We start from the raw sequence: 57230 nt of genomic DNA on the forward strand, positions 1-57230 counted from the left end.
GACCGCCGCGGCCGCAGCGGCGAGCGCACCCGCCGGCGGAGCCGGCCGTCGCCATGGCCCCCTGCGTAAGCTGGACGGAACGGGCACGGTGACGGTGGGAGGTGCGAGAGGGTGCAGGCGGACGCGGCGGATCCGGGGCTGTTCGGGCCCGGGTCGGTGACCTGGCAGGTGCACGCCGACCCGATGATGTGGGTGGCCGGCATCCGGGCCCTGTACCTCCAGGCGCTGCACCCGCGCGCCGTCCGCGGCGTCATGCAGAACTCCGACTTCCGGCAGGACGCCTGGGGCCGCCTGATGCGCACCGCGAGCTTCGTCGGGACGACCACGTACGGCACCGCGGAGGCGGCGGAGGAGGCGGGCGCCCGGGTCCGCGGCATCCACCGGCGGCTGACCGCCACCGACCCGGAGACCGGGGAGCGGTACGGCGTCGACGAACCCGCGCTGCTGCTCTGGGTGCACTGCGCCGAGATCGACTCCTACCTGCACGTCGCCCGGCGCTCGGGGTTTCGGCTGACCGAGGCGCAGGCCGACCGGTACCTCGCCGAACACCGCACCAGCGCCCGTCTCGTCGGCCTCGATCCGGCCCAGGTGCCCGCGAACCAGGCCGAGTTGGCGCGGTACTTCGACAGGGTGCGGCCCGAACTCGCCGCAGGGCCCGAGGCCCGGACCGTCGACGACTTCCTGCGCCGCCCGCCCACGCCCGCCCTGCTGGCCCCGGCGCGCGAGGTGCTGTGGCGACGCGTGGCCGGCCTGGCGTACGCCTCCCTGCCCCCGTACGCCCACGAGCTGTACGGGCGGCCCGCCCCCGCCCCGGCCGTCACCACCCGGCGGCTGCGCGCCCTGGGCACCGTGCTGCGCAGCGTGCCCGACCGGGTGCGCTGGCAACTGCCCCCGAAGCACATCCTGCGCGCCATGGCCCGGCTCGGCCCCGGCGCGCGCCCGGCCCCGTACAAGGCGGGCGGCCGGGACTAGGCGAGGCGCCCGGGCGGGGAGCGCCGGCACCTCCGGCTGAGCCGCGGGCAGTACCCCTGCCGGCGGCCGGGTCGTGTCGCCGTGTTGCCCAGCCGCCACAGCGGGGACAGAATCGCGGCTGAGGTCGCCGGGCCGCGCCCCGGTCCCCGCTCCCCGCCCGCCGGAGGGGCTCGCCGTGCCTACCCTCGGAGGGGCTTGCCGTGTCGATCGCCGAAGGACCGGGCACGGACCGGTACGACGTCGTCATCGTCGGCGGGGGCCACAACGGCCTCGTCGCCGCCGCCTACCTCGCCCGCGCCGGCCGCACCGTCGCCGTCCTCGAACGGCTCGGGGCGACCGGTGGCGCCGCCGTCTCGACCCGGCCCTTCCCCGGCGTCGACGCCCGCCTCTCCCGGTACTCGTACCTGGTGAGCCTCGTGCCGAGGAAGATCGTCGCCGAGCTGGGGCTCGACTTCGCCGTGCGGCAGCGGACCGTGTCCTCGTACACGCCGACGGTCCGCGCCGGCCGCCCCACGGGGCTGCTGGTCGGCGGCGGGCCCGCGCGCACCCGAGCCGCGTTCGCCCGGCTGACCGGCGGGGAGCGCGAGTACGAGGCGTGGAGCCGGTTCTACGCGACGACCCGGCGCGCCGCCGAGCGCGTCTTCCCCACGCTCACGGAACCGCTGCCGACCCGTGCCGCGCTGCGCGAGCGCGTCGGCGACGACGAGGCGTGGCGGCTGCTCTTCGAGGAGCCCGTCGGCGTCGGCATCGAGGAGCGCTTCACGGACGACCTGGTGCGCGGCGTCGTCCTCACCGACGCGCTGATCGGCACGTTCGCCGACGCCCACGACCCCTCGCTCGCCCAGAACCGCTGCTTCCTCTACCACGTGATCGGCAACGGCACCGGTGACTGGGACGTGCCCGTCGGCGGCATGGGCGCGTTCACCGACGCCCTCGCCGGGGCGGCCCGCGCGGCCGGCGCGGACCTCGTCACCGGCCGTGAAGTGACCCGGATCGAGACCGACGGACGCGGCGCCGAGGTGACGTACCGGAGCGGGGACGGCGAGGGCACGGTCGCCGCCCGGCACGTCCTCGTCAACGCCTCCCCGCAGGAGCTCACCCGGCTCCTGGGCGAGGGCGCGCCGGAGCCGGCCGAGGGCGCGCAGTTCAAGGTCAACATGGTGCTGAAGAGGCTGCCGCGGCTGAAGGACACCGCAGTCGACCCCCGTGAGGCGTTCGCGGGGACCTTCCATGTGGCCGAGGGGTACACCGAGTTGGCGACCGCGTACGCCGAGGCCGCCGCCGGCGAGCTGCCCAGCGCGCCGCCGTCCGAGCTGTACTGCCACTCCCTGACCGACCCGACGATCCTCGGCCCGGACCTCGTCGCGCGCGGCTACCAGACCCTCACCCTCTTCGGACTGCACACGCCCGCAAGGCTGTTCACCGGCGCCGGTGACACCGCGCGCGACGCCTTCCTGACGGCTACGCTCGCGCAGCTCGACGCCCACCTCGCCGAGCCGCTGGCCGACTGCCTCGCGCAGGACGCCGACGGCCGGCCCTGCGTCGAGGCGAAGACCCCGCTGGACCTGGAGCGCGAGCTGCGCCTGCCCGGCGGCAACATCTTCCACCGCCCGCTGTCCTTCCCGTACGCGCAGGACGGCGCGGGCCGCTGGGGGGTGGCGACGGCGCACCCGAACATCCTGCTGTGCGGCGCCGGCGCCGTACGCGGCGGCGGGGTCAGTGGCATTCCCGGGCACAACGCCGCCATGGCGGTGCTCGGCCGCTGACCCCCGGGCGGGTCGAGAGGCCGGTTCTCAGTCCCGGGACGCCGTCCAGCCCACCGTCTCGATGCGGGACGAGTCGGCCGGACGGGCCTCGTCGAAGGCGACCTGGCGGCCGTCGGTGACCCGCACGCCGTCCACGTAGACGCCGCGGCCCACGTACAGCTGGTCCGTGGTGTACCGCCACCGCACGCGCGTGGCGGCGGCGCGGAAGCCGCCGAGGTCCGCGCCGAGGCGGTGCCAGACACGGTCCGCGTAACCGTCCGCGGTGCCCGACGGGTGCGCGCCTTCGCGGTCGGTGGTGAAGGGGAGCGGCTTCCAGGACGCGCCGCCGTCCGTGGAGACCTCCAGGAAGAGGGTGTCGGCGTGCGGCTCCGTGTCGTACCACAGGGAGCACGTCAGCCGGGCGTCCGGTGCCGTCAGAGGCAGGTCCGGCAGGGTCAGGGTGGCCGAGGCCGCGCTCGTCATGCCGGAGAACCAGGCGGTGCGGCCGTGCGCGGGGTCCACCGCGACCGCGCGCGCCATGTTGTTGCCCGCGGCGACCCGGGGTGCGGAGCCGGATCGCCATGTGCGCACGGGGTGGACGGAGTTGCCCAGCACGATGAGGAACGAGTCGGTCGTCGGGTCCAGGACGATCGAGGTGCCGGTGAACCCGGTGTGGCCCGCGGTGCGCGGCGTCGCCATGGCCCCCATGTACCAGTGCTGGTACAGCTCGAAGCCCAGGCCGTGCTCGTCACCGGGGAAGGCCGTGTTGAAGTCCGTGAACATCAGCTCCACGGACTTCTCCGAGAGGATGCGGGCGTCGCCGTAGACCCCGCCGTTGAGGAGGGTCCGGCCGAGGACCGCGAGATCCCACGCGGTGGAGAAGACCCCGGCGTGGCCCGCGACGCCGCCGAGACCGAAGGCGTTCTCGTCGTGCACCTCGCCCCACACCAGGCCGCGGTCCAGGCCGGACCACGGCGCGCGGGCGTCCTCCGTCGCGGCGATCTCCGGCTTCCAGGAGGCGGGCGGGTTGTAGCGGGTGCGGGCCATCCCGAGCGGCCCCGTGATCCGCTCGCGCAGCAGCACGTCGAGGCTCTTGCCGGTGAGCTTCTCCAGGACCAGCTGGAGGGAGATCAGGTTGAGGTCCGAGTAGAGGTACGCGGTGCCGGGCGGGTGGAGCAGCGCCTCGTTCCAGATCAGCCGGAGCTGGCCCGCGCGCGTGGGCTCCGTGTAGAGCGGGATCCAGGAGCGAAACCCCGAGGTGTGCGTCAGGAGTTGACGGACGGTCACGTCCTGTTTGCCCGCGCCAGCGAAGTCCGGGAGGTAGGCGGCGACCTTCGCCTCCAGCTCCAGCGCGCCGCGCTCGATCTCCTGCACGGCGAGGATCGAGGTGAACAGCTTCGACACCGAGGCCATGTCGAAGACGGTGTCCTCCGCCATGTCGATCTGCTCCTCCGCCGGGAACTCGACCCCGGTGTCGGTCGCCTCGTCGTAGTGCGCGTAGCGCACCGCCTTGCCGATGGGCTGGTGCAGGGCCACCGTCCCGCCGCGTCCCGCGAGCAGCACCGCGCCCGCGTACCACGGGTGCTTGGGAGAGGGGCCGAGGAACTTCTCCGCGTCCGCGACCAGTTGCCGCAGGTGTCCGGCGAGCAGACCGGCGCGCTCGGGGGAACCGCGGCGCAGCGTGGGCCGGCGCCGCTCCTTGCCCGCGTCGCCGGCGGCCGTCGCGGGGCCCGCCGGGAACGGGGCGAGGGCGAGGGCGCCGCCCAGGGCGAGCCCGGCGGAGCCGAACCGGCGCCGGGTGAGGCCGCCCTGTGATCTGTCCTGGTCCCCTGAAGTCATGAACGGGCCTCCTGAAAGTATCTTTCGGGATCTCGCTGGTCGGGTGAAACTTTCATGTCAGTACGGCCTCGTGTCAACCACCGCGAAGGCCGCGGGGATCCGGCAGTAATCTGACGCAGCATCAGAAAACCTCTTCCGTCGTCCGGTCCGCTGCGGCATCCTGCGCGCATGCAGACGGAGCTGAGCAGGAAACTGGGGATCGAGCACGCCGTCTTCGGCTTCACGCCGTTCCCCGCGGTGGCCGCCGCCATCAGCCGGGCCGGGGGCTTCGGCGTGCTCGGCGCGGTCCGCTACACGGCGCCCGAGGACCTCGCCCGCGACCTGGACTGGCTGCACGCGCACGCCGACGGCCGGCCCTACGGCCTGGACGTGGTCATGCCCGCCAAGAAGGTCGAGGGTGTCAGCGAGGCCGAGGTCGAGGCGATGATCCCCGAGGGCCACCGGCAGTTCGTCCGGGAGACCCTGGCCAAGCACGGCGTGCCCGAACTCGCCCCGGGCGAGCCGTCCGGCTGGCGTATCACCGGCTGGATGGAGCAGGTCGCCCGCGGCCAGCTCGACGTCGCCTTCGACTACCCGATCAGGCTCCTCGCCAACGCGCTCGGCTCACCCCCGGCCGATGTCATCGCCCGCGCCCACGAGCACGACGTCCTCGTCGCCGCGCTCGCGGGCAGCGCCCGTCACGCCCGCAAACACGCCGACGCGGGCATCGACATCGTCGTCGCCCAGGGGTACGAGGCGGGGGGCCACACCGGCGAGATCGCCTCCATGGTGCTGACCCCCGAGGCCGTCGACGCCGTGGCCCCGCTCCCGGTGCTGGCCGCCGGCGGCATCGGCAGCGGACAGCAGGCCGCGGCCGCGTTCGCGCTCGGCGCGCAGGGCGTCTGGCTCGGCTCGCTCTGGCTGACCACCACGGAAGCCGAGCTGAATTCCCCCGCGCTCACCCGCAAACTGCTCGCCGCGGGCTCCGGCGACACGGTGCGCTCGCGCGCGCTGACCGGGAAACCCGCGCGGCAGCTGCGTACGCGGTGGACGGACGCCTGGGACGACCCGGCCGGGCCCGGGGCCCTGCCGATGCCGTTGCAGGGGCTGCTGGTCGCCGACGCGGTCTCCCGGATCCAGACGTACGAGGTCGAGCCGTTGCTCGGCACGCCGGTGGGGCAGATCGTGGGGCGGATGAACGAGGAGCGGAGCGTGCGGGCTGTCTTCGACGAGTTGACCCGGGGGTTCGAGGTGGCGGTCGGTCGGCTCAATCGGGCCGCCGGGGAGCCGTAGTCCGGTGGGGGCGGTCTGCGGGTGCGGCTCTCGTCGTGGCTCGGCGCGCAGTTCCCCGCGCCCCCGAAGCATGCGGCTTCGCCGCAGCTCCATCAGGGCGCACGTAAGTGCGCCTCTCAGGGGTGCGGGGGATTGCGCCACCGTCCACGACGCGCGCCGCACCGGCAAGAACACCGAACCCGCCGGACGCCGGGGCACACCTACAAGAGGAGAGGCCCGATGAGTACCCTTCCCAACGGCTTCTGGGCGCAGGCCACCGCCGATCCCGCCCGCACCGTCCTCACCACCCCGGACGGGGAGAGCTGGACCGCCGGACGCCTGCACGCCGCCGCCAACCAAATGGTGCACGGGCTGCGCCGGGCCGGGCTCGAACAGGGCGACGCCTTCGCCGTCGTCCTCCCGAACGGCGTCGAGTTCCTCACCGCCTACCTCGCCGCCTCGCAGGCCGGCTTCTACCTCGTCCCCGTCAACCACCACCTCGTCGGCCCGGAGATCGCCTGGATCGTCGCCGACTCCGGGGCCAAGGTGCTGATCGCCCACGAACGCTTCGCCGAGCCCGCCCGCGCCGCCACCGGCGAGGCGCGGCTCCCCGCGACGCACCGGTACGCCGTAGGAGCCGTGGACACCTTCCGCCCCTACGCCGAACTCCTCGCGGGACAACCGGAATCGCCGCCGGACGGGCGGACCCTCGGCTGGGTCATGAACTACACGTCCGGGACGACCGGCCGCCCGCGCGGCATCCGCCGCCCGCTGCAGAACAAGCTCCCCGAAGAGGCCTACCTCGGCGGATTCCTCGGCATCTTCGGCATCAAGCCGTTCGACGGCAACGTCCACCTGGTCTGCTCGCCGCTCTACCACACGGCGGTGCTCCAGTTCGCCGGGGCCGCGCTGAACATCGGGCACCCCGTCGTCCTCATGGACAAGTGGACCCCGGAGGGGATGCTGCGCGCCATCGACGCCCACCGGTGCACCCACACCCATATGGTGCCCACCCAGTTCCACCGTCTGCTCGCCCTCCCGCAGGAGGTCAGGGACCGCTACGACGTCACGTCCATGCGGCACGCCATCCACGGCGCCGCGCCCTGCCCCGACCACGTCAAACGCGCGATGATCGACTGGTGGGGAGGCTGCGTCGAGGAGTACTACGCGGCGAGCGAGGGGGGCGGGGCCTTCGCCACCGCCGAGGAGTGGCTGAAGAGGCCGGGCACGGTAGGAAAGGCCTGGCCCATCAGCGAGTTGGCGGTCCTCGACGACGACGGCGAACGCCTGCCGCCCGGTGAACTCGGCACCGTCTACCTGAAGATGAACACCGGCGGATTCGCGTACCACAAGGACGCGGGCAAGACGGAGCAGAACCGCATCGGCGACTTCTTCACCGTCGGCGACCTCGGGTTCCTCGACGAGGACGGCTACCTCTTCCTCCGCGACCGCAAGATCGACATGATCATCTCGGGCGGCGTCAACATCTACCCGGCCGAGATCGAGTCGGCGCTCCTGAGCCACCCGGCCGTCGCCGACGCCGCCGCGTTCGGTATCCCGCACGACGACTGGGGCGAGGAGGTCAAGGCGGTGGTGGAGGCCGCCGAGGGGCGGGCCCCGGACGCCGCGCTCGCCGCGGAGCTGCTCGGCCACTGCGCACGGCACCTGGCGGACTACAAGCGGCCCAGGACGATCGACTTCATCGCGGCGATGCCCCGCGACCCCAACGGCAAGCTCTACAAGCGGCGGCTGCGCGACCCGTACTGGGAAGGGCGGACCCGGGCGGTGTGACCCGGGCCCGCCCCCTTGCCGGGGTGCGGTCCCGCTCCCGGGTCAGCCGTGGACCCGGACCACCTTCAGGGCGGGCGAGCGCCGGATGTCCTGCTCGCAGAGGCGTTCCGTGACCCACTTCTTGTCCGAGACGAGGCGGGTCTGGTCGCTGTAGTGCGGCGAGTTCGGGTTGGAGGACTGGGAGTACGTCAGGAGCGTCCGCGCCACCGGGCAGCTCCCGCCGTCCCAGCCGACGGCCTGGATGTAGCTGGAGCCGTGCATGCCCCCCGTATAGCCGCCGCCCGCCGGGTCCCAGGTGGGTTCGATCTTGTTCCGCACGCCGAGGGCCTCCGCGCCGCCGGTGCACGGGGACACGCTCCCCGGCCCGCACCACGGACTGGTGTGCGCCGAGCCGCCTGTCCAACGGGATGCCCGCGCCCCGCAGTTCGGCGAGCGCCACCGCGAAGGCGGGCTGCGCCGTGTCAACGTTGACCAGCCAGGCGCTGTCGTTGGAGTTCTCCGCGTACGGGGCGTCCTTGCGGACCGGCATCTTCGCCGGGCCGAAGATCCCGGGCTGCACCGCGTCCTTGTCCCGGCCGAGCGCGCACTCCCCGCGCGAACCGTCGAGCACCGCGACGCCCGACGCCCGGGTGCATGGCCTTGCCGAGCGGCGTCGAACCCCGAGCGCGGTGTCCGAGGCGCGCAGATTGCCGAAATCGAGGTCCGCCTGGTCCCTGGTGAGGATGTGCGCAATGCCGTACTCGGTGGAGCGGATGGTGGCGGACAGGCCGCCGCCGTGCGGGCGTTCGGGCCGGCCGGCGGCACCGTGGCCGTGGTGGCGAACGCGGTCGGCAGAGCGATGCCGAGGACCGTGCGACGGCGGTGCCCCAGCCGGATCGGCCGGATGCGCATCGTGCCCCCGACTACGGTGCGGGCACTGGACGTTGAGCGTACCGGCCGGTTTGTCGGCTGCCGAGGGGCGCGCGCACACGTCTTGACCTGGCGTCCCCGGGCGCACAGGATCACGCCATGACGACGTCACCGGCGGCCGCGGCGGCAGGCAGCACCGTGGACGGGGTCCTGCGGCGCAGCGCCCGCCGCACCCCCCTGCGCACCGCCCTGCGGTACGGACCACGCTCCTGGACCTACGAGGAACTGGACGACGCCGTCTCGCGCGCGGCCGGCGTCCTGCGGGGCCTGGGCCTCGCGCCCGGCGACCGGGTCGGCGCCTACGGGCACAACTCCGACGCGTACCTCATCGGGTTCCTGGCCTGTGCCCGCGCCGGCCTCGTGCACGTCCCCGTCAACCAGAACCTGACCGGCGACGACCTCGCCTACCTCGTCGGGCAGTCGGGCAGCACGCTCGTGCTCACCGACCCCGCACTCGCGGACCGGCTGCCCCGCGGTGTCCGGACGCTGGCGCTGCGCGACGCGGACGACTCCCTGCTCGCCCGGCTGGCGGCCGCCGCACCCTGGGACGGGGAGCCGCCGGCCGCCGGCGCCCTCGTCCAGCTCCTCTACACCTCCGGCACGACGGCGCTGCCCAAGGGCGCCCGCATGACGCACCGGGCGCTCGTCCACGCGTACGTCAGCGCCATCCACGCCCTGGACCTGAAGGCCGCGGACCGGCCGGTCCACGCGCTGCCGCTGTACCACTCGGCGCAGCTGCACGTGTTCCTGCTGCCCTACCTCGCCGTCGGAGCCACCAGCACGATCCTGGACGCGCCCGATGCCGCCCGCGTCCTCGCGCTCGTCGAGGCGGGCGAGGCCGACAGCCTCTTCGCGCCGCCGACCGTGTGGATCGGCCTCTCCCGGCACCCCGACTTCGCCACCCGCGACCTCACCGGCCTGCGCAAGGCGTATTACGGCGCGTCGATCATGCCCGTGCCCGTCCTGGAACGGCTGCGGGAGCGGCTGCCCGGACTGGCCTTCTACAACTGCTTCGGACAGAGTGAGATCGGCCCGCTCGCCACCGTCCTCGGGCCCGACGAACACGAGGGCCGGATGGACTCGTGCGGGCGGCCCGTGCTGTTCGTCGAGGCGAAGACCGTCGACGACGCGGGCAAGGACGTGCCCGACGGGACACCGGGCGAGGTCGTCTACCGCTCCCCGCAGCTCTGTGACGGCTACTGGGACAAACCCGAGGAGACCGCGGCGGCCTTCCGCGACGGCTGGTTCCGCTCCGGCGACCTCGCCGTGCGCGACAGCGAGGGCTACTTCACGGTCGTCGACCGGGTCAAGGACGTCATCAACTCCGGTGGTGTCCTGGTCGCTTCGCGCCAGGTCGAGGACGCGCTCTACACCCATCCGGGCGTCGCGGAGACGGCGGTCGTCGGCCTTCCCGACGAACGGTGGATCGAGGCGGTCACGGCGGTGGTGGTCCGCGCCCGTGACGCCCAGGACGTCACGGAGGCCGAACTCCTCGCCCACGCGCGCGAGAAGCTCGCCCACTTCAAGGCGCCCAAACGCGTCGTCTTCGTGGACGCGCTGCCGCGCAACGCGAGCGGGAAGATCCTCAAGCGGGAGCTGCGGGAGCGGTTCGCCGCACCGGAGTGACCTGCGGGCCCGGTGTCCGGCGGACCCGGGGCTCTCAGCCCTGCCGCAGGTCCACGATCCGCTTGATCTTGCCGACCGAGCGTTCCAGCGTCCCCGGATCGACGATCTCGACCGCCACCGTCACGCCGGTCCCGTCCTTCATCCCCGCCGCGATGGCCCGCGCCGCCGCGGACCGCTCCGCGGACGTCGCGTCCGGCCGCGCCTCCGCGCGGACCGTCAGCGCGTCCATGCGGCCCTCCCGGGTCAGCCGGAGCTGGAAGTGCGGGGCCACGCCCGGCGTGCGCAGCACGATCTCCTCGACCTGGGAGGGGAACAGGTTCACCCCGCGCAGGATCACCATGTCGTCGCTGCGGCCGGTGATCTTCTCCATCCGGCGGAACGCGGGCCGCGCCGTCCCCGGCAGCAGCCGCGTCAGATCCCGCGTCCGATAGCGGATCACCGGCATCGCCTGTTTGGTCAGCGAGGTGAAGACCAGTTCGCCCGGCTCGCCCTCCGGCAGCACCTCGCCGGTGACCGGGTCGACGACCTCGGGGTAGAAGTGGTCCTCCCAGATGTGCAGACCGTCCTTGGTCTCGACGCACTCCTGCGCGACACCCGGCCCGACCACCTCGGAGAGGCCGTAGATGTCCACGGCGTCGATCCCGCAGCGCTCCTCGATCTCGCGCCGCATCTCCTGCGTCCAGGGCTCCGCGCCGAGGATGCCGGCCTTCAGGGACGTGGTGCGCGGGTCGACACCCTGTCGCTCGAACTCGTCCAGGAGGGTCAGCAGGTACGACGGCGTCACCATGATGATCTCGGGTTCCAGGTCCAGGATCAGCCGGACCTGGCGGGCGGTCATGCCCCCGGACGCCGGGACGACGGTGCAGCCGAGCCGCTCCGCGCCGTAGTGCGCGCCGAGACCGCCGGTGAACAGGCCGTACCCGTACGCCACATGGACCGTGTGGCCGGGCCTGCCGCCCGCCGCCCGGATGGAGCGCGCCACCATGTCGGCCCACATCGACAGATCGTCCTCGGTGTACCCGACGACGGTGGGCAGGCCGGTCGTCCCGCTGGAGGCGTGCAGCCGCCGGACCTCGCTCCGGTCCACGGCGAACAGCCCGAACGGATAGTTGTCCCGCAGATCGGCCTTGGTGGTGAACGGGAACCGCGCGAGATCCGCGAGCGACCCGCAGTCCTCGGGGCGCACCCCCGCCTTGTCGAACGCCGCGCGGTAGAACGGCACCCGCTCGTAGACCCGGCTCAGCGTGGCGCGCAACCGCTCCAGCTGAAGCGCCCGCAGTTCCGCGGCGCCCAGCCGCTCGCCCTCGTCCCACCACCGCGTCGTCGTCGACGTCATCTGCCGCACTCCCGCACTACCGACCGATCATTCGGTTGACCTGCTGGCCGTCAGTAATTCAAGGCCGAGCCGATCACGTCAAGACATGCGACACGACGGATCGGCCGGAGCCCCGGCTCCGGGCCCCGGCCGGCGGGCGGCGGGAACGCTCCCGGGCGGCGCCGGGCGCGCCCGCCCCGGCCGCTCTTGCCGCCGCGCACTCCCCGCTGTGAGGATCACGCCATGTTCACGTTCACCGCGCCGGACGGCACCGAGCTGGCCTGCCACGTCCGCGGCTCCGGCCCGCCCCTGATCTGCCTGCCCGGCGGCCCGATGCGCGCCTCCGTCTACCTCGGGGAGCTGGGCGGCCTCACCGCCCACCGGACCCTGTACCTCCTCGACCTGCGCGGCACCGGCGACTCGGCGGTGCCGGGCGACGAGACGACGTACCGCTGCGACCGCCAGGTCGCCGACGTCGAAGCGCTCCGCCGCCACCTCGGACTCGACCGCGTCGACCTCCTCGCCCACTCGGCGGGCGGCAACCTCGCCGCCCTGTACGCCGCGCGGTACCCGGAGCGGATCGCCCGGCTCGTCCTCGTCACCTCCGCCCAGCGGGCCCTGGGCCTTGCGGCGAGCCCCGACGAGCGGCGCGCGGCCGCCCGCCTGCGGCGCCACGAGCCGTGGTTCGAGGCCGCGTACCCCGAGTACGAGAAGCTGCTCGCCGGACGCGACGACGCGGACTACTGCTACGACGCCTTCTTCTACGGGCGCTGGGACGAGCGCGCCCGGGCGCACGCGGCACGCACCGACGACCAGACCAACGAACGCGCCGAGATCCGCTACGCCGCCGAGGGCGCCTACGACCCGCCCGCCACCCGCGCGGCGCTGGCCCGCCTCGACGCCCCCGTGCTGCTGCTCGCCGGCGCCCTGGACGGCGGCCCCTGTCCCGACCTCGTCCACCGCGCGGCCGCCTGCTACCCGCGCGCCCGCGTCGTCGTGCAGCCCGGCGCCGCGCACTACCCCTGGCTGGACGGGGAGGAGTTCTTCGTGGCGCGGGTCGCGGAGTTCCTCTCGGGCGGGTGACTCTCCGCCGGGTCCGCGGGCCCCAGCACGTACGGGGTCGTCGTGCCCAGGGCCACGAAGCCCAGGCGTTCCAGGATGGGCCTGCTGGACGGCAGGGCGTCGACGTGCACGTACGAGAAGCCGCGCTCGGCCGCGATCCGCACCCGGAAGGCGACGAGCGAGCGGTAGATCCCGCGCCCGCGCCACCCCGGCACCGTGCCGCCGCCCCACAGGCTCGCGAAGTCCGTGCCCGCGTGGAGTTCGAGGCGGGCGGCGGCGACCGGCTCGTCCCCGTGCAGGGCGAGCACGGCGGGCACCGTCGCCGGGTCGGCGGCGAGCTGCCGCCGCACCTGGTGCCCGGCGAAGGAGCGGCCGCCGCCGAACGCCCGCTCGTGCACCTGCTCGACCAGCGCGACGTGCGCCTCCTCGGTCACCGGCAGCAGCCGGACCCCGGCCGGCGTGGCGATGCCGGTGGCCAGACCGGCCGTCTCCGCCACGAGCAGCGTCTCCCGCGCCCCGGCCACGAACCCGGCGGCGGTCAGCCGGGCCCCCAGATCGCCGGGGCGGTCATGCCCGTACGCCTTCCACTCCGCCTCGACACCCAACTCCCGGTAGGACCGCACCTGTTCGCAGATGGCGGCGTCCGCCCCTGCCGTGTCGAGCGCGGACCACAGCACCCCGTTCCACCCGGCGCCGGGACCGACCTGCCGTACGACGTCGCCTACACGCTCGACCCGCGCCCCCGGCTCGTCGGGGCGGGCCTCACGCCGCAGCTGCCGGTCGAACAGGGCCCGTACCGCACGATGATCCATCCCCGCACTCCAGCAGGGCGGTGACGGGCGGGCAACCCGATTACGACAGGCGTCAGCTCGCCTAAGGTGCCGCCGTGTCTTCCGTGCGCCGCTTCTACGACGAACTCGCCCCCGACCACCACCGGATCTTCCCGGCCTGGGACGCGAGCATGGCGCGCCAGGCGAGCGCCCTCGACGCACTGCTGGGGCGCGCTCTCGGCGCAGGTCCGCACCGGCTCCTGGACGCCGCCTGCGGCATCGGCACCCAGGCCATCGGTCTGGCCCGGCGCGGTCACCGGGTCGTGGGCACCGACCTGAGCCCGCGTGCGGCGGCCCGCGCCGCGGTGGAGGCGGCGGCACGCGCGGTGCCGCTGCCCACCGCCGCCGCGGACCTGCGCGCCTTGCCGTGCGGCGCCGGCACGTTCGACGCGGTGGTCTGCGCCGACAACTCCCTGCCGCACCTGCTCACCGTCGGTGACCTGCACACGGCGCTGACCGGGCTGCGCCGCGTGCTCCGTCCCGCGGGGCTGCTGCTGGTCACGGTCCGCGACTACGACGAGGCACGCCGCACCCGGCCCGCGGCGCCCCCGCCCCAGGTCACGACGGACGCCGAGGGCCGGGAGACGGTCACGCTCCAGCTCTGGCGCCGGCACGAGGACGGCGAGCGTTACGACCTGCGGCACATCCAGCTGACCGGACAGGACGACGACTGGCTGGTACGGGAGTGCCGCACCACCTACTGGGCGCTGACCCGACGGCAGCTGACGGCCCATGTGGAGGACGCCGGCTCCACCGAGGCCACCTGGCACGCGCCGCACGGCACCGGGTTCTACCAGCCGGTGCTCACCGCGCGCCGCCCCGCCGGTCAGTCCGCCGAGGCGGCGGCCACCGCCCGCGCCCAGCGGTAGTCCGCCTTGCCGCTCGGCGAGCGCTGGACGCTCTCGGTGACGACGAGCTGCCGGGGGATCTTGTACCCCGCGAGGCGCGGGCGGCAGTGGGTCTGTACCGCGTCCAGGGTCAGTGCCGGCGCGCCGGTCCTGAGCTGGACGACGGCGGCCACGTGCTGGCCCCAGCGCGGGTCGGGGACCCCGGCGACCAGGGCGTCGTAGACGTCCGGGTGCGCCTTCAGGGCCTGCTCGACCTCCTCCGGATAGACCTTCTCGCCGCCGGTGTTGATGCACTGCGAGCCGCGGCCGAGGACGGCGACGACGCCGTCCTCGTCGACGGTGGCCATGTCACCGAGGAGCACCCACCGCTCGCCGTCCTTGTGGAAGAAGGTCTCGGCGGTCTTCCCCGGGTCGTTGTAGTAGCCGAGCGGTACGTGCCCGCGCTGGGCGACGCGGCCCACCTGGCCGACGCCGACCGGCTCGTGCGTCGCGGGATCCACCACCTGCGTACGGGAGTTGACCCGCAGGCGAAAACCCCGGCCCGCCCCGGAGTCGTCCGTCGCGGTGCCGTTGAAGCCGGACTCCGACGAGCCGAAGTTGTTGAGGAGCAACACGTCCGGGACGAGCGCCTGGAACTGGGCGCGCACCGTGTCCGACATGATCGCTCCGGACGAGGAGACGCTGAACAGCGAGGAGCAGTCCGTGCCCTTCAGCGGGCCGCTCAGCGCGTCGATGAGCGGGCGCAGCATCGCGTCGCCCACCAGCGACACGCTCGTCACCCGCTCCTTCTCGATCGTTCGCAGCACCTCCTCCGCCACGAACTTGCTGTGGATGACGACGCGTTGGCCGAAGTGGAAGCCGATGAAGGCGGTGAGGGTGGAGGTGCCGTGCATCAGCGGGGGAGTGGGGAAGAACGTGATCCCCTCGCCGCCGGCGGCCACCCGCTCCGCCAGCTCCTCGGGCCGGGCCACCGGCTCACCCGTCGGCGCACCCCCACCCAACCCTGAGAAGAAAAGGTCCTCCTGACGCCACATCACACCTTTGGGCATGCCGGTCGTGCCGCCCGTGTAGATGATGAACTGGTCGTCCGCCGAGCGTGGCCCGAATCCGCGCCCGGACGACGCGCCTTCCTCGGCTCGCGCGAAGTCCACGGCGTCGAGTGCGGGCGCGTCCGGTGCCGGTGCCCCTACGCGCACCAGGTGCCGCAGCTTCCGCGCGTGGGGCAGCGCGGCCGCCACGCGCGGGGTGAACTCCGCGTCGAAGACGAGCGCGGCCAGGTCGGCGTCCCGGTACAGATACGCCAACTCTTCCTCGACGTACCGGTAGTTGACGTTGACCGGTACGACGCGGGCCTTCAGGCAGCCGAGCACCGTCTGGAGGTACGCGACACCGTTGTAGAGGTGCAGGCCGAGATGGTCGCCGGGGCGCAGGCCGCTGTCGGTCAGATGGTGGGCGACGCGGTTGGCGGCGGCGTCGAGTTGCGCGTAGGTCAGCCTGCGCTCCGCGCCCGTGCCGGGGTGGTCGATGTGGACGAGCGCCTCACGGTCCGGGACCACGTCGACGATCGACTCGAACAGGTCGGCAAGGTTGTACTCCACCGCTCCTCCTGACCGTCGCCCCATCTCGTGTGGCCGTCATCAGAGCAGAGACGGATACAAGGCGGAAGAGGCCCCACCGAAGAAAACTGACTGAGTGTCAGAAAACTCTTGAACTGGTCGGCCGCCTCCTGCAACCTGTTCTGGTCTCAAGGGCAGCACCTCGGGCGCCGCAGGGCGCCGGCCGACCGGAGGGCAGGCAGTCATGGGTGTCACGGGTGGGACCGACCATCTCGACGTGCGGCGCGAGGGTGCGACGCTCGTGCTCACGCTGAATCGGCCCGAGGCCAAGAACGCGTTGTCCCTGCCGATGCTCGTCGGCCTCTACGACGGATGGCTCGAGGCCGACGCCGACGACACGATCCGCTCGGTCGTCCTCACCGGGGCGGGCGGGTCCTTCTGCGCAGGGATGGACCTCAAGGCGCTGGCCGGGAAGGGGATGGCGGGAGAGCGGTACCGGGACCGGCTGAAGGCCGACCCGGACCTGCACTGGAAGGCGATGCTGCGCCATCACCGCCCGCGCAAGCCGGTCGTCGCGGCGGTGGAGGGCTACTGCGTGGCGGGCGGCACGGAGATCTTGCAGGGCACCGACATCCGGGTCGCGGGGGAGTCGGCGACGTTCGGGCTCTTCGAGGTCAGGCGCGGGCTGTTCCCCATCGGCGGCTCGACGGTGCGGCTGCCGCGGCAGATCCCGCGGACGCACGCGCTGGAGATGCTGCTGACCGGGCGGGCCTATCCGGCTGCGGAGGCGGCCGCGATCGGTCTGGTGGGGCGGGTGGTGCCGGACGGGACGGCGCTCGACGCGGCGCTGGAGATCGCGGAACGGATCAACGCGTGTGGGCCGCTGGCCGTGGAGGCGGTGAAGGCGTCCGTCTACGAGGCGGCGGACCTGACGGAGAAAGACGGGCTGGCGGCCGAGCTGGAGCGGGGGTGGCCGGTCTTCGACACCGCCGATGCGGGGGAGGGGGTTCGGGCGTTCGCGGAGAAGCGGGGTGCGGTGTTCCGGCGGCGGTGACAGGTGGGGGGCGGGGTTTGTGGATGCCGGGTTTGTGGGTGCGGGGCGGTCTTTTTTGCGGAGTTCCCCGCGCCCCTTAGGGGTGGTTGTTCGGCTGCCGGCCGGTGGGGCTTGTCGCGCCGTTCCCCGCGCCCCTCAAGGGTGGTTGTTTGGCTGCCGGCCGGTGGGGCTTGTCGCGCCGTTCCCCGCGCCCCTCAAGGGTGGTTGTTCGGGCGGTGGGGCTTCTCGCGCAGCTCCCCGCGCCCCTGAGATGCGCACTTCGTGCGCCATCTCGTCGGGGCGCCTTGATGAGGCGGCGACGCGGCCGCGTGCCCCAGGGGCGCGGGGAACTGCGCGAGCAACCACGACGGGAGGCGCGGTCGACCACCCACAGGTACAAGCGACCCCGGAATTCGAAGGAGCCCAGATGTCAACCGCCCCCCGGCCGGACGTACTCCGCGCACCCCTCGTCGTGGAGTTCCCTTTCACCCGCTCCCTGGGCCCCGTCCAGAGCGCGTTCCTGACCGGCCTGCGCCACCGCACGGTACTCGGGGTACGGACAACGAGCGGCAGCGTCCTCGTGCCGCCGGTCGAGTACGACCCCGTCACCGCCGACGAACTGCGCGACCTGGTCGAGGTCGGAGCCACCGGCACCGTCACCACCTGGGCCTGGAACCCCGAACCCCGCCGCGGCCAGCCCCTCGACGCCCCCTTCGCCTGGGTCCTGGTCAGACTCGACGGTGCCGACACCGCCCTGTTGCACGCCCTCGACGCCCCCGGCCCGGAGGCCGTCCGCACCGGCCTGCGCGTCCGCGTCCGCTGGGCGGCGGAACGGGCCGGCGCCATCACCGACATCGCCTGCTTCGAGCCGGACGACTCCACCTCCGCGTCGGCCCAAGTCACCCCGTACACGGCCGCGTTCGACGACCCCGTCACCGGCATCGTCGCCCCCGCCCGCCTCGACTACACCTACAGCCCCGGCGCCGCCCAGAGCCGGTACATCAACGCCCTCGCCGACCGCCGCACCGTCGGCGAACGCTGTCCCTCCTGCCGCAAGGTCTACGTCCCGCCCCGCGGCGCCTGCCCCACCTGCGGCGTCGCCACCACCGAGCAGGTCGAGGTGGGCCCGGCCGGCACCGTCACCACGTACTGCATCGTCAACGTCAAGGCCAAGAACCTCGACATCGAACTCCCTTACGTCTACGCGCACATCGCCCTGGACGGCGCCGACCTCGCCCTGCACGGCCGCATCGCCGGCATCCCGTACGACGAGGTGCGCATGGGGTTGCGGGTGGAGCCCGTGTGGAGCGAGGGCGGGCGCTACCCGGACCACTACCGGCCCACCGGAGAACCGGACGCCGACTACGACATGTACAAGGAGCTGATCTGAATGCGGCCGCCGATCCGGGACATCGCCGTCGTCGCCTTCGGACAGAGCGACCACCGGCGCACCACCGACGAACAGTCGGAGGTCGAGCTGCTGATGCCGGTGCTGCACGAGGTACTCGACGCGACCCGGCTGAGGACCAGCGACATCGGCTTCACCTGCTCGGGGTCGAGCGACTATCTGGCTGGGCGCGCCTTCTCCTTCACCATGGCGCTCGACGGCGTCGGCGCCTGGCCGCCGATCTCCGAGTCGCACGTGGAGATGGACGGCGCGTGGGCGCTGTACGAGGCATGGACCAAGCTGCTGACCGGCGACGCCGACACCGCGCTCGTCTACGCGTACGGGAAGTCCTCGCCGGGTTCGGTGCGCGACGTGCTGACCCGGCAGCTCGATCCGTACTACGTCGCCCCGCTGTGGCCCGATTCCGTCGCGCTCGCCGCGCTCCAGGCGCAGGCTCTGATCGACGGGGGCCACATCGACGAGCCCGCCCTGGCCGGGATCGCCGCCCGCAGCCGCCGCGCCGCCGCGAGCAATCCGCACGCTCAGCTGCGCGGCGCCGGTGTCCGGCAGGGCGACTACGTCATACAGCCGCTGCGCACCGGGGACTGCCCGCCGGTCGGGGACGGCGCGGCCGCCGTGATCCTCGCCGCCGGGGACCGCGCCCGCGAGCTGTGCGAGCGGCCCGCCTGGATCCGCGGCCTCGATCACCGCATCGAGGCGCACAGTCTCGGCGTCCGCGATCTGACCGACTCGCCGTCCACCCGGCTCGCCGCCGAGCACGCCGGGTTCTTCGAACGCCCGGTGGACACGGCCGAGTTGCACGCCCCGTTCACCTCGCAGGAGGTCGTCCTGCGCCGCGCGTTGCGGCTCGGCGACGACGTCACCGTCAATCCGTCCGGCGGGGCCCTGGCCGCCCACCCGGTCATGGCCGCCGGGCTGATCCGCATCGGTGAGGCCGCCGCCCGCATCCACCGCGGCGTCTCCCGCCGGGCGCTCGCCCACGCCACCTCCGGGCCCTGCCTCCAGCAGAACCTGGTCGCCGTACTGGAAGGACCAGAAGGACCAGAAGGACGAGAAGGGCAAGAAGGACAAGAAGGAGGAGTCCCGCGATGAGCAGCACCGCCAAGGAGCCCGTGGCCGTCGTCGGGATCGGACAGACCAGGCACGTCGCCGCCCGCCGCGATGTCTCCCTCGCCGGTCTGGTGCGCGAGGCGGCCCGAGCGGCGCTGCTGGACGCCGAGTTGACGTGGGCCGACATCGACGCCGTCGTCATCGGCAAGGCGCCCGACTTCTTCGAGGGCGTCATGATGCCGGAGCTCTACCTCGCCGACGCTCTCGGCGCCGTCGGCAAGCCGATGCTGCGGGTGCACACCGCCGGGTCCGTGGGCGGCTCGACCGCGCTGGTCGCCACCAATCTCGTCGCGGGCCGCGTCCACGGCACCGTCCTGACCCTCGCCTTCGAAAAGCAGTCGGAATCCAACGCCATGTGGGGGCTCTCGCTCCCCATCCCCTTCCAGCAGCCCCTGCTGGCGGGAGCCGGCGGATTCTTCGCGCCGCACGTACGGGCCTACATGCGGCGCACGGGCGCGCCTGACACCGTCGGCTCCCTCGTCGCCTACAAGGACCGGCGCAACGCGCTGAAGAACCCCTACGCCCACCTCCACGAGCACGACATCACCCTGGAGAAGGTCCAGGCGTCCCCGATGCTGTGGGACCCCATCCGCTACTCCGAGACGTGCCCGTCCTCCGACGGCGCCTGCGCGATGGTCCTCACCGACCGTGCCGGTGCGGCCCGCTCGCCCAAGCCGCCCGCCTGGCTGCTCGGCGGCGCCATGCGCAGCGAGCCCACGCTCTTCGCCGGCAAGGACTTCGTGTCACCGCAGGCAGGCAAGGACTGCGCCGCCGACGTCTACCGGCAGGCGGGCATCGCCGACCCGCGCCGCGAGATCGACGCCGTCGAGATGTACGTCCCCTTCTCCTGGTACGAGCCGATGTGGCTGGAGAACCTGGGCTTCGCCGCCGAGGGCGAGGGCTGGAAACTCACCGAGGCGGGCGTGACCGAACTCGACGGGGACCTGCCCGTCAACATGTCGGGCGGCGTCCTGTCCACCAACCCCATCGGCGCCTCCGGCATGATCCGCTTCGCCGAGGCCGCACTCCAGGTACGCGGACAGGCGGGGGAGCACCAGGTCGACGGCGCCCGCAAGGCGCTCGGGCACGCCTACGGTGGCGGATCGCAGTTCTTCTCCATGTGGCTCGTCGGCGCCGAGCCGCCCACCCGGTGAGCGCCCCACGGCACCCTGGCGACCGCCCGCGGGAGATCGCCGCTTTCGTGGCCTGTGCGGCGTAGGCGCCGATCGCTAGGCTGACGCACGGACGACGAACCGGGAGGAGCACCGACGTGGCCGAAAGCATCATCGACCAGCACCCGCTCATGGGGTGGCACAAGCCGGACCTGGACCTGAGCAAGGCGGACTGGCGCTCCAGCAGCAAGGGGGCGGGCGATGTCCAGATCGCGTTCGTCGAGGGATTCATCGCGATGCGCAACAGCGGGAGCCCGCAGAGCCCGTCGCTGATCTTCACCCCCGACGAGTGGGGGGCGTTCGTGCTCGGCGCCCGCGAGGGCGACTTCGACCTGACCTAGCGAGCCCCGGCACGGCGGCGTTCGCCTCAGGAGCCGGAGGCGCGCGCCGGTCCATCGTTTTTCCGCCGATTTCCGACACGTGACCTTCGGCCCTGTCCTCCGGCCCTCAGGTGAGCGAGCCTGACCACAGGAACAGCCGTTCAATGCGGGCGCGAGCGCGTGCCCGGTGTCGGAGGCGAAGAATCATGAGCACGCCGCACCACCTGCCCGTCGTCGCCGCCGTCGACGGGTCGGACGACAGCAGACGAGCCCTGGAGTGGGCGCTCGCCGAGGCGGCCCGGCGCGAGGCCGATCTGCGCATCGTGCATGTGCGGCAGTACGCTCCCGGCCTCCAGCCCGCCGTCCTCGTCGCCGGACCCGACGAGCCCGCCGACGACCAGGTCATCGGGGCCGTACGCAAGGCACTGGAGGGGCGCGAGGGCCCGCCACCCCTGGAGTTCATCAGCCGCGAGGGGCTGCCCGCCGCGGTGCTGCCGGAGATGAGCACCGAGGCGCGGCTGCTGGTGCTCGGCTCGCGCGGGCGCGGCGGCTTCGCCAGCCTGCTGCTCGGGTCGAACGGGGTGGCGGCCGCGCGGGACGCCGCTTGCCCCGTCGTCGTGGTGCCGCCGCCGGGCCGGGTGGTGCACGGCGAGGTGCCCGTGCGGCCCGGGCCCCGCGTCGTCGTGGGGGTGCAGACCGACGACCCGGACGACACAGTGCTGGGCTTCGCCTTCGAGCACGCCGCGCGGACCGGCGCACGCGTCCAGGTGGTCGCCGCCTACCCGTGGCCGTCGCTCGGCTGGACCGCCTTCGGTGACTTCGCGCCGACCACCGTCGACCAGGAGGCCGCCGAACGAGAGACGCTGCGCCTCGCCGGCGAGGCGGTCGCCGGCCGGCGGAGGTCTCACCCTGAAGTAGAGGTCGACCTCTTCATCGCGGCCGGGGACGCGGCCGGCCATCTGGTGGCGAACTCGCGCGAGGCCGACCTGGTCGTCGTGGGCCGCCACCGCCGCCGCTTCACCCGCCCCGCACCGATCCTCGGCTCGGTCACCCAGGCGGTGCTGCTCCACGCGGCGAGCCCGGTCGCCGTCGTGCCGCCCACCCCGGCGGAGCGCGGCTGAGCGGCCGCCCGCTCAGCGCAGGACGACACAGCCGCGTCCGGCCAGCTCGTCGAGCAGGCCGGGCGCGACGCGTACGGGGTTCCAGCGCAGGTCGAGCTTGTCCAGGGAGGGCAACTCCGCGATCCAGCCGGGCAGTTCACACAGGCGGTTGCCGCGCAGGTCGAGCCTGCGCAGCAGCGGAAGGCCGCGCAGTGCCTGCGGGACGGCGTCGAAGGCGTTCTCCCGCAGCTCCAGCTCCCGCAGTTCGTGGAGGCGGCTCACGGACGCGGGCAGGGTCGTGAGCCGGTTGCCGCGCAGCCACAGCTCCCGCAGCGCGGTGAGCGCGCCGACGGTGTCCGGCAGTGCGGTCAGCCTGTTGTGCTGGGCGCGCAGTTCGACGAGGCCGGTCATCGATCCCAGCGTCGGCGGCAGCCACGTCAGGCGGTTCTCCCCGACGTTCAGGTACGCGAGCCGGTCCAGGGCGCCGAGGCTGCCGGGCAGCTCGGTCAGCCGGTTGTCGTGCAGGTAGAGGAAGCGGGTCAGGCCGGTGAGGCCGCCGAGGCCCGGCGGCACCGAGGCCAGCCGGTTGTGGCCCAGGTCCAGCGTGTGCAGGCGGGTCAGGGTGCCGATGCGGGCGGGCAGCTCGGTCAGCCGGTTGTCGGCGAGCAGCAGGGCCTCCAGCGCGGGGTGGCGCCACACCTCGTCCGGTACGGAGTCCAGCCCCGCCCGCCAGTAGTCGAGCGTGCCCGCGCCCACGATCCCCCCGTATATACACCGGCCACCAACCCCGGCGTCGCTCACCGGCCGCCGGGGTTGACGGGCGCTAATGGTTGACGCGGAACCTATCATTAACACCATGCGTGACATCAGTGCGGCGGGGCCCGACGGCACCCGGCTCGTCCTCGGTCTCGTCCTCACCCTCCGCCACGACGGGGCCGGTGGCGTGGCCGACGATCTGGCGACCCCCGAGGGGCTCACTGCCTGGGTCCGGGCCCACGCCGCCGGGCTGCCGCTGGATCCGGGCTACACCGGCGACGAAGCAGACCTGCGGCGGGTCCGCGCCGTGCGGGCCGCGGTGCGCGCCCTGTGCGCACGCGCCGTGCGCCCGGCCGAACCCAGCCCCGCCGACGCGGCCCGCCTGCTCCCCGCCGCCGAGGCCGTGGCGCGGCTGAACGCGGCCGCCGCCCGGGTGCCCGCCGTGCCCGTCCTGGAGTGGCCCGAAGACCGCAGCGCGCCCACGCTCCGGCAGGTCGCCACCGGCGACGTGCCCGCCGCCGACCTGCTCACCGCGGTCCTGGCCCGCGCCGCGCTCACCTTCCTCGCCGGCCCCGACCGGCAGCGGCTGCGCGCCTGCCACGCCCCGCGTTGCGTGCGCTACTTCCTCAAGGAGCACCCCCGCCAGGAGTGGTGCAAGCCCTCCTGCGGAAACCGGGCCCGGGTCGCCCGGCATCACGAACGCCACAACCCCTCTGCGCGGAACGCCACATGACCCGGGCGGTCAAAGGCCCCGGCACACGCTGAGGGGCCGGTGCGCCGCCGCCCCCGGCGCAGTACGTCAGCCACCCGAAGCGGGCTCCGGCCGGGGCACGAGCCGACCAGCACGCTCGGCACGGAGCGGAGGAAGCGTAGGCGGCGGCCCTCCGCGCGGCGCGGCGACGGGCATGCTGAGCGGGCGGGAAAGCGGCCGCGGCCGAGCGCGTTCACGCGCACGCCGGTGGGTGACAACGAGCAGCGGCGCCCGTAGCCCCGCGAGCGCCGGGGCCGGGGTGCCGACCCGCCACCACGCCGGTGCCCACCGCACGCTCCGCACCGCCTCCCGGGGAGCGGCCCGCTCGGCAAACCCCGGGAAGAACCGCCCCCGCCGGCGACGTACGATGGACGGCATGTCCTTCCTCCGCCGCCGCGCAGCGACCCCCGCGGGCCCCGACTTCGACGTCCTGGCCATGGATCCGGGCGACTGGCCGGGCAATCTCGGCGCGGGCCTGCTGCCCGCCTCCGACGGCAGCTGCCAGGGCGTGTTCCTGCGCTACGACCTGTTCGGCGGCCGCGGCCCCGCGATGATCATCGGCAATCTGCCCGAGGGCTCCCCGGCCCGTGAGATCGCCGAGGACGAGATCCCCTTCGAGGTCGCCCAGCTGCTCATCGCGCTGGAGAACGACGAGGAGGTCACGGTCACCGGCGTGGAGGACGTCCCCGTCATGCAGGGCGACAACCTTCTCATCGTGCGGCGGCTGAAGCTCTCCGAGACACGTATCTCCTGCGTGCAGTTCGACCGCAGCGACAAGGTGCTCGTGACCATCGCGTCCTGGGACCGGCCGATCACCGACGACCTGTACGCCCTGCTCAAGCCGCTGCCGGCGGAGCTGTTCCAGCAGGGCTGAGGGCCTTGCCCCCCCCCGGCCCCGCCGCCGGAGCCACGCGCCGGCGGCGGGACGCACACGCGGTCAGGACTTCGTGACGGGGACCACCTGGACATCGGCGGCCCGCACATATTCGATCCGGTGGGCGAACTGGATCTCGTAGTACACGTCCTTGCCCTTGACCACCGTGTGCGTCGACGTGTCGAACGTGGGCGAGTAGAAGTACTCGCCCGTCGTCCGCCCGCCGGTCACATAGCGCTGGCCGGCCAGGAGCTTGTACGGCAGCGGGGAGATCGCCTGCGGTGTCATCCCCGCCGGGTAGGCCGCGGCCTCGGGGTACGCCCGCCCGTAGACCGGCACCTCGCTCGCGCCCGCCTTCGGCGTGACCACGAGTCCCCTGGCGGGGACGGCGGTCGGCTGCTTCCGCGGGTTCTTGAACCAGGCCTTCTGCCCCAGGTACCAGATCGCCGTCCACTCGCCCCGGCGCTCCGCGACCGCGTACTGCTGGCCGGTCGAGACGCGCGACGCCATGTCGTTCACGTCGATCGTCGAGTCCTGGCCGCCGGGCCGCAGCCCGATGTCCTTGACGAGCGGGGCGTCCTCGCTCGGCGCCGTATAGACCCGCACCGCGCTCGAACCGTGCGGCGCGCACGCCTCACCGGCCTTGGCGCACCCCGTGAACTGCGGCTTGTTCCGCGCGAAGTCGGGCTTGATGGTGACGACATCGCTCCGGGCGCCCGCCGTGGCGTGGAACGGCCGGCCCATCAGCGCGAAGTAGTGCGCCCAGTCCCAGTACGGGCCGGGGTCCGTGTGCATGGACGGGATCGTCGACGTCGTCGGTCCCGGCACCGTGTCATGGCCCAGGATGTGCTGCCGGTCCAGCGGGATGCCGTACTTCTTCCCGAGGTAGGTCACCAGCCGCGCGGACGAGCGGTACATCGCCTCCGTGTACCAGGAGTCGGGCTGCGCCAGGAAGCCCTCGTGCTCCAGGCCGACCGACTTGGCGTTCACGTACCAGTTGCCCGCGTGCCAGCCGACGTCCTTGGTCCTGATGGACTGCACGATGTGCCCGTCGGTCGAGCGCAGTGAGTAGTGCCAGGCCAGATAGGTCGGGTCCTGGACCAGCTTCAGCGTCTGCTCCCACGTCGCCTCCGTGTCGTGGATGACGATGTAGTCGATGCTCTGGTCCTTGGGGCGGTCCGCCAGATCGTGGTTGCCGTAGTCGCCGTCGCCGAACTCCTCGTAAGGCGCCGGGATCCACTCGCAGGAGACGGTCCGCGGGCATTCGGTCCCGGACGTGTCGGCCTTGCGCAGCCCGGCCGCCCTGAGCTGCGCGGCCCGCGGCGCCGCCGTCGGGTCGGCGGCGAGCGTCACCGCCTGGCCCGCGTCCGTGGTCCGCCGCTCGCCGTCGCGGATCACCGCGAAGACGTCATTGGCGTACGTCGCCGCGGTCGCCGTGTCGTCCGCCCCGGAGAACGTCGCGACCGCGCCGTACCAGTCGGACGGCGCGGCGCTGAGCGGCTTGCCGAGCCCCTTCTGCGCGGCGGCGAGCAGCGCCGCGCCGCCGCGCACATTGGCCGCGGCGTCGCTGCGCAGGCGCGCGGCGGGGATGCCGGTCAGCCGCGCGGCCCGGACCAGCGTCTTGAGCCGGGCCGGGAGCTGCGCCTCGGTCGGCACCGGCTCCGCGGCCCTCAGCGGGGCGCGCGAGTCGTCGCCGCGGGCGTCGCCCGACGCGTGGTCGTGCGTCACGGTGCGCGCCAGCGCCGTCCGCGCGTCGGTGAGGTGCATGGGCCCGTAGCCCCCGGTGACACTCGGCGCACCGCCGTGCGCGTCCCACCGCGACTGGAGGTAGGCGACGCCGAGCAGCACGCTCTGCGGGACCTGGTACTCGGCCGCGGCGGCCGCGAAAGCGTTCTGGAGGCGCGCGGACGGGGCCGCGCCCGCGCCCTGCGGCGGGGCCGCGCCGAGCAGGGGCAGCAGCAGCGCCGCGGTGGCGAGCGTGCCCGCCGCCCGCACCCCCGCACGGGGGCGTCTGGCGGGGACGGAACGGATGGACCGAAGCAACGGTGCCTCCTGAAGACGCTGGTGGTCGGCGCGGTGCGCGGGGCGTGCGGGCGCCTCGTGCGTCAGTGGTATCGGCTGGCCGACCATCCGTCAATCATCCGAAGGGCAACGGAACACCCCGGGATTTCCCATGTCAGCGGGTGTGTTCCGGGGTTTCCCGCGCGGTGGTGCGGCCGCCTGCGACGCGTCAGTGGCGTAGACCAATAGCCGCCCGCTGTAGGGGAGATGACCTCGACCGCATCCGGCGCCGCGCAACGGAGAGCCGCGGTGCGCCCGTTCACCGGCGCACCGCGGAACCGCCTTCCCGTCAACGGGTGCCGACCGCCGCGCGGACCGCCTTGCGGGCCATGGTGCAGTCGTCGTGCAGACGGCGCAGCAACAGCCGCTGCTCCTCACCGGACGGCGCGGCGCCGGGATGGGCCGCTCCCGGTGCCGCCGGGGGCTGCGCGTGCAGCGACCGCTGCACGGCCGTCTCGTACGTCCGGATCTCCCGGGTCAGTACGAGCATCAGGTTGACCAGGAACGCGTCGCGGGACGCCGCGCCCCCGGACTGGGCGAGCTGGCTGATCTGGCGGCGCACCACCGGGGCGTCGCCCAGCACGGCCCAGAGCGTGGCGAGGTCGTAGCCGGGCAGATACCACCCCGCGTGCTCCCAGTCCACGAAGACCGGCCCGGCCGGCGAGAGCAGGATGTTCGACAGCAGCGCGTCACCGTGGCAGAACTGACCCATGCCGCCGCGCCCCGAGGCGTGGGCGATGCCGTGCAGCAGCTTCTGCAGATCGCCCATGTCCCGGTCGGTCAGCAGACCCAGGTCGTGGAAGTGGTTGATCCGCTCCGCGTAGTCGAGCGGCGCGCCGAACGTGCCGGCCGGGGGCCGCCAGCCGTTGAGCCGGCAGATCGCGCCGAGCGCGGTGCGCACGTCCGCCCGCGGCGGTGCCTCGGCCGGATGGCGCTGCAGGGCGGCCACCCGGCCGGGCATCCGCTCGATCACCAGCGTGCCGTTCTCCGGGTCCGCCGCGATGAGACGCGGCGCCCGCACCGGCGGCCGGTGCCGGACGAACGAGCGGTAGGCGGCTATTTCGTGCCGCATCCGCTCGGTCCCCGCGGGGGAGTGGTCCAGTGAGCATTTGGCGACGGCGGTGCTGCGCCCCGTCGTTCCGACGAGCAGCACGGAGCGCGGGCTGCGCCGCAGCACCTGCACCGGATGGAACTCCGGGCAGATCCGGTGCACCGCGGCGATCGCCGTGCGCAGGGCGGCGCCCTGAGGGCCGGACAAGTCGAGTCTCCCGCTGAGCGGTGGGGTGCCGAGCCCCGGGGCACGGCGCGGCCTGCCGACGCCCGCGAGCGTCGTGGTCGCGGGCCGCACGGGGTCGAGATACGGGCCGTTGCCGGAGACCACCGGGCGGGCGGTGCGCGGCCGGGGCGGGGCGGACACGGAGGACGATGCTGCGTACATGGGCGATACAGATCCCTTCGCGTTCCGACGAATTGCCTGCGCCGCCCGGCCCGGTCGGGCCGGTACACCCTGGGGAGTGCCCCGTGGCGACCGGGTCGGGGTGGCGCATTCCTACCTGACACCCCAGGGGCTGGAGCACAACAGCTGGCGCACCCTGGCGAACCCTGGCGAATAGTCGCTCAGCAACTGACAGCGGGCTACTGTCGGTTGCAGCCGAGAACCTGGGGGCTCACGTGAACGGACAACCCAACACCCGCCTGAACGACCTGTTCGGCCTGGCCGGCTGGTCCAAGGGTGAACTCGCGCGGCTCGTCAACCGGCAGGCGGCGGCCATGGGCCACCTCCAGCTGGCGACGGACACCTCGCGGGTGCGGCGTTGGATCGACATGGGAGAGATCCCGCGCGATCCGGTACCGAGGGTGCTGGCGGCGCTGTTCACCGAGCGACTCGGCCGTGTCGTGACCATCGAGGATCTCGGTCTTGTCCGGCACGGGCGCGCGGGGAAACGGCAGGGCGGCGGGGGCCTGGGACCACCGGGGCCCGACGGAGTGCCGTGGGCGCCCGAGCGGACAGCTGCGGTCCTCACCGAATTCACGGGAATGGACCTCATGCTCAACCGACGCGGCTTGGTGGGCGCGGGTGCCGCGCTCGCCGCGGGCTCCGTACTCAGCAGCGCCATGCACGACTGGCTGCACACCGACCCGGCCCTCGCGGCCTCCGCTCCGACCTCGCACGACCCCCTCTTCGCGGGCAGCGCCGACCCCGCCGGGTACGACCGGTACGAGGCGGCCCCCATCGGCTCCCAGGAGATCGAGGAGCTGGAGCGCTCGGTCGAGGTGTTCCGGGCCTGGGACGCCTCCCGCGGCGGCGGGTTGCAGCGCAAGGCGGTCGTCGGGCAGCTGAACGAGGTCGGTGGGATGCTCTCCTACCGGCACCCCGACCATCTCCAGCGGCGCCTGTGGGGCGTCGCCGCCAACCTCGCCGTCCTCGCGGGCTGGATGTCCCACGACGTCGGCCTCGAACCCACGGCCCAGAAGTACTTCGTCATCGCCGCGCACGCCGCGCGCGAGGGCGGCGACCGCCCGCGGGCCGGTGAGGCCCTCTCCCGGGCAGCGCGCCAGAAGATCCACCTGGGCGCGCCCGACGAGGCGCTGGACCTGATGAAGCTCGCCCAGTCCGGCGCGGGCGACGAGGTGCTGCCCCGGACCAAGGCCATGCTCTGCACCATCGAGGCCTGGGCACAGGCCTCCCTGGGCAAGGGCCAGGCCATGCGCCGCACGCTGGGCCAGGCGGAGGACCTCTTCGTCTCGGACCGGGGTGATGTGGCACCGCCGAGCTGGATGCAGATGTTCGACGAGGCGGACCTGCACGGCATGCAGGCCCTCGCCTACCGCACCCTCGCCGAGCACGAGCCGGGTGCCGCGATCATCGCGCAGCGCCATGCGAAGCAGGCCCTCGCGCTGCGTGCGGGCGGCCGCGACCGGTCGAAGATCTTCGACCATCTCTCCATGGCCTCGGCCTGCTTCATCGCGGACGACCCCGAACAGGCGGACCGGTACGCGCGGTTGGCACTCTCCTCGATGGGGTCGAACTCCTCCCTGCGCACCTGGGACCGGCTGCGGGAGATGTACCGGCTCACCGGCCAGTTCGCGGGCTATCCGAAGATCGAGGACCTGCGCCAGGAGATCAAGCTGGCGCTGCCCCGGCCCGCCGGCAAACGCGTCCGGGCCTGAGGCCGCGGGGACGCCGTCAGGGGCCGATCCGGGCGAGAAGCAGACAGGCGCCGGTCTCCCGCTCGGCCGCGCCGAGCGCCTCCACGACCGTGCGCAGGCAGTCCTGTGCGTCGCGCGCCGAGGTCAGGCGCGGTGCCAGGGCGAGCAGCCGCTGCTCGGCGGCGGGCTCGTCGTGCCGTGGCAGCAGACCCCCGGTCCGCAGCAGCAGCACGTCCCCGGCGCGCAGCGTCTCCTCGCTCTGCGCGCAAAGGGCGCCCCCGGACGGCGTGAGCGCACACCCCGTCCCGTCGCGGAAGAGCAGCGGGGCGGGGTGGCCCGTCCGCGCCCACGCCAGCCGCCGGGCCGCCGGGTCGTACCGGCAGCACAGCGCGCCGGTGAGGCCGGGACCGGTGGATCCGTCGCACACCAGACGCAGCCGGGAGAGCAACTCGCCGGGGCCCGCTCCGCACAGGGCCATGCCGCGGACCGCGCCGAGCGTCTGCGCGGTTCCGGAGGCGGCCGTGACCCCGCGTCCGGCGAGTGCGCCGACGGCCAGCACCACCGGCCCCTCGGGGAGTTCGAGGACGTCGTAGAAGTCGCCGCCGACCGGGCCGCCGGCGGCCGCGGGGAGGTGGCGGGCGGCCACGTCGAGGAGCGCGGCCCCGGCGGGCGCGGTGCGCGGGAGCCGCAGGGAGCCTCGCCGCGGCGGCAGCACGGCTTCCCGCAGCTCGGCCGCGAGCCGGTGCTCGGTCTGTGCGATGTGCCGCTGCCGCTGGAGCGAGTCGCGGGTCTCGCTCACCGCGCGCTGGCTGCGCCGCAGTTCACTGACGTCACGCACCACCGCCCACATGGAGGCGGTCGCGCCGTCGCCGTCGAGCACGGGCTCGCCCATCATGTGCACGGTGCGCTCGGAGTCGTCGGGGCGCACGACACGGAACTCCCCGTCGATCGGCTTGCCGTCGATCAGGCAGTCCGTGACCATCGCGGTGAGCTGCGCCTGGTCGTCGCGGTGCACCAGGGCGGGCAGTTCGTCGAGGGTGAGGGCGGGCGCGGCCGGGTCCCGGCCGAGGATGCGGTAGAGCTCCGCGGACCAGGTGGCCTCGTCGGTGAGCAGATCCCACTCGGCGCTGCCGACCCGGCTCAGCAGGGAACCCTGCGGCCCCTCGGCGCCGCGCCGGGGCGGCGGGCCGGCGGCCGGGGCCTCGCGCAGCTGTGCCAGATGGCGGTCGAGGTCGCTGAGCTGATGGACCGCCAGCTCGTACAGGGCGCGCTGCCACCGGGCCTCGGCGTCCCCCTCGCCCCCGGCCGGCGCCGCGGTCTCCCGGCGCACCGCGTCGACGTCGCCGAGCAGCCGGCGGGTCTGGGAGATCAGCGCCTCGACCGCGCCACGCTCCGGCGGCTGGCCGGCGGGGCGGTCCGCGAAGACATGGGGGGACATGACGCACTCCGATGCAGGCACGGGGCCACGGCGGACGGGAGGACCGGTTACGACTGTGGCACAGGCCGCCAGGGCTCGTAAGGGAATTGGCCATACACGATGCGGGGGTGCTTCTGGCATATGACATTGTCCTCCGGAACGCCCGTCCCGGCCGTCACAGTCGAACGGACGGCCGGGTAGGGCGTATGCCGGGCTCATCGACGCGCCGGGTGAGAGAGAGGCGAACGTCGTAGTGCCCGCTACGCAGCCCCGTCCCGCAGCCACACCGCCGTGTCACGCGGCAGCCGCCCGTCGCCGTCGAGCGCGTCGCTGGCCAGCAACACCCGCTCGTGCGACGGGAGTTCGACGGGTTCGGCGGCGCCCAGGTTCACGACGCAGACCAGACCGTCCCCGCGGGCGAAGGCCAGCGCGCCGTCGGGGGCGGGCAGCCAGGTCAACTCACGCCCTCCGAGGCCCGGTAGGCCGCCGCGCAGCCGCAGCGCGGCACGGTAGAGGGAGAGCATCGAGGCGGGGTCCGCCGCCTGGTCCTCGGCGGCGTACGTGCCCCAGTCGTCCGGCTGTGGCAGCCAGGGCTCGCCGGTGGCGCCGAAACCGTACGACACTCCCTGCGCGGTCCACGGCAGCGGCACCCGGCAGCCGTCGCGGCCCGGGTCGACGCCGCCGGAGCGGAAGTGCATCGGGTCCTCGATCCGCTCGCGCGCCACCTCGACCTCGGGCAGTCCCAGCTCCTCGCCCTGATAGAGGTAGACGGCCCCCGGCAGCGCCAGCGAGAGCAGCGCGGCGGCCCGGGCGCGGCGCCGTCCGAGGGCCAGGTCCGTCGGGGTGCCGAACCGCTTGGCGGCGAAGTCGAAGCGGGTGTCGGCGCGGCCGTAGCGGGTGACGGTGCGGGTCACGTCGTGGTTGCAGAGCACCCAGGTCGCCGGCGCGCCCACCGGCGCGTGGTAGGCGAGCGTGCGGTCGATCGACGTGCGCAGCTCCGCCGCGTCCCAGGGGCGGGTGAGGAAGTCGAAGTTGAAGGCGGTGTGCAGTTCGTCGGGGCGCAGGTAGCGGGCGAACCGCTCGGGATCGGGCACCCACAGCTCACCGATGAGGACGCCGTCGTACTCGTCGGCGACGGCACGCCAGGCGCGGTAGATGTCATGGAGTTCGTCGCGGTCGACGTAGCCGCTCTCGTCGCCGTCGGCGGCGTCGGCGAGCGCCGGGTCCTTCGCGACGAGCGCCGCCGAGTCGATGCGGACGCCGGACGCGCCCCGCTGGAACCAGAACCTGAGCACGTCCTCGTGCTCCTGGCGCACCGCAGGATGCGCCCAGTTCAGGTCCGGCTGCTGCGCGGTGAACAGGTGCAGGTACCACTCCCCGTCGGGCACCCGCGTCCAGGTGTGGCCGGAGAACTGGGAGGGCCAGTTGTTGGGCGGCAGTTCGCCGTCGGCGCCGCGGCCCGGCCGGAAGTGGAACAGCTCCCGCTCGGGGCTGCCCGGGCCCGCGGCCAAGGCCGCCCGGAACCACGGGTGTTGATCGGAGACGTGGTTCGGCACGATGTCCACGATGACGCGGATGCCGAGGTCCCGGGCCTCGGCGATGAGTTTCTCGGCCTCGGCGAGGGTCCCGAACGCCGGATCGATCACCCGGTAGTCGGCGACGTCGTACCCGCCGTCCGCGAGCGGGGAGCGGTACCAGGGCGTGAACCAGATCGCGTCGACGCCGAGCTCCGCCAGATAGGACAGGCGCGCTCTGACCCCGGCGAGGTCTCCCGTCCCGTCACCGTCGCCGTCGGCGAAGCTGCGGACGTACACCTGGTAGATGGCTGCGGAACGCCACCAGTCGTCGGCCACCACGAAGGGTCCTTTCGGGCAGGGCGGAGCGCGCCGCGGCGACCGCGGCGGCACCCGCACAAGAGGGAGGGGAACGGGGCCGGGCATCAGCCCTTGAGGCCGCCGGCGGTCAGACCGCTCATGATGTTGCGCTGGAAGAGCAGGAAGAGCAGGAGCGTCGGCACCGAGGCGATGGTGAGCGCGGCGATCAGCTGGTTCTGCGGGACACCGTTGGCCAGGGAGTAGATCCCGACGTTCAGGGTCTGCTTCGCCGGGTCGGGCAGCGTCAGCATCGGCCAGAGGAAGTCCTTCCACACGCCGACGACCGCGAAGATGGAGACCACGCCGAGGATCGGCCGGGAGATCGGCAGGACCACCGAGCGCAGGGTGCGCGCGGAGGAGGCGCCGTCGATGGCGGCCGCGTCGAGCAGCTCCTGCGGGATCGAGTCGAAGAACCGCTTCAGCAGGAAGATGTTGAACGCGTTCGTGACGGACGGCAGCCAGATCGCCCAGGGGCTGTTCAGCAGGTTGCGTTCGAAGATCGGCACGTCGAGCACGGTCAGGTACTGCGGGACGACCAGGACGGTGGCCGGGATCATCAGCGTCGCCAGCATCATGCCGAGGACGACATTGCCGAAGACCGGCCGGAGCTTGGACAGGGAGTAGGCGGCGGCCACGTCGAGGACGAGCTGGAAGGCGAGCGCGCCGAACGCGTAGTAGAGGGTGTTGAACAGGAGCTTGGCGAGGTCCATCACGCGCCAGGCGTCCTGGTAGTTCTCCGGGTGCGTGCTGTGCGGGACGAGGGTCGGCGGGGACTGGACGATCTCCGCCGTGGTCTTGAGGCCGCCGGTGACCATCCAGTACAGCGGGCCGAGGAAGACCAGCGTGAACAGGCCCGTGGTCACGCCGAAGACGGTCCAGTAGATGATCTTCCCGCGCCGCCGGCCCAGCTGGGCCGGGGAGATCAGAGTGCGGGGGCGCATCGTGTCGGTAGCCATGTCGGTGAATCCCAACTCCCTTGGCGCTCAGTCGTCCGAGGCGCGGCTGAGGCGTACGTACACCGCGGAGAAGGCCGCGAGCAGGACGAGCAGGACGAGGCCGAGGGCCGCCGCGCCGCCGTAGTTGTTGAAGTTGAAGGCGTACTGGTAGATGAGGTAGACGACGGTGGTGGTGGAGCCCTCCGGGCCCGCGCCGTTGGTCAGCAGGAACGGTTCGGTGAAGACCTGCATCGTGGCGATGATCTGCATGAGGAACATCAGCGAGAGGATGAGCCGCGTCTGCGGGACCGTCACGTGCCAGATCTTGCGCCACAGCCCCGCGCCGTCCAGCTCGGCGGCCTCGTACAGCTCACCGGGAATGCCCTGGAGCGACGCCAGGTAGATGAGGGTCGCGCCGCCCATGTTCATCCAGGTCGACGCGATGACGACCGAGAGCATCGCGGTGTCGGTCGACTGGAGCCACTGCTGATCGGGGATCCCGAAGACACCGAGGACCCGGTTGAACAGGCCGTAGCCGGGGTCGTAGAAGTACTTGAAGAGCAGGACGGAGGCGACCGGCGGCAGCATCACCGGCAGGTAGACGAGCAGCCGCAGATACCCCTGGCCGTGCCGGAACTCGTTGAGCAGGACCGCCACCAGGAACGGGACGGCGAAGCCCAGCACCAGGGCCAGCGCGGTGAACAGCAGCGTGTTGCGCCAGGCCTGCCAGAAGGCCGGATCGTGGAAGACGTAGCTGAGGTTGGACCAGCCGGCCCAGGTGGTGCGGCCGTCCTTCGTCTTCTGGAAGGCCAGGACGAACTCCCTGACCATGGGGTACCAGGAGAAGAAGGAGAAGCAGAGCACCGCACCGATCAGGAAGCCGTGCGCGGAGATGTTGCGGCGCACGGCGCGCGCCAACGAGCCGTCGGACGTGCTGAGTTGGCGCTTGGCGGGCGGTGCGGCCTGCTGGGGCTTCGCGGGCAGCGTCGGGGCCGACATGGTCACTCCTCGGATCACAGGTGCCAGGGGGAAGCGGTCACTGGTTGGCCAGCACCTGGTTGACCTGCTGCTCGGCGGTGGACAGGAGCTTGTCGATGTCGGCGTTCTTGTTGGTCAGGACGCCCGACATCACGTTGTCGAGAACCTTGTAGATCTCCTGCGCCTTCGGCGGCTCCGCCTTGCCGGGCACCGGGTTCGCCATGAAGGGCTTGAAGTTCTCCACCGGCATCGTGGCGTTTTCCGTACGGGACTTGAGGTCCGCATCCTTGGTCGCGCCGGTGAAGAAGTTCGGCTGCGGGAGCCCGACGGGCAGCTTGTCCGCCTTGGTGCGCTCCCACTGGAACTGGCCCTTGCCGGGCGTGAGCGTCTTGAGGTTCAGCCAGGCGATGGCCGCCTTGATCTTGTCGGGCGACGAGCCCTTCTTGATCATGTAGTCGTTGCCGCCGAACAGGGTCGCCTTGCCGCCGGGGATCGGTCCCATCCCGAAGTTCTCGTACTTCGCGCCCAGTTGCTGGACCATGTACGTCACGTCGTCGGGCGCGGCGAGGAACATGCCGAGCTTGTCGGACGCGATCTGCTTCTGCAGGTCACCCCACTTGAGCAGCTGGGTCTTGCCCATGCTGTCGTCGGTCCAGCGCATGTCGTGCAGCTGCTGGACGACCTTCTTGCCGGTCGCGTCGTTGAACGCGGCCTTCTTGCCGTCGGCGCTGACCATCTCGCCGCCCAGGCTGTACTGCGCCGCGGCGAAGTGCCAGCCGCCGGTGTTCTCCGCGCTGTACTCGCCGTATCCGGAGATGCCGTTGCCGAGGCCCGCGATCTTCTTCGCGGCGGTGCGCACCTCGTCCCAGGTGGCCGGCGGCTTGTCCGGGTCGAGTCCGGCCCGCTTGAACAGCTTGCGGTTAATGAGCAGGCCCATGGTGTAGTTGCTGGTCGGCACGCCGTAGAGCTTGCCGTCCTTCTTCAGGGCGTTCATCACGTTCGGGTCGATGGAGTCGATCGCCGGCACGGTCTTCGGCGTCACGTACGCCGTGATGTCCTCGGCGCCGTTGTTGTCGAGGACCTGCTGGAGGTCGGTGAAGTACGTGTAGAAGACGTCCGGTTGGGACTTCGCCTTGAGTGCCGCGGTGAACCGGGCCGGCTCCTCGCACTGGCCGGCCGTCGACTTCCCGTCGATCGTGACGTTCGGGTACTTCTTGTTGAACTCCTTGACGTCCTCGACCCACTGCTTGCGCTCCGCCGCCTTGGCGGTCGGCGGCATGCAGTCGATGGTCAGCGTGACCTTGGTCTTGGGGTCGAGCGGGGCGCTGATGTCGGCCTTCGACCCGGCGCCGCCCGATCCGTCGTCGTCGGAGCTGCTGCTGGTGCCGCAGGCCGCGAGGGAGCCCAGGGCGAAGGCGGTGGCGACGGCCACCGCGGACGTTCGGCGGACAGGACGTGACCAGGTGCTGCTTCTCATCGGTGGGTCCCCTTCGGGCCTGAGCCTGTGCAGGCAGGAACGTGGAGGCCCGCGGCGTGGGTGCACGGGGAGGTGCGAGCCGGGGCGTGCCACACTCAAGCACCGACGCCGGATGTCCGCAAGATGTCGCGCGTACTCCGCAAAAAATTAACAGCTAGGGGTCAAGGGGTAGTTGGGGCGAGGGGGCGGCCGGAGAGTGGTGGACGCGAGGCGTCCGGTTCTCTCCGCCGCGCCCCGGGGCCCGGGGTGCGAGTGGCCGCGCGCACGGCGGCCGCCGGTCGGCTCACGCCGACGCGGGGGGTGCCGTCGAGCCCCGCACCACCAGCTCCGGTTCGAAGAGCAGCTCGCCCGGGGGCACGGTGCCGCCCTGGATCTGCGCGACGAGCAGTTCGACCGCGGCCCGGCCCATCGCCTCGATGGGCTGGCGCACCGTGGTGAGCGGCGGCTCCGTGCAGTTCATGAACGCCGAGTCGTCGTAGCCGACCACGGACACGTCGCCGGGCACGCCGAGCCCGGCCCGGCGCGCGGCCCGCACGGCGCCGAGCGCGAGCGGGTCGCTGGCGCAGATGATGCCGGTGATGCCGCGCTCCAGGAGCCGGGCCGCCGCCGCGTGCCCGCCCTCCAGGGAGAACATCGCGCGCTCCACCGCGTCGTCCGGCAGCTCCCCGCCGGCCGCGTGGGCCGCCGTGCGCGCCGCCGTGAGCTTGCGGCGCGAGGGCATGTGGTCGCCGGGGCCGAGGACCAGGCCGATGCGCTCGTGGCCGAGCGAGGCCAGGTGCCGCCACGCCTGCTCGACGGCGACGGCGTCGTCGCACGACACGCAGGGGAAGCCGAGCCGCTCTATGGTCGCGTTGACCAGCACCACCGGGACCTGCCGCTCGGCGAGGCGCCGGTAGTGTCCGTGCTCGGCGTCCGCCTGCGCGAAGAGACCGCCCGCGAAGACCACGCCGGAGACCTGCTGCTGGAGCAGCAGCTCCACGTAGTCCGCCTCCGAGACCCCGCCCTTGGTCTGGGTGCAGAGCACCGGCGTGAGGCCCTGCTGGGCGAGCGCGCCGCCGATCACCTCGGCGAACGCCGGGAAGATCGGGTTCTGCAGCTCCGGCAGGACGAGGCCGACCAGCCGGGCCCGCTCCCCGCGCAGCTGGGTCGGCCGCTCGTAGCCGAGCACGTCGAGCGCGGTGAGCACCGCCTGGCGGGTGGCCTCCGAGACACCGGGCTTGTTGTTGAGCACCCGGCTGACCGTGGCCTCGCTGACCCCGACCTTCTTCGCCACCTGAGCAAGTCTGCGCGTCATGGGACGCAAGATTAGCGCAAAGCTTGCGAGAAGTTTGCGTGACCGGAGCATCGGTTCCGCGTTCCGGCCGGTGGGCGGAGGGGTTCAGTCCGTCCCGAGCGCGAAGACCCCGTACGCGCATCCGTCCGCCTCGACCGCCGTACCGTCCGCGGACACCCGCACACCGGACACCTCCACGGGCCGCGCCCCCGTCAGGAGACGCTCCTGAGGAACCGACCAACTCCTGCTCTGCGCACCGGGATTGATGACGACCAGGAACCGGTCCCCGCGGACGTACACGAACGGATGGCCCTCGTGCAGCACCTCGACGGGGGAGCGGCTGCCGAGCGCCGGGGTGGAGGCGCGCAGGGTGACGAGACGGCGGACGAGATGGAGCAGGGAGCGTGCGTCGGCGCGTTGCGCGGCCACCGAGGGGCGCCGCGGATCGGGGTCGAGCGGCAGGTAGAACTCCTCCTCGGGCGCCGTCGAGAAGCCCGCGCCGGGGCCCTCGTCCCACTGCATCGGCGTACGGGAACCGGCCCGGTTGTAGGACGGACCGAGCACGCTGCCCTCGGTGTCCGGCAGCCCGGGCACGTACCGCATCCCGATCTCGTCGCCGTAGTAGATCGCGGGCAGGGTCGGCCAGGTCAGCAGGAAGGCGAACGCGGCCGGGAGCTGCTCGGCGGTGCGGGGGCCGCAGTTGAGGCGGGAGAAGTCGTGGTTGGAGGTGGGCAGGGAGACGAAGCCGGTGGAGCCGAGGGCGGTGGCCGCCTCGCGCCAGGCCGCGACGAAGGGGCGCGGAGAGCCGCGACCGGTCGCGTCGAAGAAGCAGTCCAGCGGAGCCCAGCTCTCGTTCCTCGTGCCCGCGCCGTTGTTCCACAGCGAGCGCATCGCGAGCCCGTCCGCCGGGCCGCCGAACTGGAGGAAGAAGTCGGCGTGGAACCCGGCCGGCACGGACACCTGCGGATCACCCCACTCGGACAGCAGGACGGCCTGCGGATGGGCGCGGTCGAGCCAGTGCCGCAGCTCGGTCCAGATCCGCGCGGTCTCCCGCTTCCCCGGGTCGTCCTTCACCAGCGACGCCGCCATGTCGACCCGGAACCCGGACACGCCCAGGCGCAGCCAGTGGTCCATGACGTGGCGCAGGGCCGCCCGGTTGGCGCGCGGCCCGGCGGCGTCGGGCGGCTGCCGCCAGGGCTCGGCGGCGCGGGTGCGGGCGTAACCGAAGTTCAGGGCCGGCTGGGAGTCGAAGAAGTTCGGCAGGTACGCGCCCGGACGGGAGCCGGGGGAGGCGACGAAACCTTCGGGGACGCCGTCCGCGCTCCAGATGTAGCGGTGGTCGCCGGGGTCGTCCGCGGACGCGAGGAACCACGGGTGCCGGTCCGAGGTGTGCCCGGCGACGAGGTCGAGGAGCACGCGGATGCCGCGCCGCCCGGCGAGGTCGACGAGGGTCGCTAGATCGCCGTCGGTGCCGTAGCGCGGCGCCACCGAGTAGTAGTCCGCGACGTCGTAACCGGCGTCGCGGAACGGCGACACGAAGCAGGGATTGATCCAGACGGCGGTGACCCCGAGCCAGGCCAGGTGGTCCAGCCGCGCGATGACGCCGCCCAGGTCGCCGATGCCGTCCCCGTCGGAGTCGGCGAAGGACTGCGGGTAGATCTGGTAGAACACGGCGTCGGACAGCCAGCCCGGGGCGGGACGGAACATGGTCATGGCACGCCACAGCCTTTCGGTCGCGGAGGACCGAGCCTACGAGCAGCGGCGCCCGGCGGGTAGCGGGCGGGGTGGCCGCGTGCCGCGGTGGTGGTTCACGTGTACGGGACGACCGCCACCGGGCCGGTCGCGTGGTGCACGACCGAGTGGGCCGTGCGCCCCAGCCGGTTCTGGTCCATGCCGCGTCCGAGCACCGTGAGGCCGGCCGACGCCGACGCCTTCAGGAGGTGGTGACCCGGCCGGCCGTAGACCAGCCGCGGCACCACCGGCACGTCCGGGTACTTCGCCCGCCACACCTGCAACGCGGCCGTCAGGGCGTCCGCGCTCAGCGTCTCGCGACGGGCGGCGTCGCCCGCCGGCGTGGTCACGCCCGAGGCGCCCCCGCGCGGCGGCGGCACCGACCAGGCGTGCACCGCGTGCAGTTCGGTGCCGCGCAGGGCCGCCGCCTCGAAGGCGTAGGACAGCACCTCGTCGGCGGGCTCCGCCACATCCAGTCCGACTACCACAGGCGGGAAGTCCGGTGCGTCGGGCGCCTGTTCGTCCTGCGGGGGCCCGCCCGCCCGGACCAGGACGACGGGCCGCTCGGCGCGGGCGGACACGGCGAGCGCGACCGAGCCGACGAGGAACCCGGAGTACCCGGTGGAGCCGCGCGAGCCCAGCACGAGTGTCTCGGACTCACCGGCCGCCTCCAGCAGCGCGGCGACCGGCCGCGCGCCCTTGCGGACGGCCAGGACCTCCAACGCGGGGTGTGCGTACGAGAGTTGCCGCGCGGCCCGGTCGAGGAGACCGGGTCCGGGCGGCGCGGGCACGGACCGCTCACCGGAGCCGGCGTACAGCAGCCGCAGCGGGAGAGCGCGCCGCACCGCCTCGCGGGCCGCCCAGTCGGCGGCGTTCATGCTCTCGGGTGAACCGTCCGTCCCGACGGTCAGGGCGCGCATGCTGGTCATGACGGAACCTCTCGGGTGACACGAGTGCTGTGCTCCGCTGCGGGTTCCACGCAACGGGAGGGCTACGCGCGCCCGGTCCGAGAACCGGTTGCACGCTGCGCCACGCGCGCCGGGTCTGTCCTCGGGCGCGGGAACGGCGCGGACCGGACCCTGCCGTGCGCCGGACCCCTTCCGCCACCGCCCCGGACGGCTTCCGCGGATCGTCCCCCAACGGTGTCGCACAGATGGGAGACTGCGTTCCGCCTGAGGCGCGGACGTGCTGGAATCGAATGCCTCGGGCACATTCTGTGCACACTTGAAGAAAATCGTCACACTGCGCGCCCGTGTGACTACAATTCCCGGAGCATCCCGCGGTCCGCGCTCTCCTCGCCCGAGCCGCCCCGACCGGCCCGCTCGGAAGGCATCCATGACCACCCGCCCCCGTACGGCCGGTTCGTCCCCGGAGACGGTCGGCACCCTGCGTGTCAGTGCCCGCCGGCTCACGTCGGGCCCCGGTGACGACGGCCGGGGCGGTGATCTGCACGGCGCCGTCTCCTCGCCGTTCGGCACCCGGCTGCTCATCGGCGACGTCATGGGCAAGGGCCCCGAACTCTCCCGCACCGCCGACGCGGTGCTCCGGGCCTGGCTCGAACTGGCGTTACGCCAGCGATCGTTGGAGGTGCTCGCGGTCCGCCTGCACTCCCTGGTCGCGCACTCGGACGAACCCGACCGGTTCGTCACCGCCACGTTCGTCTCCATCGCCCCGGACGGCTCCGCCGAACTCGTCTGCTGCGGCCATCCGCCGCCCCTGCTGCTGCGCGACGGGACCGCCGTCACCGCCGCCGTGCCCGCCCCGGCGCCCCCGCTCGGCCTGCTCGACCTCGCGCACGGCTGGTGCGCCGCGCAGCCCGTGCCGCGCACCGCGTGGGACCGGCTGCTGCTCCACACCGACGGCGTCTCCGAGGCACGCGACGCCACCGGCACCTTCTACCCGCTGGCCGAGCGCGCGGCCGAACAGAGCGCGGCCCCCCTCGCCACCTTCACGGCCGGCATCGCGGCCGACCTGCTCCACCACGCGCAGGGCCGCCTCCAGGACGACGCCACCCTGCTCGCCGCTGAATCCGCCCCCGACCCGGAACGCGCGTAGCCACCGCACCCCCCGGTGACACGCCGACCGCGCCGCCACGCGTCAGCGCGGCACCGTAGCCAGGAACGCCGCGGCCGCGGGCGAGCAGCGCGACCGGTTCCACACCATCCGCTCCTCGCGCACCGGCCCGTCCTCGACCGGGACGACCGCGAGACCCGGCAGGCGCGGCACCAGCCGGGAGGGCAGCAGCGCGACGCCGAGTCCGCCCCGCACCAGGTCGGCCAGGAACTCCAGGCCCTTCGCCTCGAACGGCACCTCGCGCCGCAGCCCCGCCGCGGCGAACGCCTCGTCGGTCTGGGCCCGCGCCGCGAACCCCGCGGGAAAGTCCACGAACACCTCGCCCGCGAGCCGCGCCAGCGGCACGGGCGCGCCGCCCCGAAGACCCGCCAGCGGATGCCCCGGTGCCGCGAGCGCGACATGCGGGTCCACCGCGAGCGTGCGGCTCTCCACCCCCGGATCCTGGATGCGGAACGACGGCTGCACCCCGAGGAACGCCAGGTCCAGCGTCCCCTCCCGCACCCCGGTCACCAGCGTCTCGCTCGCCCCGTCCATCAGCCGTAGCGCGACCCGCGGATACGCGTCGTAGTAAGCGCGCATCAGCCCCGGCACGTCCACCGCGGTCACCGAGGCGATCGCCCCGATGGTGAGCCGCCCGCGGATCTCACCCGTCGCCGCCGCCACCTCGGCGCGCGCCCGCTCCGCCGCCTCCAGTGCCTGCCGCGCCGCCGGCAGGAACGCCTCTCCCGCCGCGCTCAACCGCACCCGCCGGCTCGTCCGCTCGAACAGCCGCGCCCCCAACTCCTTTTCCAGTTTGCCGATCTGGTGGCTCAGCGCCGACTGGACCACCAGGCACCGCTCGGCGGCCCGGGTGAACCCACCGGTCTCGGCGACGGCGACGACGTAGCGCAACTGCTGCAACTCCATGCGATCCATCGTGCTGCGCGATCGTTGTGATGACAAGGATGTGTTGGACTCATCGATACGGGCGGCCGCAGGCTGAGCCCATGACACAGCTGAACGCCCTACCGGGTACGAGAGTCGGCGGCCAGACAGCCGCCTGCACCCCGCACGGCGCCGGTCCCCGCCGGAGCCCGCTGCTCCTGATGGCCGTCGCCACCGGCCTTTCCTGCGCGGGCAATTACGTCGCCCAGCCCCTCCTGGAAATCATCTCCCGCGACCTGCGCCTCGGCAGCGTCCTCGCCGGACTCGTCGTCACCGCGGCCCAGGCCGGCTACGCGCTCGGCCTGATACTGCTCGTGCCGCTCGGCGACGTGCTCGACCGGCGCCGTCTCGCGGTCGCCCTGTTCACCGCCACCGCCCTGTTCCTCACCGTCTCGGCCCTCGCCCCGAACGGCCCGCTGCTGCTCGCGGGGACCGTCCTCACCGCGCTCACCTCGGTCGGGGCCCAGGTCGTCGTCGCGCACGCCGCCGCCCTGACCGTCGCCGAGAACCGCGGCCGCGCCGTCGCCACCGTCATGTCGGGCATCCTCCTCGGCGGACTGCTGGCCCGCACCGTCGCGGGCGGCCTCTCCGCGCTCGGCGGCTGGCGCACCGTCTACTGGGTCCTCGCCGCGCTCATGGCCCTCGCCGCTGTGGCCCTGCGCCGGGCGCTGCCCCGCCTGCCCGTCACCGCCGACCTGCGCTACCCCGCGCTGCTGTGCTCCACCCTCGTCCTCCTGCGCGAGGAGCCCCTGCTGCGCCGCCGGGCGCTGCTCGGCGCCTGCTCGCTCGCCTCGTACAGCGTCCACCTGACCGCGCTCACCTTCCTGCTGGCCGGCGAGCCGTTCGGCTGGCCGCCGCCCGCCATCGGACTGTTCGGCCTGGTCGGCGCGGTGGGAGTGGTCACGATGACGGGCGCGGCCCGGCTCAGCGACCGCGGCCACGTCCACAAGGTCACCGGCGCCGCCGCGGCTCTGCTGCTCACCGGCTGGCTGCTGCTCTTCGCGGGGGAGCGCTCCCTGCTCTGGCTCACCGCCGGGGTCGTCGTCCTCACCATCGGCCAGCAGGCCGTGCTCAACAGCAGCCAGACCGTCCTGTACGCGCTGCGCCCCGAGGCCCGCAGCCGCATCAACGCGGCGTTCATGACGAGCTTCTTCCTCGGCGGCGCCGTCGGCTCGGCCCTCGCCTCCGTCGTATGGGCCGCAGCGGGCTGGCCCGGCATCTGCGTGCTGGGCGCGGTGCCCGCCGCCGGGGCCCTCACCGTCTGGGCGACCGAACGCCGCCACTGACGGAAACTCACCATCCGGACAGATCAAGGGCATTGAGGAGAACGCTATGCACATCACCGTATTCGGAGCCGCGGGCAGTGTCGGCCGCCGGGTCGTCGCCGAGGCCCTGCGTCGGGGGCACCGGGTCGCCGCGGTGGTCCGCGACCCGGCCCGGGCCGCCGGTCTGCCCGCCGGGGCCCTGCCGCGTACCGGCGACGCCGCCGACCCGCGCTCCGTGGCCGCCCTCGCCGCCGGCCAGGAGCTGGTGATCTCCGCGACGAGACCGCCGGGCGGACGCGAACCTGAACTGGCGGCCGCCGCAAGAGCGCTGCTCACCGGCCTGCACGGCACCGGCGTCCGCCTCCTGCTCGTCGGCGGCGCCGCGGGGCTGACCGTGCCCGGCACCGGCGGGCTCACCGTGGTCGACGCCCCCGGCTTTCCGCCCGCCCTGCGGCCGATCGCCCTGGCCTGCAACGAGCAGCTCGACGTCTGCCGCACCACCGGCCACGAGGTCGACTGGGCCTACCTGGCCCCCGCGGCGCGGCTGGAGCCGGGGAAGCGCACCGGACGCTACCGGCTCGGCGCCGACACCCTCGTCGTCGACGCCGAGGGGAACTCCGTACTCTCCATGGAGGACCTGGCCGTGGCGCTGCTCGACGAGGCGGAGCGGCCCGCCCACCACCGCACCCGGTTCACGGCCGCGTACTGACCGGCGACAGGGCCGTCCGAAAGCGGCCTGTTTGCCGGATGATCGGCCGGGCACAAGGGCGAGGAGTCCGCGACGACAAGGAGCCCCGACGATGCTGCTGGCCCACCCCGCCCTGCTGGCCGATCTCGTCAGCGAGTACGAGGCGCTCAGCGCCCTGGACGCGGAGGAGGGCGGCGCGGAGGCCCGGCGCCGTCTGGACGACGTCACCTACACGCTCTGCGTCGCCACCGGCACCCGGGACATCGACAGCGCGCTCGTCGCGGCCCGGCACCGGCTGCCCGGCGCCCGGGTCCACGACGACTCGCTCATCGGGGCGGCCCGCCCCAGGACGGCCCGGCTGTCAGGGGTATGACACCACGGTCGACGGCACGGTGGTGTCGCCCGACGTGGCGGCCCCGATGTCGTTGATCACGTGGTCGTACTGGCCCTTGCCGCCCAGGGACACCACCAGCAGCCCGTGGAACTTCACGCCCGCCGTGTCCGGCGCCTCGAAGCCGTGTCCCTGCCGGATCGTCGGGTCGACATTGTAGAAGCAGTACGAGCCAAGGCCCCATCCCTCGTGCGTGGTCACGGAGTCGGCGACCTTGTACGCGGCGTAGCCCCTGACCGAGCCGTTCTGGATCGCCGCCTGGTTCGGGGCGTCGTACGCCTTCTCGTTCTGGTAGAAGATCGTGCGGCCGCGCTCGCCGTTCCACTGCACGTCGTACTTGTTGAAGTGCTCCACGAACAGCCCGGTGGCGAGCACGTCGGAGCCGTTGACCACGATGCCGTAGTCGGCGCGGTTGGTCTCCCAGCCGACCCCCTCGCCGTGGTCGGCGCGCCACACCCAGGTGTGGTCGACGATGGTGTGCCGCGCGTTGATCACCATGCTGGTGGTGGCCTTGCCCGCGCCCGCGCCGCCGATCCGCACGAACACGTCCTGCACGGTGATCGGGTCGCCCGAGTGGTCCGCGGACGCGCCCTGCGGGCCGACCTCGAGCAGCGTCGCGGAGTTGACGGTGCCCGCGTCGATGAGGAACCCGGCGAGCCGCACCCCGTCGACGTCGGCGACCTTGACGGCGCTCGCGCCGCCGTCCGGGACGAGCGTGGCGTAGCCGAGACCGAGGACGACCGTGCCCGCCCGGTTCACCTGGATCGCCGTGTCCAGGTGGTAGATGCCGGGCGTGAGCAGCAGGTGCAGGCCCTGGGAGAGGGCGGCGTTCATCGTGGCCGCGCTGTCCCCCGGCTTCGCGACGTAGAACTGGTCCAGCGGGACCGAGGTGCCGCGCGGCGTGCCGCTGCCCCAGCTGGTGCCGCGCGCGTTCGTCCGCTTCTCCGGCAGGAACACCTTGTAGTCCGCGCCGTCCAGGTAGAGGAACGGCTTCTCGCGGGAGACCGGCGTCGTGTCGAGCGTCGTGTACGGCGGGTCGGGGAAGCCCTGCGCGGGCGCGCCCTCCACGCCGGAGAAGACCATGTTCCACACGGCGTTGAGCCAGCCGCCGACGGACGAGTCACGGGTGTACCACTGCTGCTGCGAGTAAGGTCCGACGCTGCCGTCGACCCGGGTGTCGGCGATGTAGCCGCCGCTGGCCCAGCCGTAACCGTCGGGCGCCAGGTTCAGGCTGCCGCGCACGTGCATCCGGCGGAAGGGGGCCGCCTGGGAGACCGCCCACCGGTTGGTGCCGCTGACCGGCACGAGCGCGAGGTTCTCCGCGCTGCGCCAGAAGTTCTGCGTGGCGTTGCCCTGGAACCAGCCCGCGTCGACGGTGACGTCCCCGTTGATGGTGGTGTCGTCGGGGGAGAGGCCCAGGCCCGCGATCGACGTGTAGAAACCGAGCTGGGCGTTGAGCCCGTTGTAGGTGCCGGGCTTGAAGAGCAGGGCGTACCGGCCGGTGCCGAACTGCGCCGACTCCTGCTGCTTGAAGATCTCGTCGAGCTTGGCCTGGATGCCGGCGGTGGCCGGGTCGAAGACGATGACGTTCGGGCCGAGGTCGCCGCCGCCGGCGAGCGCCGCGCGGGGCGCGGCCGTGGCCTCGGCGGCCGAGGCGGCAGCGGAACCGAGCACCGGCAGGGCGGCGGCAGCGGCGGCCGCGCCGAGGACCGTCCGGCGCGTGGGGGGAAGGGGGAGGTGGGGCACAGCGGCTCTCCTGGTTCATGAAGTGAACGAGTGGGGGTGGTGGGAGCGCTCTCCTGGCGTCGCATGTTTCAGGCGGGTGAATCTGACGTCAAGAGTTGCGACCGAAGTTCCCGGCGATTGGCAGGTCACAGCCCCAACAAAACGTGCACAAAGGGCAGTTGGCCACCGCCTGAGTTTCAGGAAGTGACGGAACGGGTCCCGCGCTCCGGTGGTCGCGCCGGGCCGCTTGACACCCGCGGCGGCTCCTCGTACGTTCCGCCGGGAGCGCTCTCCCTTCCGATCCCGTGCCGGTTTCCGAAGGAGAGCCCCATGCGTCGCCCCCTCCTGCTGCTCAGCACCACCGCGGCCCTGGCCACCCTGACCGCCTGGTCCGCCTACGTCGCACCCCCGACCACCGCCGCCCCGCGCGCCACCGCCACCGCGGCGGCCGCCGACTGGAACACCGACCTGGCCGCCGCCGCGTACGCGGCGAACCCGGCCGCCGTCACCGCGTCCGGCAGCGAGAACGGCTCCTCCGGACCCGGCGCCGCCGTCGACGGCGCCGCGGGCACCCGCTGGAGCAGCGACTTCTCCGACGGTGCCTGGCTGCGCGTCGACCTCGGCGCGACCCTGCGCATCGACCACGTGACCCTCGACTGGGAGGCCGCCTACGGCAAGCAGTACGCCCTGGAAGTCTCGAAGAACGGCACCGACTGGCAGCCCTTCTACACGGAGGACGCCGGCACCGGCGGCAGCGTCACCGCGCACACCTACCCCCAGGAGGTGACGGGCCGCTACGTCCGCCTGCGCGGCATCGAGCGCGCCACGCCCTACGGGTACTCCCTCTACGCCTTCAAGGTCTACGGCGGCGCCCCGGCCCCCGCGTCCACCACCCGCGCCAACCTCGCCCTGCACCATCCCGCCTACAGCAACAACTACCAACACGCGGGCAACTCACCGGCGTTCGTCACCGACGGTGGCAGACCTGCCGACCTGAAGGGCGACCAGAGCCGCTGGTCGAGCGATTGGAACGCGGACCGCTGGGTCTCGGTCGACCTCGGCGCCACCTCCACCGTCGACACCGTCGACCTGTACTGGGAGGCCGCCTACGCCGTCGACTACGAAGTGCAGCTGTCCGACGACAACCGGACCTGGCGCACGGTGTACCGCCCGAGCGCCGCCGAGGTCGCGGCCCGCCGCGCCGACGTCAAGGCGCCCGGCGACGCGGCCGGCCGCCACGACACGGTCACGCTGCCCACCCCCGCTACCGGCCGCTACGTCCGCATGCTCGGCAAGGAACGCCGCTCCTTCTACAACCCGGCCCCGGCCACCGCCCAGTTCGGCTACTCCCTCTATGAGTTCGAGGTCTGGGGGACCGGCGGCAGCGCGGCCGCCGCCTACCCGGCGCTGCCGGGCGAGCAGTCCGGCGCCTACCGCACCACGTTCTTCGACGACTTCACCGGTGCCGCGCTCGACCGCGCCAAGTGGCGCGTGGTCAGGACCGGCCAGGAGATGGGCCCCGTCAACGGCGAGTCCCAGGCCTACGTCGACTCCACCGACACCGTTCGCACGCAGAACGGCAACCTGGTCCTGGCCGCGAAGTACTGCAAGGGCTGCACCCAGGCCGGCGGCGGGACGTACGACTTCACCTCGGGCCGCATCGACACGCACACCAAGCTCGATTTCACCTACGGCAAGGTCAGCGCCCGGATGAAGCTGCCGGTGGGGGACGGATTCTGGCCCGCCTTCTGGCTGCTGGGCAGCGACGTCGACGACCCGTCTGTCTCCTGGCCGGCGTCCGGCGAGACCGACATCATGGAGAACATCGGCTACGGCGACTGGACCAGCTCCGCGCTGCACGGCCCGGGGTACTCCGCCGACGGCAACATCGGCGCCCTCCAGCACTACCCGGCCGGGGGCCGCGCCGACCAGTGGCACACGTACGGCGTCGAGTGGACGCCCACCGAGATGCGCTTCACCGTCGACGACCAGCTCGTGCAGCGCACCACACGCACCAAGCTGGAGTCCACCCGCGGCCAGTGGGTCTTCGGCCACCAGCAGTACCTGATCCTCAACCTCGCGCTCGGCGGCGCCTACCCGGCGGGCTGGAACAAGGTCACGCAGCCCTACTGGGGCCTGCCCCAGTCGAGCGTGGACGCCATTGCGCGCGGCGGCGTCCAGGCGGAGGTGGACTGGGTGCGCGTGGAGCAGAAGGGCTGACGGGCGGCGGCGCTAGACCGCCAGGACGCCCCGGCCCGTGGTCTCCTCCAGGAGTACCTGGGCGGCCCGGGCCGGGGACGGCTGCCACAGCGTCGTCACGGGTTCGTAGACGCGCAGCCCCGCCGGCGCGCCCAGTTTCAGGACCTGGAAGGTCCGGCCGTCGTGGTCCGGGACGGCCGACACGTGCAGCGACATCACCGTGCGCGCGTCCTTCTCGGCGTCCTCGGAGTCCGACAGCGAGCGGACCGCGGCGTGGAGGGTGTGGTGCCCGGCGAGGGTGCGGCCCCCGTGCCGCGGCTCCGGCACCGGCAGGGCCGCGCCGTCCAGCTCGCCGTAGGTGACGGTCGGGGCGCCGTCGACGAGACAGGCCCGCGCCGCGTCGTTGCGCACGCTCAGCGCGATGACGCCGTCGCTGCCGTCGGACGGCTCGGCGCGCACGGTGAGGTCCTTCTCGGCGCAGGGCGCCGGCTTCCCGGCGGGCGTGCCCGCGGACGCGGCCGGGGCGGCGAGTGCGGTCAGGGCGACTGCGGCGGCCAGGGCCACCGTGGCAGGACGTGCGCGCATCGGGATCCCCACTTCGTTGCCGCGATCAGGTCGGTGCCGTCGACGAAGGGCGGTTCGGACAATTCAGGCACAACAGCGTATCCCGGACCGATGGCGGCCGCATGTGCGCGACGGCCCGGGGCGTACGCACGGGCGGGACCCCGTGGCCCGCCACACGCGCGGCGCCCCGCCCGACTCACTGCACCGCCCCCTGCCCTTCCGCCGCCGCGACCCGGCCCCGTACGCCCCGGCGCGCCACCAGCGCCCGGCGCCAGCCCGGGAGTTCCTGGGCCGGGGCGGGTTCCGCGCGGCGCCCGCCGCGGGCGAAGAAGGCCGCGAGCGGCAGCGTGGCCGCGCCGACCGTCACCGCGTCGGGGCCCAGCCGCCCCAGCTCCACACCGACGCGGCCCACGGGGTAGTCGAGCGCGTAGGTCTTGATGTGCCGCCGTACCGACTCCAGGAAGCGGGGCCCGAGCCGCAGCCCCGCCCAGCCACCGATCAGGATGCGCTCGGGCTGGAAGAGGTTGATGAGGTCGGACAGGCCCGCGCCCAGGTACTCGGCGGTCTCCTCCAGGACCGAGAGGGCCAGTGCGCGCTCCGGCTCGCGGGCGCCGGGATGCGGGTCGCCGTAAGCGGTGTCAAGGAGCTCGGTCAGGGCCGCCTCCTCGCCGCCGTCGCCGCTCGGCGCACCGCCCGCCTCCCGCCACCGCTCCACCAGGGCCTGGGCCCCCGCGTACGCCTCCAGGCAGCCGAGGGAGCCGCACCGGCAGCGCCGCCCGCGCACCCGCACCGTCAGGTGCCCCCACTCCACGGCCCGGCCCTCGGCCCCGTCCTCGGCGACGACGCAGGCGCCGACGCCCGAGCCGAAGAGCACCACCACGGCGCTGCCGGCGCCCCGCCCGGCCCCGAACCACATCTCCGCCTGGCCGAGGGTCTTGGCGCCGTTGTCGATGAAGTACGGCACCCCTTCGGGGAGTTGGGTGCCCTCGCGCAGCAGCTGCTCCAGCGGCACGGCGTGCCAGCCGATCGTCTGGCCGTGCACCACGGCGCCGCGCTCCGCCTCCCACGCCACGATGCCGGGTACCCCGACACCCACCCCGAGCAACTGCCGGGGGTCCGCGTCCGCCGCCGCGAGGACGTCGGCGATGCCGTCGCGGACATGCCGCACGACCAGCTCGACGTCGTAGCGGTCCCGGACCGCCAACGGTCGCTCCACGCGGGCCAGTTCGGTCAGCACCAGGTCGAACAGCTCGACGCGGACCAGGTTCTCGCCGATGTCCACGCCGATCAGCAGGCCGCAGTCCGGGGCGATCCGCAGCAGCGTGCGCGGCCGACCGCCGTCCGACTCGACGCTGCCCGCCTCCTCTACGAGGCCCTCGGTGGCCAGCTCGGCCACCACGTTGCTGACGGAACCTGAACTCAGACCGGTGGCCGGACCCAGCTCGTACCGGCTGAGCGGTCCATCGAAATACAACTGTTGCAATAGGGCTGCGCGATTCTCCCGCCGCAGGTCGTGCACCGTACGCCCGTTCCGCCCGGCCATGATCTCCCTCTCCCTGCGTCGACAAGACGCCAGCAAACCCCGCTTCGCGCAAGATACCCGTGTGCGATCTCTTGACGCCCTCTTCCTGTGCGGCTTAACTCACAGCCTAAATTAAGCCCTGAGGGCGTTCATTACCTGAACCCGTAGGCGTGCAGCCGCGGTGGACGCAGTCGGGGTTCCTCCGGATAAGGGACACCTGGAGCCATGAGCAGAATCCGAGCCGCAGCCGTCGGCGCCGCCACCCTCTCGCTCGCCCTCGCCGCGACCGCCTGCGGCGGCGGCTCGTCCTCGGGCGGCGGGTCCAACGACTCCCCCAAGACCCTGACGTACTGGGCGTCGAACCAGGGCCCCAGCATCGCGGTCGACAAGAAGGTCCTCCAGCCCGAGATCGACAAGTTCGAGCAGCAGACCGGGATCAAGGTCAAGCTCGAGGTCGTCCCGTGGTCGGACCTGCTCAACCGTATCCTCACCGCGACCACTTCGGGCCAGGGCCCGGACATCCTCAACATCGGCAACTCCTGGAGCGCCTCGCTCCAGGCCAGCGGCGCGCTGCTGCCCTGGGACCAGAAGAACTTCGACAAGATCGGCGGCAAGGACCGGTTCGTCGCCTCCGCGGTCGAGTCGGCCGGCGCCCAGGGCAAGGACCCCGCCGCGGTGCCGCTGTACTCGCTGTCCTACGCCCTCTTCTACAACAAGAAGATGTTCAAGGACGCGGGGATAGCCAAGCCCCCCACGACCTGGGACGAGATCGTCGCCGACGGCAAGAAGATCTCCAAGGACGGCAAGTGGGGGCTGGCGGCCGAGGGTTCGAACCTCTCCAACAACATCCACCAGATCTTCGTCCTCGCCAAGCAGCACGGCGCCGACTGGTTCACCGCCGACGGCAAGCCGGACTTCACCTCCGACGGCGCCGTCGCCGCCGTGAAGCAGTACGTCGACCTGATGGCCAAGGACAAGATCATCGCGCCCGGCAACGCCGAGTACGCGCAGAACCAGTCCCTGAGCGACTTCTCCAAGGGCAAGACGGCGATGGTGCTCTGGCAGGCCGCCGCCTCCACCTTCGCCTCCCAGGGCATGAAGGACGACGAGTGGGGCGTCGTGCCCGCGCCCGTCCAGTCCGGTGCCCCCGGCGCGGGCCGGAGCATCAACTCGATGGTCGCCGGCATCAACATCGCCGTCTTCAAGAACACCAAGAACCTCGACGGCGCGACGAAGTTCGTGAAGTTCATGACCAGCGACGAGGAGCAGAAGGTCCTCAACAAGGCCTACGGCTCGGTCCCGCCGGTCAAGGCCGCCCAGGCCGACCCGGCGTTCAGCACGCCGTCCACCGGCGTCGTCAAGGACACCCTCGCCAAGAGCGCGGCCCCGCTGCCACAGGTCGCGGACGAATCGCAGTTCGAGACCGCCGTCGGCACGGCCGTGAAGGAGCTCTTCGCGGACGCCGCCGCCGGCAAGCCGGTCACCACGGAGTCCGTGAAGGCCGCGCTCACCAAGGCGCAGCAGTCGATGCCGAACAAGTGAGTGCGGAGACCCACATGACCACGACCGCCACCACCCCCGCCACCGAGGCGGGGGAGGGGCGGGCCGTCGGCAAGAACCCCCCCGGGGCGGCGCGCGGCAAGAGCCGCCGCCCCGGGCGGATCCGCCGGATCGGCCTGCCGTACCTGCTGCTTCTGCCGGCCCTGGCCCTCGAACTCCTCGTGCATCTGATCCCGATGGTCATCGGCATCGTGATGAGCTTCCGCGAGCTGACCCAGTTCTACATCCGCGACTGGACCAGCGCGCCGTGGGCCGGCCTCGACAACTTCAAGGTGGCCGTCGACTTCGACGCCCCCGTCGGCCAGGCCCTGCTCCACTCCTTCTTCGTCACCTGCCTGTTCACCATCCTGTCCGTCGCCCTGTGCTGGGCGATCGGCACGGCGGCCGCGATCTACATGCAGGAGACGTTCAAGGGCCGCGGCATCCTGCGCGCCCTGTTCCTGATCCCGTACGCGCTGCCCGTCTACGCCGCCGTGATCACCTGGGTCTTCATGTTCCAGCACGACAACGGGCTGGTGAACCACGTCCTGCACGACCAGCTCGGCGTCAGTGACAAACCCTCGTTCTGGCTCATCGGCGACAACAGCTTCTACGCGCTGCTCACCGTCTCCGTCTGGAAGGGCTGGCCGTTCGCCTTCCTCATCGTGATGGCCGGACTGCAGAACATCCCCAAGGAGATGTACGAGGCCGCCGCCCTCGACGGCGCCGGCCTGTGGCAGCAGCTGCGCCGCATCACCCTGCCGTCGCTGCGCCCCGTCAACCAGGTCCTCGTCCTCGTGCTGTTCCTGTGGACGTTCAACGACTTCAACACGCCGTACGTGATGTTCGGCAAGGCGGCGCCCGAGGCGGCGGACCTGGTCTCGGTCCACATCTACCAATCGTCGTTCGTGACCTGGAACTTCGGCAGCGGCTCCGCCATGTCCGTCCTGCTGCTGCTGTTCCTGCTCGTCGTGACGGGTGTCTACCTGGCGCTCACCTCACGCGGAAGGAAGACTGCCGATGTCTGACACCGCAACGCGACACCGGTCGCCGATGGCGGCGCCCCGGTCCTTCGTGTGGTCCCGCCGCATCTTCCTGACGCTGCTCGCCGGCTTCGTGCTGCTGCCCGTGTACGTCATGGTCTCCAGCTCGCTCAAGCCACTCGAGGACGTGCAGGGCGAGTTCCACTGGATCCCCAGCGGTCTGACGATCCGGCCGTACATCGACATCTGGTCCACCGTCCCGCTCGCCAGGTACTTCACGAACTCGGTGATCGTGGCGGGCGCGGCGACGGCCTGCTCCGTCGTCATCGCCGTCTTCGCGGCCTACGCGGTCAGCCGCTACCGCTTCCGCGGCAAGCGCGTCTTCACCGTGACCGTCCTGTCGACGCAGATGTTGCCCGGCATCCTCTTCCTGCTGCCGCTCTTCCTCATCTACGTCAACATCGGCAACGCCACCGGGATCGCCCTGTTCGGCTCGCGCGGCGGACTGATCCTCACGTACATGACGTTCACGCTGCCGTTCTCGATCTGGATGCTGATCGGGTACTTCGAGTCGGTCCCGCGCGACCTCGACGAGGCCGCCCTCGTCGACGGCTGCGGCCCGCTCGGCGCCCTGTTCCGGATCATCGTGCCGGCCGCGATCCCCGGCATCGTCGCGGTCGCCGTCTACTCGTTCATGACCGCCTGGGGCGAGGTGCTCTTCGCCTCCGTCATGACGAACGAGACCACCCGCACCCTCTCCGTCGGCCTCGGCGCCTACGCCAACCTCAACGACGTGTACTGGAACCAGATCATGGCCGCGTCCCTGGTCGTCAGCGTGCCCGTCGTCGCCGGCTTCCTGCTGCTCCAGCGCTACCTCGTCACCGGCCTCACCGCCGGCGCCGTCAAGTGAGAGACCCCCGTACCAGAGCACGCCTTGGTGAAAGGAACCCCGTGTCCGACCCCCTTGACCTCGCCGCTTTCCCGCACGACTTCCTGTGGGGCACGGCCACGTCGGCGTACCAGATCGAAGGAGCCGCCGCCGAGGACGGCCGTTCGCCCTCGATCTGGGACACCTTCTCGCACACCCCCGGCAAGGTCGACAACGACGACCACGGCGACGTCGCCTGCGACCACTACCACCGCTGGCGCGACGACTTCGCCCTGATGGGGCAACTGGGCACCAACGCCTACCGGTTGTCGGTCGCCTGGCCGCGGATCGTGCCCGGCGGCGGCGGGCAGGTCAACGCCAAGGGCCTCGACTTCTACGACCAGCTCATCGACGCCCTCCTCGCCCAGGGCATCACCCCCTCGGTCACCCTCTACCACTGGGACCTGCCGCAGGTGCTCCAGGACCGGGGCGGCTGGCCGGTCCGCGAGACGGCCGAGCACTTCGCCGCCTACTCCGCCGTCGTCGCGCAGCGGCTCGGCGACCGCGTCAAGCACTGGACACCGCTCAACGAACCGCTCTGCTCCGCCTGGATCGGCCACCTCGAAGGCCGGATGGCGCCCGGCTGGACCGACCTGACCGCCGCCGTCCAGGCCTCGTACCACCTGCTGCTCGGCCACGGCCTGGCCACCCAGGCCATCCGCGCGGCCGTGCCCGGCGCCGAGGTCGGCATCGTCAACAACCTCGCCCAGGTCGTCCCCGCCACCGACCGCCCCGAGGACGTCGCCGCGGCCCACCGCATGGACGGCCACTCCAACCGCTGGTGGCTCGACCCGGTGCACGGCCGCGGCTTCCCCGCCGACATGGTCGAGGTCTACGGCGTCGACCTCCCCGAGCAGGCCGGGGATCTGAAGACCATCGCCGAGCCGCTCGACTGGCTGGGCCTCAACTACTACTTCCCGTCGTCGGTCGCCGACCACCCGGCGGGCCCCGCCCCGTACGCGCAGGCCGTGCGCCGGCTCGGCGTCCCGCGCACCGGCATGGACTGGGAGGTCGACGCGGACGGCATCGAGACGCTGCTGCTGCGCCTCACCCACGAGTACGGCGCCCGCAAGCTGTACGTCACCGAGAACGGCTCGGCCTACCCGGACGTCGTGCGCCCCGACGGCACCGTGGACGACCCCGAGCGCGAGGAGTACCTCGTCAACCACATCGCGGCCTGCGCCCGCGCCGCCCGCAAGGGCGCCCCGCTCGCCGGATACTTCGCCTGGTCGCTGCTGGACAACTTCGAGTGGGCGTACGGCTACGACAAGCGCTTCGGCCTCGTCCACGTCGACTACGCGACGCAGACGCGCACCATCAAGGGCAGCGGCCACCGGTACGCGGACATCGTGCGCCGCCACGGAGCCCGCGCCCGGCGCGCCGCCTGAGACCGCCGTCGCGGCGGGACCACCGGGAAGGGCCCCGCCGCGACGGTCACCACTGAAATCCGGACAGCAGATGTCGGGATTCGCGGGGATGCTCGACGAAAGGAGCAGCGAACGCCGCGCCCCGGAGCCGACAGGAGACAGACGTGACCCATGCGCAGCAGGACCGGCAGGAGGGCGCGGCGGAGCGCCCGGCGCCGCTCGCCGGGAAGGTCGCCCTCGTCGCCGGCGCCACCCGCGGCGCGGGCCGCGGCGTCGCCGTGGAGCTCGGCGCGGCGGGCGCCACCGTCTACGTCACCGGCCGCACCACCCGCACCCGCCGCTCCGAGTACGACCGCGCCGAGACCATCGAGGACGCCGCCGACCTGGTCACCGCGGCGGGCGGGCGCGGCATCGCCGTCCCCACCGACCATCTGGAAGCCGGCCAGGTCCGCGCCCTCGTCGAGCGGATCGACGCCGAGTCCGGCCGCCTCGACGTCCTCGTCAACGACATCTGGGGCGGCGAGCAGCTCTTCGCCTGGTCGAGCCCGGTCTGGGAGCACGACCTCGACAAGGGGCTCCGACTGCTCCGCCTCGCCGTCGAGACCCACGCGATCACTAGCCACCACGCCCTGCCCCTGCTGCTGCGCGGGCCGGGCGGCCTGGTCGTGGAGATGACGGACGGCACGGCCGAGTACAACGCCGTGCACTACCGCAACTCCTTCTTCTACGACCTCGCGAAGAGCTCCGTGCTGCGCATGGCGTTCTCCCTCGGCCACGAACTCGGCCCCCGCGGCGCCACCGCCGTGGCCCTCACCCCCGGCTGGATGCGCTCGGAGATCATGCTCGACGCGTTCGGCGTCACCGAGTCGACCTGGCGCGACGCCCTGGCGGCCGAGCCGCATTTCGCCATCTCCGAGACCCCGCGCTACGTCGGCCGCGCGGTCGCCGCCCTCGCCGCCGACCCGGACGTCCACCGCTTTAACGGCACGTCCCTCTCCAGCGGCGGCCTCGCCCGGCTCTACGGCTTCACCGACCTGGACGGCAGCCGGCCCGACGCGTGGCGCTACCTGGTCGAGGTGCAGGACGCGGGGAAGCCCGCCGATGTCACGGGGTACCGGTAGCCCGGCTAGATCCCGTCGTCCGGGCTGCTGGTCAGGGCGGGCCACATCGCGCTGCCGCCGCCGCGCCACTCGATGAAGTCCGGGTCGTCGAGCGGCGCGTCCTGGAGTCCGGCGCGGCGCAGGAACTCCACCACGTCCGCCCGCGAGGTCGCCAGCCCGACGTCCTCCCCGTGGATGGCGACCCGCCGCCCGCCCGGCTGCGCGGCGTGCACGACTACTGAGGGGTATCCGTCAAGTCCGTCCATGCCCCTCAGCTTCGTACGCCGGGGCGCGGCCCGCACCTCAGCCGTTCGCGGCGCCGGACGCGGCGGGTTCCGGACCGCCGGTTCCCCTCGCGTCGCGGACGGCCGCACGCGACGGCGAAAAGGTCCGAAAATCACCCGTAGCCGGACCAGTTGGGGTGCTCCGGCGGGGCGCGCACCGCGCCGGATTGCGGTTACGGTGCTGGGGTGATCAACGCGCAAGGCACATACGAGGCACATTCCACCGAGCCGGGGACGGCGCTGCTGCTCGCGGCCGCGCCCGCGGGCAAGGGATGCCTCATCGACGCGGCCACCGTGCTGCCGGCGCTCGCGGCCGTCCCGCCGAGCGCGCTCACCGGCACGCCGTCGGCCACCGTCGTCGAACTCGCCGACCCGCTCGACCCGCAGACCGTCCTCACCCGCATCCGCACGGCCGCGGCGCTGCCCGGACCGCTCCACCTGTACGTCACCGGACAGCTCCACCTCGACCACCGCCAGCGCCTGCTCCACTTCGCGCTGGCCCGCACCACCCCGG

General features: G+C 72.8%; 48 protein-coding genes (1 of these 48 running past the window's edge). 27 read left to right on the plus strand and 21 right to left on the minus strand.

Annotation, left to right across the window (positions count from 1 at the left end; genetic code table 11):
• Positions 1–111: 111 nt before the first annotated feature.
• On the plus strand, positions 112–972 hold the full coding sequence (locus tag ABZY33_RS24610) for an oxygenase MpaB family protein (RefSeq protein WP_356493820.1): 861 nt from the start codon (positions 112–114) through the stop codon (positions 970–972).
• 200 nt (positions 973–1172) lie between these two features.
• Positions 1173–2738 (plus strand): NAD(P)/FAD-dependent oxidoreductase, encoded by a 1566-nt coding sequence (locus ABZY33_RS24615; protein WP_356493821.1) that lies wholly within the window; start codon positions 1173–1175, stop codon positions 2736–2738.
• Between the two features lie 27 nt (positions 2739–2765).
• On the opposite strand, the gene ABZY33_RS24620 is transcribed toward ABZY33_RS24615, so the two are convergent.
• Complete coding sequence (locus tag ABZY33_RS24620) at positions 2766–4556, minus strand: serine hydrolase (protein ID WP_356493822.1); 1791 nt, start codon at positions 4554–4556, stop codon at positions 2766–2768.
• A gap of 168 nt (positions 4557–4724) precedes the next feature.
• On the opposite strand from ABZY33_RS24620, the gene ABZY33_RS24625 reads away from it, so the two are divergent.
• Entirely contained in the window at positions 4725–5828 is a 1104-nt protein-coding gene (locus tag ABZY33_RS24625; protein ID WP_356493823.1) for a nitronate monooxygenase, read from the plus strand.
• 219 nt (positions 5829–6047) lie between these two features.
• Positions 6048–7598 (plus strand): acyl-CoA synthetase, encoded by a 1551-nt coding sequence (locus ABZY33_RS24630; protein ID WP_356493824.1) that lies wholly within the window; start codon positions 6048–6050, stop codon positions 7596–7598.
• 42 nt (positions 7599–7640) lie between these two features.
• Here the strand turns inward: ABZY33_RS24630 and ABZY33_RS24635 are convergent, their stop codons facing one another.
• Positions 7641–8489, minus strand: coding sequence for a penicillin acylase family protein (locus ABZY33_RS24635; RefSeq protein WP_356493825.1), 849 nt, complete (start codon positions 8487–8489; stop codon positions 7641–7643).
• Between the two features lie 117 nt (positions 8490–8606).
• Between ABZY33_RS24635 and ABZY33_RS24640 the strand changes: the two genes are divergently transcribed.
• Positions 8607–10133, plus strand: coding sequence for an acyl-CoA synthetase (locus tag ABZY33_RS24640; RefSeq protein WP_356493826.1), 1527 nt, complete (start codon positions 8607–8609; stop codon positions 10131–10133).
• 34 nt (positions 10134–10167) lie between these two features.
• On the opposite strand, the gene paaK is transcribed toward ABZY33_RS24640, so the two are convergent.
• Positions 10168–11469, minus strand: a complete 1302-nt coding sequence (paaK, locus tag ABZY33_RS24645) for a phenylacetate--CoA ligase PaaK (protein ID WP_356493827.1) — start codon at positions 11467–11469, stop codon at positions 10168–10170.
• Between the two features lie 222 nt (positions 11470–11691).
• Here paaK and ABZY33_RS24650 point away from each other — a divergent pair, with 222 nt between their 5' ends.
• Positions 11692–12531 (plus strand): alpha/beta hydrolase, encoded by an 840-nt coding sequence (locus tag ABZY33_RS24650; RefSeq protein WP_356493828.1) that lies wholly within the window; start codon positions 11692–11694, stop codon positions 12529–12531.
• Here ABZY33_RS24650 and ABZY33_RS24655 read toward each other — a convergent pair.
• Entirely contained in the window at positions 12465–13322 is an 858-nt protein-coding gene (locus tag ABZY33_RS24655; RefSeq protein WP_356493829.1) for a GNAT family N-acetyltransferase, read from the minus strand. The genes ABZY33_RS24650 and ABZY33_RS24655 overlap by 67 nt on opposite strands.
• Before the next feature lie 74 nt (positions 13323–13396).
• Here ABZY33_RS24655 and ABZY33_RS24660 point away from each other — a divergent pair, with 74 nt between their 5' ends.
• A complete protein-coding gene (locus ABZY33_RS24660) occupies positions 13397–14209 on the plus strand; it encodes a class I SAM-dependent methyltransferase (RefSeq protein ID WP_356493830.1) in 813 nt (270 codons plus the stop codon).
• Here ABZY33_RS24660 and ABZY33_RS24665 read toward each other — a convergent pair.
• Positions 14167–15786 (minus strand): acyl-CoA synthetase, encoded by a 1620-nt coding sequence (locus tag ABZY33_RS24665; protein ID WP_356493831.1) that lies wholly within the window; start codon positions 15784–15786, stop codon positions 14167–14169. The genes ABZY33_RS24660 and ABZY33_RS24665 overlap by 43 nt on opposite strands.
• A 202-nt stretch (positions 15787–15988) precedes the next feature.
• Here ABZY33_RS24665 and ABZY33_RS24670 point away from each other — a divergent pair, with 202 nt between their 5' ends.
• From ABZY33_RS24670 to ABZY33_RS24695, 6 genes are all read left to right on the plus strand, one after another.
• Entirely contained in the window at positions 15989–16798 is an 810-nt protein-coding gene (locus ABZY33_RS24670; RefSeq protein ID WP_356493832.1) for a crotonase/enoyl-CoA hydratase family protein, read from the plus strand.
• A 406-nt stretch (positions 16799–17204) separates the two neighbouring features.
• On the plus strand, positions 17205–18167 hold the full coding sequence (locus ABZY33_RS24675; protein WP_356493833.1) for an OB-fold domain-containing protein: 963 nt from the start codon (positions 17205–17207) through the stop codon (positions 18165–18167).
• Positions 18168–19277: a thiolase domain-containing protein gene (locus ABZY33_RS24680; RefSeq protein ID WP_356493834.1), complete on the plus strand. Its 1110-nt coding sequence runs from the start codon at positions 18168–18170 to the stop codon at positions 19275–19277. It begins immediately after the preceding gene.
• Positions 19274–20449, plus strand: a complete 1176-nt coding sequence (locus tag ABZY33_RS24685) for a thiolase domain-containing protein (protein ID WP_356493835.1) — start codon at positions 19274–19276, stop codon at positions 20447–20449. Before ABZY33_RS24680 ends, ABZY33_RS24685 begins: the two co-directional genes overlap by 4 nt.
• Before the next feature lie 116 nt (positions 20450–20565).
• A complete protein-coding gene (locus ABZY33_RS24690; RefSeq protein WP_356493836.1) occupies positions 20566–20808 on the plus strand; it encodes a DUF397 domain-containing protein in 243 nt (80 codons plus the stop codon).
• A gap of 185 nt (positions 20809–20993) precedes the next feature.
• A complete protein-coding gene (locus ABZY33_RS24695) occupies positions 20994–21908 on the plus strand; it encodes a universal stress protein (protein ID WP_356493837.1) in 915 nt (304 codons plus the stop codon).
• A gap of 12 nt (positions 21909–21920) precedes the next feature.
• Here the strand turns inward: ABZY33_RS24695 and ABZY33_RS24700 are convergent, their stop codons facing one another.
• Entirely contained in the window at positions 21921–22643 is a 723-nt protein-coding gene (locus ABZY33_RS24700; RefSeq protein WP_356493838.1) for a leucine-rich repeat domain-containing protein, read from the minus strand.
• A 100-nt stretch (positions 22644–22743) separates the two neighbouring features.
• Between ABZY33_RS24700 and ABZY33_RS24705 the strand changes: the two genes are divergently transcribed.
• The gene (locus tag ABZY33_RS24705) at positions 22744–23376 is read left to right on the plus strand and encodes a CGNR zinc finger domain-containing protein (RefSeq protein WP_356493839.1); all 633 of its coding nucleotides are present in this window, start codon (positions 22744–22746) and stop codon (positions 23374–23376) included.
• A 394-nt stretch (positions 23377–23770) separates the two neighbouring features.
• Positions 23771–24268, plus strand: a complete 498-nt coding sequence (locus ABZY33_RS24710; RefSeq protein WP_356493840.1) for a hypothetical protein — start codon at positions 23771–23773, stop codon at positions 24266–24268.
• A 63-nt stretch (positions 24269–24331) separates the two neighbouring features.
• On the opposite strand, the gene ABZY33_RS24715 is transcribed toward ABZY33_RS24710, so the two are convergent.
• Entirely contained in the window at positions 24332–26230 is a 1899-nt protein-coding gene (locus ABZY33_RS24715; RefSeq protein ID WP_356493870.1) for an N-acetylmuramoyl-L-alanine amidase, read from the minus strand.
• A gap of 388 nt (positions 26231–26618) precedes the next feature.
• On the minus strand, positions 26619–27767 hold the full coding sequence (locus ABZY33_RS24720; RefSeq protein ID WP_356493841.1) for an aminoglycoside phosphotransferase family protein: 1149 nt from the start codon (positions 27765–27767) through the stop codon (positions 26619–26621).
• Between the two features lie 233 nt (positions 27768–28000).
• Here ABZY33_RS24720 and ABZY33_RS24725 point away from each other — a divergent pair, with 233 nt between their 5' ends.
• A complete protein-coding gene (locus tag ABZY33_RS24725; protein ID WP_356493842.1) occupies positions 28001–29500 on the plus strand; it encodes a hypothetical protein in 1500 nt (499 codons plus the stop codon).
• Positions 29501–29516: 16 nt separating this feature from the next.
• Here the strand turns inward: ABZY33_RS24725 and ABZY33_RS24730 are convergent, their stop codons facing one another.
• The 8 genes from ABZY33_RS24730 to ABZY33_RS24765 all read right to left on the minus strand — a co-directional run bounded on the left by ABZY33_RS24730 (position 29517) and on the right by ABZY33_RS24765 (position 40093).
• Positions 29517–30917, minus strand: a complete 1401-nt coding sequence (locus tag ABZY33_RS24730; RefSeq protein WP_356493843.1) for a SpoIIE family protein phosphatase — start codon at positions 30915–30917, stop codon at positions 29517–29519.
• Positions 30918–31156: 239 nt separating this feature from the next.
• A complete protein-coding gene (locus ABZY33_RS24735; protein ID WP_356493844.1) occupies positions 31157–32752 on the minus strand; it encodes a glycoside hydrolase family 13 protein in 1596 nt (531 codons plus the stop codon).
• A gap of 83 nt (positions 32753–32835) precedes the next feature.
• A complete protein-coding gene (locus ABZY33_RS24740) occupies positions 32836–33711 on the minus strand; it encodes a carbohydrate ABC transporter permease (RefSeq protein ID WP_356493871.1) in 876 nt (291 codons plus the stop codon).
• Between the two features lie 42 nt (positions 33712–33753).
• Positions 33754–34704 carry a sugar ABC transporter permease gene (locus tag ABZY33_RS24745; RefSeq protein WP_356493845.1) on the minus strand — a complete coding sequence of 317 codons (951 nt, stop codon included), beginning with the start codon at positions 34702–34704 and terminating at the stop codon, positions 33754–33756.
• Between the two features lie 37 nt (positions 34705–34741).
• A complete protein-coding gene (locus ABZY33_RS24750; RefSeq protein ID WP_356493846.1) occupies positions 34742–36160 on the minus strand; it encodes an extracellular solute-binding protein in 1419 nt (472 codons plus the stop codon).
• A 283-nt stretch (positions 36161–36443) separates the two neighbouring features.
• Positions 36444–37454 (minus strand): LacI family DNA-binding transcriptional regulator, encoded by a 1011-nt coding sequence (locus ABZY33_RS24755; RefSeq protein ID WP_356493847.1) that lies wholly within the window; start codon positions 37452–37454, stop codon positions 36444–36446.
• A gap of 84 nt (positions 37455–37538) precedes the next feature.
• Positions 37539–39146, minus strand: a complete 1608-nt coding sequence (locus ABZY33_RS24760; protein WP_356493848.1) for an alpha-amylase family glycosyl hydrolase — start codon at positions 39144–39146, stop codon at positions 37539–37541.
• Between the two features lie 95 nt (positions 39147–39241).
• Positions 39242–40093, minus strand: a complete 852-nt coding sequence (locus tag ABZY33_RS24765) for a universal stress protein (protein WP_356493849.1) — start codon at positions 40091–40093, stop codon at positions 39242–39244.
• Between the two features lie 406 nt (positions 40094–40499).
• Between ABZY33_RS24765 and ABZY33_RS24770 the strand changes: the two genes are divergently transcribed.
• Positions 40500–41219, plus strand: a complete 720-nt coding sequence (locus ABZY33_RS24770; protein WP_356493850.1) for a PP2C family protein-serine/threonine phosphatase — start codon at positions 40500–40502, stop codon at positions 41217–41219.
• Between the two features lie 42 nt (positions 41220–41261).
• Here ABZY33_RS24770 and ABZY33_RS24775 read toward each other — a convergent pair whose 3' ends face one another.
• Positions 41262–42143: a LysR family transcriptional regulator gene (locus tag ABZY33_RS24775; RefSeq protein WP_356493851.1), complete on the minus strand. Its 882-nt coding sequence runs from the start codon at positions 42141–42143 to the stop codon at positions 41262–41264.
• Between the two features lie 80 nt (positions 42144–42223).
• Here ABZY33_RS24775 and ABZY33_RS24780 point away from each other — a divergent pair, with 80 nt between their 5' ends.
• The 3 genes from ABZY33_RS24780 (at position 42224) to ABZY33_RS24790 (ending at position 44487) form a co-directional block, all read left to right on the plus strand.
• On the plus strand, positions 42224–43447 hold the full coding sequence (locus tag ABZY33_RS24780) for an MFS transporter (RefSeq protein WP_356493852.1): 1224 nt from the start codon (positions 42224–42226) through the stop codon (positions 43445–43447).
• Between the two features lie 46 nt (positions 43448–43493).
• Positions 43494–44135 carry an NAD(P)H-binding protein gene (locus ABZY33_RS24785; RefSeq protein ID WP_356493853.1) on the plus strand — a complete coding sequence of 214 codons (642 nt, stop codon included), beginning with the start codon at positions 43494–43496 and terminating at the stop codon, positions 44133–44135.
• A 91-nt stretch (positions 44136–44226) separates the two neighbouring features.
• Positions 44227–44487: a DUF5133 domain-containing protein gene (locus ABZY33_RS24790; protein WP_356493854.1), complete on the plus strand. Its 261-nt coding sequence runs from the start codon at positions 44227–44229 to the stop codon at positions 44485–44487.
• Here the strand turns inward: ABZY33_RS24790 and ABZY33_RS24795 are convergent.
• A complete protein-coding gene (locus ABZY33_RS24795) occupies positions 44476–46251 on the minus strand; it encodes a coagulation factor 5/8 type domain-containing protein (RefSeq protein WP_356493855.1) in 1776 nt (591 codons plus the stop codon). The genes ABZY33_RS24790 and ABZY33_RS24795 overlap by 12 nt on opposite strands.
• Positions 46252–46560: 309 nt before the next feature.
• Here ABZY33_RS24795 and ABZY33_RS24800 point away from each other — a divergent pair, with 309 nt between their 5' ends.
• Entirely contained in the window at positions 46561–48450 is a 1890-nt protein-coding gene (locus ABZY33_RS24800; RefSeq protein WP_356493856.1) for a discoidin domain-containing protein, read from the plus strand.
• 12 nt (positions 48451–48462) lie between these two features.
• Here ABZY33_RS24800 and ABZY33_RS24805 read toward each other — a convergent pair whose 3' ends face one another.
• Positions 48463–49014 (minus strand): DUF4232 domain-containing protein, encoded by a 552-nt coding sequence (locus tag ABZY33_RS24805; protein ID WP_356493857.1) that lies wholly within the window; start codon positions 49012–49014, stop codon positions 48463–48465.
• Positions 49015–49189: 175 nt separating this feature from the next.
• Entirely contained in the window at positions 49190–50536 is a 1347-nt protein-coding gene (locus tag ABZY33_RS24810) for an ROK family transcriptional regulator (RefSeq protein WP_356493858.1), read from the minus strand.
• Between the two features lie 204 nt (positions 50537–50740).
• Here ABZY33_RS24810 and ABZY33_RS24815 point away from each other — a divergent pair, with 204 nt between their 5' ends.
• The 5 genes from ABZY33_RS24815 to ABZY33_RS24835 all read left to right on the plus strand — a co-directional run bounded on the left by ABZY33_RS24815 (position 50741) and on the right by ABZY33_RS24835 (position 56453).
• Complete coding sequence (locus ABZY33_RS24815; protein ID WP_356493859.1) at positions 50741–52057, plus strand: sugar ABC transporter substrate-binding protein; 1317 nt, start codon at positions 50741–50743, stop codon at positions 52055–52057.
• Between the two features lie 14 nt (positions 52058–52071).
• On the plus strand, positions 52072–53082 hold the full coding sequence (locus ABZY33_RS24820) for a sugar ABC transporter permease (RefSeq protein ID WP_356493860.1): 1011 nt from the start codon (positions 52072–52074) through the stop codon (positions 53080–53082).
• Positions 53075–53947, plus strand: a complete 873-nt coding sequence (locus ABZY33_RS24825) for a carbohydrate ABC transporter permease (protein ID WP_356493861.1) — start codon at positions 53075–53077, stop codon at positions 53945–53947. Before ABZY33_RS24820 ends, ABZY33_RS24825 begins: the two co-directional genes overlap by 8 nt.
• A 41-nt stretch (positions 53948–53988) precedes the next feature.
• Positions 53989–55353, plus strand: coding sequence for a GH1 family beta-glucosidase (locus ABZY33_RS24830; protein WP_356493862.1), 1365 nt, complete (start codon positions 53989–53991; stop codon positions 55351–55353).
• 143 nt (positions 55354–55496) lie between these two features.
• The gene (locus tag ABZY33_RS24835; RefSeq protein WP_356493863.1) at positions 55497–56453 is read left to right on the plus strand and encodes an SDR family oxidoreductase; all 957 of its coding nucleotides are present in this window, start codon (positions 55497–55499) and stop codon (positions 56451–56453) included.
• A gap of 5 nt (positions 56454–56458) precedes the next feature.
• Here the strand turns inward: ABZY33_RS24835 and ABZY33_RS24840 are convergent, their stop codons facing one another.
• Complete coding sequence (locus ABZY33_RS24840) at positions 56459–56698, minus strand: hypothetical protein (RefSeq protein WP_356493864.1); 240 nt, start codon at positions 56696–56698, stop codon at positions 56459–56461.
• Positions 56699–56902: 204 nt separating this feature from the next.
• Here ABZY33_RS24840 and ABZY33_RS24845 point away from each other — a divergent pair, with 204 nt between their 5' ends.
• A protein-coding gene (locus tag ABZY33_RS24845) for a hypothetical protein (protein ID WP_356493865.1) crosses the window boundary here: on the plus strand, positions 56903–57230 show its 5' portion. The gene runs 1346 nt beyond the window's last position; only the first 328 of its 1674 coding nucleotides appear in the window; its start codon is at positions 56903–56905; its stop codon lies beyond the right edge, outside the window.

The organism is Streptomyces sp. NPDC006552 (genome assembly GCF_040611655.1).
Taxonomy (GTDB): domain Bacteria; phylum Actinomycetota; class Actinomycetes; order Streptomycetales; family Streptomycetaceae; genus Streptomyces.

Excerpts from the sequence above, each read along its gene's own strand:
- ABZY33_RS24620 (WP_356493822.1), bottom strand. The coding sequence starts at position 4,556 with ATGACTTCAGGGGACCAGGACAGATCACAGGGCGGCCTCACCCGGCGC.
- ABZY33_RS24625 (WP_356493823.1), top strand. The coding sequence starts at position 4,725 with ATGCAGACGGAGCTGAGCAGGAAACTGGGGATCGAGCACGCCGTCTTC.
- ABZY33_RS24630 (WP_356493824.1), top strand. The coding sequence starts at position 6,048 with ATGAGTACCCTTCCCAACGGCTTCTGGGCGCAGGCCACCGCCGATCCC.
- ABZY33_RS24635 (WP_356493825.1), bottom strand. The coding sequence starts at position 8,489 with ATGCGCATCCGGCCGATCCGGCTGGGGCACCGCCGTCGCACGGTCCTC.
- ABZY33_RS24640 (WP_356493826.1), top strand. The coding sequence starts at position 8,607 with ATGACGACGTCACCGGCGGCCGCGGCGGCAGGCAGCACCGTGGACGGG.
- paaK (WP_356493827.1), bottom strand. The coding sequence starts at position 11,469 with ATGACGTCGACGACGACGCGGTGGTGGGACGAGGGCGAGCGGCTGGGC.
- ABZY33_RS24650 (WP_356493828.1), top strand. The coding sequence starts at position 11,692 with ATGTTCACGTTCACCGCGCCGGACGGCACCGAGCTGGCCTGCCACGTC.
- ABZY33_RS24655 (WP_356493829.1), bottom strand. The coding sequence starts at position 13,322 with ATGGATCATCGTGCGGTACGGGCCCTGTTCGACCGGCAGCTGCGGCGT.
- ABZY33_RS24670 (WP_356493832.1), top strand. The coding sequence starts at position 15,989 with ATGGGTGTCACGGGTGGGACCGACCATCTCGACGTGCGGCGCGAGGGT.
- ABZY33_RS24675 (WP_356493833.1), top strand. The coding sequence starts at position 17,205 with ATGTCAACCGCCCCCCGGCCGGACGTACTCCGCGCACCCCTCGTCGTG.
- ABZY33_RS24680 (WP_356493834.1), top strand. The coding sequence starts at position 18,168 with ATGCGGCCGCCGATCCGGGACATCGCCGTCGTCGCCTTCGGACAGAGC.
- ABZY33_RS24685 (WP_356493835.1), top strand. The coding sequence starts at position 19,274 with ATGAGCAGCACCGCCAAGGAGCCCGTGGCCGTCGTCGGGATCGGACAG.
- ABZY33_RS24695 (WP_356493837.1), top strand. The coding sequence starts at position 20,994 with ATGAGCACGCCGCACCACCTGCCCGTCGTCGCCGCCGTCGACGGGTCG.
- ABZY33_RS24705 (WP_356493839.1), top strand. The coding sequence starts at position 22,744 with ATGCGTGACATCAGTGCGGCGGGGCCCGACGGCACCCGGCTCGTCCTC.
- ABZY33_RS24710 (WP_356493840.1), top strand. The coding sequence starts at position 23,771 with ATGTCCTTCCTCCGCCGCCGCGCAGCGACCCCCGCGGGCCCCGACTTC.
- ABZY33_RS24720 (WP_356493841.1), bottom strand. The coding sequence starts at position 27,767 with ATGTACGCAGCATCGTCCTCCGTGTCCGCCCCGCCCCGGCCGCGCACC.
- ABZY33_RS24730 (WP_356493843.1), bottom strand. The coding sequence starts at position 30,917 with ATGTCCCCCCATGTCTTCGCGGACCGCCCCGCCGGCCAGCCGCCGGAG.
- ABZY33_RS24740 (WP_356493871.1), bottom strand. The coding sequence starts at position 33,711 with ATGCGCCCCCGCACTCTGATCTCCCCGGCCCAGCTGGGCCGGCGGCGC.
- ABZY33_RS24745 (WP_356493845.1), bottom strand. The coding sequence starts at position 34,704 with ATGTCGGCCCCGACGCTGCCCGCGAAGCCCCAGCAGGCCGCACCGCCC.
- ABZY33_RS24750 (WP_356493846.1), bottom strand. The coding sequence starts at position 36,160 with ATGAGAAGCAGCACCTGGTCACGTCCTGTCCGCCGAACGTCCGCGGTG.
- ABZY33_RS24755 (WP_356493847.1), bottom strand. The coding sequence starts at position 37,454 with ATGACGCGCAGACTTGCTCAGGTGGCGAAGAAGGTCGGGGTCAGCGAG.
- ABZY33_RS24760 (WP_356493848.1), bottom strand. The coding sequence starts at position 39,146 with ATGACCATGTTCCGTCCCGCCCCGGGCTGGCTGTCCGACGCCGTGTTC.
- ABZY33_RS24765 (WP_356493849.1), bottom strand. The coding sequence starts at position 40,093 with ATGACCAGCATGCGCGCCCTGACCGTCGGGACGGACGGTTCACCCGAG.
- ABZY33_RS24770 (WP_356493850.1), top strand. The coding sequence starts at position 40,500 with ATGACCACCCGCCCCCGTACGGCCGGTTCGTCCCCGGAGACGGTCGGC.
- ABZY33_RS24775 (WP_356493851.1), bottom strand. The coding sequence starts at position 42,143 with ATGGAGTTGCAGCAGTTGCGCTACGTCGTCGCCGTCGCCGAGACCGGT.
- ABZY33_RS24780 (WP_356493852.1), top strand. The coding sequence starts at position 42,224 with ATGACACAGCTGAACGCCCTACCGGGTACGAGAGTCGGCGGCCAGACA.
- ABZY33_RS24785 (WP_356493853.1), top strand. The coding sequence starts at position 43,494 with ATGCACATCACCGTATTCGGAGCCGCGGGCAGTGTCGGCCGCCGGGTC.
- ABZY33_RS24790 (WP_356493854.1), top strand. The coding sequence starts at position 44,227 with ATGCTGCTGGCCCACCCCGCCCTGCTGGCCGATCTCGTCAGCGAGTAC.
- ABZY33_RS24800 (WP_356493856.1), top strand. The coding sequence starts at position 46,561 with ATGCGTCGCCCCCTCCTGCTGCTCAGCACCACCGCGGCCCTGGCCACC.
- ABZY33_RS24805 (WP_356493857.1), bottom strand. The coding sequence starts at position 49,014 with ATGCGCGCACGTCCTGCCACGGTGGCCCTGGCCGCCGCAGTCGCCCTG.
- ABZY33_RS24810 (WP_356493858.1), bottom strand. The coding sequence starts at position 50,536 with ATGGCCGGGCGGAACGGGCGTACGGTGCACGACCTGCGGCGGGAGAAT.
- ABZY33_RS24815 (WP_356493859.1), top strand. The coding sequence starts at position 50,741 with ATGAGCAGAATCCGAGCCGCAGCCGTCGGCGCCGCCACCCTCTCGCTC.
- ABZY33_RS24820 (WP_356493860.1), top strand. The coding sequence starts at position 52,072 with ATGACCACGACCGCCACCACCCCCGCCACCGAGGCGGGGGAGGGGCGG.
- ABZY33_RS24825 (WP_356493861.1), top strand. The coding sequence starts at position 53,075 with ATGTCTGACACCGCAACGCGACACCGGTCGCCGATGGCGGCGCCCCGG.
- ABZY33_RS24840 (WP_356493864.1), bottom strand. The coding sequence starts at position 56,698 with ATGGACGGACTTGACGGATACCCCTCAGTAGTCGTGCACGCCGCGCAG.